The organism is Pseudomonas sp. GW823-FHT04A03 (genome assembly GCF_058796615.1).
In genome coordinates, this window is sequence record NZ_JBXAIV010000018.1 from 1 (window position 1) to 51920 (window position 51920).

Genomic DNA, 51920 nt, shown 5'->3' on the forward strand with positions numbered 1-51920 from the left:
TTCCGTTTCGACTGCGCCGGAAGTGGGGCGAATTATAGAGACTCAGAATCTGCCGTCAACCCTTAATTTCGCTTTTCCTGAAAAACCTGCTTTTTACCCATCAAACGCGGGATCCGGCGGGTCAATGGAGGAATACGCAGCGCCAAAAGGAAAACACCTATAAAGGCATAGATTGCCCACTCCTTAAGATCAGCACGCACAATCCACAGCATATGCAGCAATCCCAACCCGAGAATCACATACACAAGCCGGTGCAACTTCTTCCAGCGGGTACCTAAACGGCGCTGACTATATCGGTTGGAAGTAACCGCCAATGCCAACAAACCCAGAAAACCCAGAGCACCCACAATGATGTAGGGACGCTTGCGCAGCTCGACACCCAGTTGCGACCAGTCAAAACCGAGAATGAACGCCATATAGCTGCAAAGATGCAGAACGACATAGGCAAAACACCAGAGCCCCAGCTGGCGACGCACAGCAATCCACCCGGCCCATCCCGTAAGTTTCTGCAGCGGCGTCATACTCAGGGTGATCAACAGCAATACCAACGTCCCAAGCCCCAACCGATCAACCAGAACCTTCCCCGGATCTGGTCCAAGCAGATCCGCAAAAGCCTGATAGAACCAGAACAGCGGCCAGATCGCCGCAGCCAGGAAAACGCCTACGCGCCAAATCGGATATCGCATCAGTAGTTCTTCCGCAGATCGAGCCCTGTATATAAAGAAGCGACCTCATCCGAGTAGCCGTTGAACATCTGCGTATCCCGCACATTCGGCTTGAACAGACTGTTAGGAAGTCGCCGCTCCCGGGCCTGAGTCCAGCGTGGATGGTCGACCGTAGGGTTCACATTCGCATAGAACCCATACTCATCGGCCGCAATGCTTTGCCAGGTTGTCTTCGGCTGCTCGCTGACCAGACTGATCCGCACGATGGATTTGACGCTCTTGAAGCCGTACTTCCAGGGCACCACCAGACGCAACGGCGCACCGTTCTGGTTTGGCAATTCGCGGCCATACATACCCACCGCCAGAATCGCCAAAGGGTTCATCGCCTCATCCAGACGCAAGCCTTCTACATAAGGCCAGTCGATCAGGGCAAATCCAGAACGCTGTCCGGGCATGCTCTTCGGATCCTGCAAGGTTTCGAAGCGAATGTATTTGGCATTGGAAGTAGGTTCTACCTGCTTCAACAGTGCCGAAATGGGAAAACCGATCCAGGGAATCACCATCGACCACGCCTCGACACAGCGCAGGCGATAAATACGCTCTTCCAACTGGTAAGGCTTCATGAAGTCCTCCAGAGCATAACGCCCCGGTTTACCCACCTCCCCGTCCACGACAACACTCCACGGTTCGGTTTTCAACGAACCGGCATTGGCCGCCGGATCCCCCTTGTCGGTGCCGAACTCATAGAAGTTGTTGTAATGGGTCGCGTCTTTGAAAGGTGTGATCGCCTCGTCCTTGACGTTCACAGCGCCCCATTTGACAGAGGGCAGTTTCTCGGCAAACCAGGCGGGCGCCTTTCCGGCCTCGACATCGGCATAGCGGGCAGCCTCTTCGGCACTGGCCCAGCGCGGCAGACTGCTCATGGCCAAACCGGCCGCGGTCGCTCCGAGCAATTGTCGGCGAGAGAGATAAATGGACTCAGGCGTGACGTCCGACTCATGGCAGTCGGACGCTTTGGGGACTTTGATCAGCATGGCAACTCCGCAGCTTTGGAGGACAGATGCACCATAGACTGCGGAGTATGAGGGAAATTACATCACTCGGCGTGTTTGTGACGACGAAGATGCAACAGATACTGCACCGGGCCCGAAGCGGCATAGGCGAGGAACACCAGCAGCAGAATGCGAGGCGGATCGCTGAACACCACGGCGAAGACCAGCACCACGGCAAGGATCGCAACGAAAGGCACGCGCCCCTTCAAATCCAGCTCCTTGAAGCTGTTGTACTTGATGTTGCTGACCATCAGCATGCCGGCAGCAGCTACCATCAGCGCAACCAGGAATGACATCTTCGACCCCTGGATCCCGTAATCGCTGAACGCCCAGACAATTCCCGCAACCACACCGGCAGCAGCCGGGCTGGCCAGGCCAATGAAGTAGCGCTTGTCGGCAGTCCCCACCTGAGTGTTGAAGCGCGCCAAACGCAATGCCGCCCCCGCCACATAGATGAAGGCAACCATCCAGCCGACCTTGCCCATGTCACCCAGCGCCCAGCCGAAAGCCAGCAAAGCCGGAGCAACGCCGAAGGCAACCATATCCGAAAGCGAGTCGTACTCGGCGCCGAATGCACTTTGGGTATTGGTCATGCGCGCTACGCGACCATCGAGGCCGTCGAGCACCATGGCGACGAAAATCGCGATGGCAGCAAAGGCGAAGTACTTGCTCGCATTCGCCGAGTCACCGGCGCTCAACGCAGCCTGGGCACTCATCGAGTTGATGATGGAGTAGAACCCTGCGAACAGGTTCGCAGTGGTGAACAGATTCGGCAGAAGATAGATACCACGATGCCGGACTTTACGGCCTTCTGCGTCATGCCCTTCTTCGATGTGCTCATCGATGGGCAGCAGGCTTTCGGCGTCGGAAGCCTGGTTCGGCTCTTCGGGACGTTCGCTCATGGACATTACCTTGCAACGGATTGGACATTTTCGACAGGTGTCTGGGACGACGGTTCGGCCACAAACGATGCAGCTTTATACCAGAACCGCCCGCCCATACGAAAAAACGCGGCCGAGGCCGCGTTTTTTCATACAAGGTTCGACGACTTAGTTTTTGGCTTTGTCGACGATCTTGTTGGCACCGATCCACGGCATCATGGAGCGCAGTTGCTCGCCGATGATTTCGATACCGTGAGCGGCGTTGTTACGACGCTTGGCGGTCATCGAAGGGTAGCCGGTTGCGCCTTCGCTGATGAACATTTTGGCGTATTCGCCGTCCTGAATACGTTTCAGGGCGTTGCGCATGGCCTGACGGGATTCGGCGTTGATCACTTCCGGGCCGGTCACGTACTCGCCGTATTCAGCGTTGTTGGAGATCGAGTAGTTCATGTTGGCGATACCGCCTTCGTACATGAGGTCAACGATCAGTTTCAGTTCGTGCAGGCACTCGAAGTAGGCCATTTCCGGCGCGTAGCCAGCTTCAACCAGGGTTTCGAATCCGGCTTTTACCAATTCAACGGTACCGCCGCACAGAACGGCTTGTTCGCCGAACAGGTCGGTTTCGGTCTCGTCCTTGAAGGTCGTTTCGATGATGCCGGTACGACCGCCACCAACGCCGGCGGCGTAGGACAGTGCAACGTTCTTGGCGTTGCCCGAGGCGTCCTGGTAGATCGCGATCAGGTCAGGGATACCGCCGCCTTTCACGAACTCGGAACGTACGGTGTGGCCCGGGGCTTTCGGCGCGATCATAATCACGTCGAGGTCGGCACGCGGAACAACCTGGTTGTAGTGGATCGCGAAGCCGTGGGAGAAGGCCAGGGTGGCGCCTTTCTTGATGTTCGGCTCGATTTCGTTCTTGTACAGGGAAGACTGGAACTCGTCCGGGGTCAGGATCATGACCAGGTCGGCAGCAGCAACGGCGGAAGCAACGTCAGTCACTTTCAGGCCGTGGGCTTCAGCCTTGGCAACGGTAGCCGAACCTTTACGCAGACCGACGGTAACGTCGACACCGGAATCTTTCAGGTTGCACGCCTGGGCGTGGCCCTGGGAACCGTAACCGATGATGGCAACTTTCTTGCCCTGGATGATCGACAGGTCGCAGTCTTTATCGTAGAAAACTTTCATGAATTTCCCCTTTATATCCAGGCCGTTCAGGCCATTCGCTAATTTGGTTTAGATGCTGAGTACTTTGTCGCCGCGGGCAATACCGGTGACGCCACTGCGGACGGTCTCCAGAATCGATGCGGTGCCGATGGACTGAATGAAGCTGTCGAGCTTATCGCTGGTACCGGTCAGTTGAACGGTATACACGCTGGCGCTGACGTCGACGATCTGTCCACGGTAAATATCGGTGGTGCGTTTGATCTCGGCGCGCTGGGCGCCAGTGGCCTTGACCTTGACCAGCATCAGTTCGCGCTCGATGTGAGCGCTTTCCGACAGGTCCACCAGCTTGACCACTTCGATCAGCTTGTTCAGGTTTTTGGTGATCTGCTCGATGACTTCATCGTGGCCGACTGTAGTCAGCGTCAGACGCGACAGGGTCGGGTCTTCGGTTGGTGCCACGGTCAGGCTTTCGATGTTGTAGTTGCGCTGCGAGAACAGGCCGACTACGCGAGACAAAGCACCGGGTTCGTTTTCCAGAAGCAAGGAAATAATGTGCCGCATGATTAGGTACGCTCCGTCTTGCTCAGCCACATATCGCGCATGGAGCCGTCTTTGATCTGCATCGGGTAGACGTGCTCGCTGGTGTCGACCGAAATATCGATCACGACCAGGCGATCCTTCAGGGCGAACGCTTCTTCCATCTTCGACTTCAAATCTTTCGATTCGGTGATGCGCACGCCGACGTGGCCATAGGCTTCAGCCAGCTTGACGAAATCAGGCAACGATTCCATGTAGGAGTGCGAGTGACGGCTGCCGTAACTCATGTCCTGCCACTGACGAACCATGCCCAGAACACCGTTATTCAGGATGACGATCTTGACCGGCAAACCATATTGCAGGCAGGTCGACAGTTCCTGGATGTTCATCTGGATGCTGCCTTCACCGGTGACGCACGCAACATCGGTGTCAGGGAAGCTCAGCGCGATACCCATCGCGGCCGGCAGCCCGAAGCCCATCGTGCCCAGGCCACCGGAGTTGATCCAGCGGTTCGGCTTGTTGAACTTGTAGTACTGCGCAGCAAACATCTGGTGCTGACCTACGTCGGAGGTCACAAAGGCATCGCCCTTGGTCACTTCGCACAGGGTTTCGATCACGGTCTGTGGCTTGATCTTGCTGCCGTCGCCCTTGTCGTAAGGGAACAGGCCGCGATCACCGCGCCACTCATCAACCTGCTTCCACCAGCTGGCGACCGCTTCCTTGTTCGGGGTTTCGCCGATTTCCTTGAGGATCGCGACCATTTCGGTCAGGACGCTCTCCACCGGACCAACGATTGGCACGTCAGCCTTGATGGTCTTGGAAATCGAAGCCGGGTCGATGTCGATGTGAATGATCTTGGCGTTCGGGCAGAACTTCGGCGCGCCGTTGATCACGCGATCGTCGAAACGCGCGCCGACTGCCAGGATCACGTCGGCATGGTGCATCGCCAGGTTCGCGGTGTAGCTGCCGTGCATGCCGAGCATGCCGATGAACTGACGATCAGTGCCAGGGTAGCCACCCAGGCCCATCAAGGTATTGGTAACGGGCAGGTTGAGCATTTGCGCCAGTTCGGTCAGCGGCGCGGAGCCGTTGCCGAGGATTACGCCGCCGCCGGAGTACAGCACGGGACGCTTGGCCGCCAGGAGCATTTCTGCCGCCTTGCGGATTTGCCCGGAGTGACCGCGAACGGCCGGGCTGTAGGAACGCAGTTTGGCTTTCTTCGGGAAGATGTATTCGAACTTCTCGGCCGGGTTGGTCATGTCTTTCGGGATATCGACCACGACCGGGCCCGGACGACCGGATTGCGCCAGGTAGAAAGCTTTCTTCATGACTTCCGGGATTTCCGAAGCGTGCTTGATCATGAAGCTGTGCTTCACGATCGGCCGGGAAATACCGATCATGTCGGTTTCCTGGAACGCGTCGGTGCCGACCATGGTGCTTGGCACCTGACCGGAAATGATCACCATTGGAATCGAGTCCATATAGGCAGTGGCGATACCGGTGATGGCGTTTGTGGCGCCTGGACCGGAAGTCACCAACACCACGCCGGCTTTACCGGTGGCACGGGCGTAGCCGTCAGCCATATGGGTAGCCGCTTGTTCGTGACGAACCAGGATGTGGGTCACTTCCGGTTCTTTGAACAGGGCATCGTAAACATGAAGGAGAGCACCACCCGGGTACCCGTAGATATATTTGACGCCTTCGTCACGCAAAAAGCGGACGAGCATCTCACCGCCAGATAAAAGCTCCACGTTGTTCACCTCTAAAACGCCAGAATACCGTCCACAAAAAAGCGAACGGGTCTTAATAGGTTTACTTCTCGGCAGAGCATGAGCGACGGTGGTCGCCGACTACGTCAGCACTGACTGAGCAAGTATTGGGATCGTCCCAAGTGTTGCGGGCCTTTCCCACCCAGCGCGAGGTAACGCGTTGCGGGTGTAACAGGTCGACGCGGATATGCGCCTCATGATCTGCCGAGAGGGTCTGCTTCTGGCAGTCCCTGTACAGCGGACTTTGGATTCTTCTGTTTCGCCCTCTCCAAGTCAAGCCGTCTATGTGCTTAATTGTGGGTAAGCACATGAGAACGCAAGAAAAAACCTGGAAACCGCTACTCTGTTAGCTTCAATTGCGCAGTTTTGCCAAGGAATCAGCATGCGAACGCTTCTCTTAACTCTGCTAATCGGCGCCAGCCCATGGTGTATGGCCGGCCAGATCTACAAATGGGTCGATGCCCAGGGCGTCACCCATTTCGATCAGCAGCCACCACAGGGGCAGTCATCCACCGCCGTGAAGACGCCCTCCTCTCCCGCACCAATACCGGCCGCATTACCTGGCAGCGGCGCGCTGGGCGATCAAAAAGCCATCGATGACAAGGTCAAGAAGCAAGTGGCCGAGCAACAGAGTCAGCTCAAGGCATTTTGCGAACAGGCGCGCACGAATCTCGCGCAACTGCAGAACAATCCGCGATTGAGAGAGGAAGTGGAGGGAGAGTTGCGACGGCTGAGCGACGACCAGCGCCAGCAACGTACTGCGGAGGCACAAAAACAGATTACGGAAAACTGCCAGTAACCACTGGCAGTTTCCGGTTCAGCGCGAAGTAGTGATCAGCAGGTCGAACTCTTTGAGCAACACCTGAAGCTGCCGATCCTTGCCCTGCAGATTGCGCTGGGCAAAAACCATCTCGGCCATTTCCTGAATGCCCGAGGCATTGGGCAATGGCAGATCCTGCTCGAGGATCATCTTCATCCGCGGCAGGAAGATCCATTGCAGCCATTGCTCGAAATCGAGGGTGTCGACCGAAAACGGCTCGACACTGCTCAGGGCTTCGACCGAGGGCTGGACGTCATCCCACCAGCCCTGGGCGCGCAGTTCACGCTCGATCAACAGCAATTGATCGGCGACTTTGGAGAAACGACTGTCCATCACAGCGAAACCTTGGCCTTCTGACGGGCCAGAGTGGCGCCGGCGGAATCACCTTGTTTCTCACGTGCCTGAGCGATCAATTCCCACAGACTGGCCTGCAAGTCCGGACGACCATTGGCCATGGTCAGCGCACGGCGAGCGGTCTGCTCGGCTTGCGGCGCATCGCCCTGGGCCATGCGCACCTGCGCCAGACGGTAAAGCACTTGCGGCTCGCGTGGCGCTACACGTTGTGCACGCTCCAGACTGGAGGATGCGCCGTTGAGGTCGCCACCGGCCTGCTGTTGTTGCGCAGTGCTCAACAGTGCGAGAACCGGACCGTCCAGTTGTTCATCGGCAGACAGACCACCGCCGCTGCTGGCCGAAGGAATGCCGCTCGGCGTCGAAGGCATGCTGTAGCTGCCGGAGCTGATCGGCGCCGACTCGACCGCCGACGGGTTGTATGGCCCCGGCGTGATGCCGCCGGACGCCGGGCCCGGAACGATCGGCGAAGTGCTGATCGGTGCCGAAGCCGCTGCGCCGCCCGGCACCATGACCACCACACCGGTATCGCCTTGCGGTATCGCCTGGGTCTGGGCCTGTGCAGGACGTTTTACCGTCGTTTGACGGAAACCGCCATTGGCCGAAATGCGCTCGCTGTTGGACACGGCGGTGCCGGAGTCCACAACCGGAATCGAACCACGCTGTACGGTGGAGCAGCCGCTGAGCAAAGCCACGGCGGTCACCGCTGGAATCAACCACTTGTTCACTTGAAACCCTCTTTGCTTAATTCATCCAGCCCTTGACCCAATCCATCACCGACTCGCCCGATGCCGGGCTTTCGCCCGCACAGGAGGCGCCGGGTGGCGGTTCGCTGCCGCGAATATACGGCATCTGCACGGCGCCCGGACAGTTGGCATCGGAGCCCTGGCCGGTACGCGAATCGACCCAGGCCTGCACCACGTTATCCGGCTGCGGCATGTCCAGTGGCAGCGGATCGGCCTTGCGCATGAAGCTGGTCCAGACCTGCAACGCACCGGTGGCCCCGGTGAACGGCGTCTTGCCGTTGTCGTCACGGCCGAGCCAGACCACCGCCAGCAGATCCTGGCTGAAACCGGCGAACCAGCTGTCGCGCGAATCGTTACTGGTACCGGTCTTGCCCGCCAGTGTCAGGGTTCTTGGCAACACGTTATAAACCGAACTGCCAGTACCTTCACGCATGACCCGCTGCATGGCGTTCTGGATCAGGTAGATCGAGGCCGGATCGAAACGCTGCTCGATCTGAAACGGATAACGCTTGAGCGGCTCGCCATCGGCAGTCAGCACGCTGCGGATCCCGCGCATCGGCGTATTGAAGCCACCGTTGGCCAGGGTCTGGTACATGGTCGCGACTTCGATCGGCGTCATGCCGCCAGCACCGAGCAGCATCGACGGGAACGCCGGAAACTCGCGGGTTACGCCCAGACGTCCGATAGTCTTGAGGACATTTGGAACACCCACCGCCAACCCGAGACGCGAGGTCGACAGGTTGTAGGAGTGGGCCAGCCCTTGATAAAGGAATACGGTGCCGTGGGAGCGACGGTCATAGTTCTGCGGTTTCCAGACTTGGCCATCCGCGCCCTTGATGGAAAGCGGGTCATCAGACAGCCAACTGGTCAGAGTGTACTGGCTCGGCTTTTCAAGTGCCGTCAAATAAACCGCAGGCTTGACCAGCGAACCAATGGGCCGCACCGCGTCCAGTGCCCGGTTGAACCCGGCAAAACTCGCCTGACGGCTGCCGATCATGGCCTGGACTTCACCGGTTTCCGGGTTGGTCACGACCATCGCCGCTTCCACGTCGTCGGAACCCTTGCGACCGGACAGACGCTTGAAGGTGTCGTTGACCGATGCCTCGGCTTTCATCTGCAGGATCGGATCGAAACTGGTGAAGATTCGCAGGCCTTCTTCGGTCAAGTCTTCGTCGCGGTAGTCTTCACGCAACTGGCGTTTGACCAGATCGATGAAACCCGGGAAAGAACTGTCGGCCAGCTTGCCGCGCGTGGTCACGCCCAGTGGCATTTTTTTCGCGGCGGCCACTTGTTCGGCGGAAGCGACGCCCTGCTGCTCAAGCACGTCGAGCACCAGATTGCGTCGTTCCAGCGCCCGCTCCGGGTTGCGACGCGGGTTGTAATAGGACGGCCCCTTGACCATGCCGACCAACAGCGCGACCTGATGCAGTTTCAACTCGGACAAGGGCTGGGCGAAGAAGAACTGGCTGGCCAGACCGAAACCGTGCACCGCACGCTGGCCGTCCTGACCGACAAAGACTTCGTTGAGGTACGCCTCAAGGATTTCTTTTTTGTCGTAATGCAGCTCGAGCAACATCGCCATCATCGCTTCGGTGAGCTTGCGGGTCAGGCTGCGTTCATTGGTGAGGTAGAAGTTCTTGACCAGTTGCTGGGTCAGCGTACTGCCGCCCTGAGTCATCTTGCCACCCGAGGTGTTGACCCAGACTGCACGGGCAATCGATTTCGGCGACACGCCCCAGTGGCTGTAGAAATCCCGGTCTTCCACAGCAACCAGGGTTTCCAGCAGATACGGCGGCACCTGATCGAGCTTGATCAGAATCCGGTCTTCGAGGTTTTTCGGGTAGATACCGCCGATCATCAGCGGCTCCAGGCGTACCACGGAGAGCTTCGAACCGTTGGTCGCCGAAAGTTCGGCCACGTAATCGCCGGAGAAACGCACGCGTACCGGCTGCGGTTTCTCGAGGCCTTCGTAGAATTGGAAGCCACGGGTATTCAGATCAACCGTGTTGCCATTGACCGCCGCCGCGCCGGGACCGTTGCTCACGGCCTCGCGGCGATAGCCTAGGGCATCGAGTTCGGTGAGGAAATCGTCCTTGCTCAGCTTTTGTCCGACGAACAGCTCGAGCGGGCGCGCGTATACCTTGGCCGGGATGGTCCAGCGCTTGCCGGAGAACTTCTCCTGCACCACCGCATCGAGGTAAACGGCGAAGCCGGCCAGCACCACAAGGCCGACCAGACTGAGTTTAAGGGCCCAGCCCAACCATGGGCGCAGGCCCCGGGAAGCTGGTTTTTTAGGGGTACGGGGGGATCGAGTACGAGTCATGGCGGCGGATTATACGCACTTTATTCATAGTCAACAGGAGCGCTCCGAGGTTTGCGTCGGGCTGGCTAGCGGCCATAATGAGCGCCTTGAATTTCCCCCAGTCTCTGAAGGATCGTCCGTGAGCCAGTCCCTGATCGCTGCCCTGCAAAACCCGGCCCTCTACCCGCATCCCGTCGAAGGGTTCCAGGTCATCGAAACCCATATCTCGTGGGTGCTGCTCACCGGTCCCTACGCCTATAAAGTGAAGAAGCCGGTGAATTTCGGCTTCCTTGATTTCACTGGCCTCGATTCCCGTGAACACTTCTGCGGCGAAGAGCTGCGTCTGAACCAGCGCCTGACCGAAGATTTGTATCTGGAAGTGATTCCAGTGACCGGCAGCACCGAAGCCCCGCAACTGGGCGGCGAAGGTCCGGCCATCGAATACCTGCTGAAAATGCGCCAGTTCCCGCAGAGCGGCCTGCTCAGTACCCTGCAAGCTAACGGCGAGCTGACCACCGCGCACGTCGACGCGATGGCCGAACAGATCGCCCGCTTCCACCTCAACGCGCCGAAAGTCCCGGCCGAGCACGATGCAGGCAAACCTGAAAGCGTGATGGCGCCAGTGCGCCAAAACTTCGAACAGATCCTGCCATTCCTCAGCGACAAGAACGACCTGCTGCAACTCGATGCCCTGCAAGCGTGGGCTGAAAGTAGCTTCGATCGCCTGAAGCCGCTGTTCGCCCAACGCAAGGCTGAAGGCTTCACCCGCGAGTGCCACGGTGATATTCACTTGGGCAACGCCACGCTGATCGACGGAAAAGTCGTGATCTTCGACTGCATCGAATTCAACGAGCCATTCCGCTTCACCGACGTCTGGGCCGACACCGGTTTCCTGGCGATGGACCTGGAAGACCGTGGCCTGAAATCCCTGGCCCGTCGCTTCATCAGCCAGTACCTGGAACTGACCGGCGACTATCAAGGCCTGGAAGTGCTGAACTTCTATAAGGCTTACCGCGCATTGGTACGTGCGAAAGTGGCTCTGTTCAGCATGCCGGCCGATGCCACTCCGGTGCAGCGCGCCACCACCCTGCGCCAGTACCGCAACTACGCCAACCTGGCGGAAAGCTACAGCACCATTCCTTCGCGCTTCATGGCGATTACCCACGGCGTGTCCGCTGTAGGCAAAAGCCATGTAGCGATGCGTCTGGTCGAAGCACTGGGCGCGATCCGTCTGCGTTCCGATGTCGAGCGCAAGCGTCTGTTCGGTGAGCAAACCGTTGCCAATGATGTTCAGGCCGGGATCTACAGCGCCGATGCCAGCACCGCGACTTATGCTCGCCTGCATGAAATCGCCGAAGTGATCCTGCACGCCGGTTTCCCGGTGGTGATCGACGCCACTTACCTCAAGCGCGAACAACGCGACAACGCCGCCAAGGTCGCCGAAGCTACTGGCGCGCCATTCCTGATTCTCGACTGCAATGCTCCGCAGGCAGTGATCGAGAGCTGGCTGGCGATTCGTCAGGCAGACAAGAAGGATCCGTCCGACGCGACCCTCGCCGTGATCGAAGCACAACAGGCCAACCGCGAAGCCCTGACGCCGGAAGAAATCCTGCGCAGCAAACGCGTGCAGACCAATGAATCCGGCACCCTGGATACCGTCGTGGCGCAGATTCGCCAGCGCCTGCCAGGTCTGTAAGAAACTATTTCGGCCGTGAAGCCCTCGCTCGCTTCACGGCCGTCAAATAGTGGCACTATACTGGCGTCATAAAACCAACAGGTGATTTGACATGAGCCAGCCGAAACTTCTCGACACCCCGCTTTATGCCTTGCTGCACAAAGACGACATCACAGGTTTCAACAATGAACGCCCGAAAGACGGCCCGATCGACATGGTCGGTGGTGACTTTCGTGGTCTCGACCTGCGTGAACTGAACGCCGATGGCGTGGATTTCCGGGACGCCTACTTCCGTTCCGCAGATCTGCGCGGCATCGACTTTCGCAACGCTTCGCTGGAAGGCGCAAGCCTGGCTCATGCGCAGATCTCCGGGGCCTACTTCCCTCCGGAGCTGAGTGCCGACGAAATCCTGATGTCGATGAATTTCGGTACGCGCCTGCGCTATCGCACCCGCTGAAGCTTTTAAAAACCCAAACCGTCCAGCGCCCCCGCTTTGCGCTGGACTGCGTGCTATTGGTAATTCTCCCTCGCCCTCTCCATCCTGATTCATCAGCGAAACCTGACGTTTCTTAGAAGCGTTTGCGTTGAATCCGACCAAACAACCACGCTTTTCCTACTGATGGCTACACTCCTGAGAAGCTCGCCCACGCACCATTCGGCCGTCGCAAGGAGGCTTGATGAATGATGAACTGCAACACCTGAAGAATCTTGGCAAGACGTCGGCGCAATGGCTGCATGCAGTGGGCATCCATAGCGCCTCGGATCTGCGTCGCCTCGGTGCGGTGGATGCCTACCGGGCCGTGCGCACTCGCGGGTTTCGGGCGTCGAAGGTGTTGTTGTACGCGATCGAAGGGGCGCTGATGGATGTGCACTGGAACGACATTCCCGCCGAACGCAAGGATGCGCTGAACAAGCAGCTGGAAGCCATTTCCTCTCGCCACAAGAACTAACGGGTACCGACCGCCATGTACCTGCTCGGGGAACAGTCGGCCCAGGCCGATGCATTGATCAACCACTTGCAGAGCTTGCCCGCGCAGTGGCTTGAAGGCCTGCCGCCGTGCGGGCCAGCGCTGGAACTTGAAGCCACGGATGATCTGTTGGCACGTTTGCCGGACGACCAGTTGTTCTTACTCACTCAAGGTGTCGTCACCGGCCGACTCAGTGGTCGCGGCTTGTTCTACTGGCACGAGGGAGATTTGATCGGCCTGCAGCAAGGTCCGGAATGGGCGGATTGCACGTTGCACTCAGACAACCCGCTGACATTATTGCCCTATCGCCGAAGCGATTTGTTTCAATATGTGTACAGCGAAACGTCGCGCTCGGAGCAGTTTCTACGCTACCTGCTCGGGCAAATGGCGCTGCTGGCCCACGCAGTCGCCGAGTTCAAGCCGCGCGAGTTTCGCAGCACCAATGGTTTCAAGCGGGTCGAAGCCGGGGACGTCCTGATTCGCGAGGGCGATGACGCCGATCATGTGTTCGTGATTATCGAAGGACACGCCGAAGCGTTTGTTAACGGGCATAAGGTAGGCGACGTGCCCAAGGATGAAATATTCGGCGCAATGGCGGTGTTCACTGGCGAGCCGCGCAACGCGACGGTCATTGCCCGGGAGGCGAGCACCGTAATGCTGATTCCCGGCGATCAGTTTCTGAGCATGACCCGGACCAATCCGAAAATCGCCCACAGCCTGATCGAAAGCATGGCGCGGCGTATCGACCAGCTCAACAAGCAGCTCACGGGATTTAACAGCCAGAGCTGATGCCCGTATTCACGGGGCGTTTACGCCATTGCCAGGACAAAACAAAAGAAATGAAAAAACAGCAGTTGACTTGGTAATGAGAATCGCTATGATTATCACAACTGGTCGCGAGATCAGTCGATATTCTGAAAAGCCCTTGGTTCGGACTCTCAGATTATCTCCTCATCAGGCTAATCACGGTTATTTGACCCGGTTTTTACCGGGTCTTTTTTTGCCTGTGGAAAAGTCATTTCTTACTGAACTGTTTACGCATCTCGGCGCAATAATCCGGTTTCGGCGTGGCGGGTGTGAACCAGACATAATCAGCCATCGCCACTGTAATCTGACTGCCCTGCTCCGCCAACATCAGCACCGTCGGCGCTTCGGACGCTCCCAGATCCAGCACATGCAGCGGCACACCCACATCCTTGCGCGCGTGATACGCACCCGCCAATAACAACGCAGCCGCAGGCGCCGCCAACAAACGCGAGGCCATGCGCCGATCCCGTTGTTGCTGAACGGCCAGCATCGCCGGCATTTGTGATGACGGCAGCAAGCCGCAGTGAGAATCGCCGATCTGCTCCAACAGCGTCTCTTTCACAGACTTCGCGTTGCTGCGCTCACCGCTCAGAACCGGCGGATCGCGATAGAACGCGCGAATTTCGATGTTATCGAGGTTGGCTGCCAGCAACGGCCAGGATTGCGTCAGGGCGAACCGCACAATCGGTCCGTAGAGATTCCAGTCCCAACCGTCCTGCCAGGCCAATGCAGCGGGAAGATCAGCCGGCGGCGTTGCGGCATGGCGCACGTCATCGACCCGCGACTGTTGATCGGGCGTCAGCATTTCCAGCAGGAGACTGCCCTGGGGGCGCGCTTCTTCGAGGTTCTGCAACAACCATAATTGAAGGGCATGGTGATCGGCGTTGTCATGCTGTTCGCCAATGATCAGTCGCGACGGTCTGCTCAGTTGCGCCAGTAATTGCTGCGCCGTCAGACTCTCGCCACTGCGCAGATCAAGGATTTCGCCCACGACCGGCGGCGCCGCAACATGCTGGCAACCTGCAAGCCACAACACCGCCAACAGCAAAATCCCGCGCATACATTCACCTCGATGACGACATCAGCGGGCGATGATCAGCGGATGCCCGCGCTCCGGGTGCGGCTGCACCAATACTTCCAGACCGAAAACCGCCTTCAGCGATTCCGGGCGCAGCACCTGTTGCGGCGTATCCAGCGCCACCGGGCGCCCGCCCTCCAGCAGCAGGATGCGATCACAATAGCGCGCCGCCAGATTCAGATCATGCAGGATCACCAGCACCGCCGCGCCGCGATCGGCAAATTCGCGCACCGCTTGCAACGTCGTGTGTTGATGCAACGGATCGAGCATCGAGGTCGGCTCATCGAGCAGCAACGTCTGCCCCGCCTGCCCCGGCCAGAGCTGCGCCAGCACCCGCGCCAGATGCACCCGCTGACGCTCGCCGCCGGACAACGCCAGATAACTGCGACCGCTCAGGTGCCCGGCATCCGCCGCCCGTAACGCGGCAGCGACGATCTCGTCATCGCGCACCCGCCCGCTCTGATAAGGCAGACGCCCCATGCCCACCACTTCCTCAACACGAAAGGCGAAATCCAGCGTAGATACCTGCGGCAACACCGCCAACCGCTGGGCGCGCTGAATGCCGCTCCAATGGCTCAAGGCCTCACCATCCAGCAGCACTTCCCCCTCGCTGGCGCTCAACTCACCACAAAGCGCACCCAGCAAGGTACTTTTGCCGGCGCCATTCGGCCCCAACACGCCAAGCACCTCGCCCGGTTCGAGTTGCAGGCTGACATCGGCCAGAACGGTCTTGCGGCCACGGCGGATGTGCAGATTGTGCGCACGCAACATCAGGCACGCCCTCGCAGCAGCAGATAAAGGAAGAACGGCGCACCGATGAACGCGGTGACTATGCCGATCGGCAGCTCCGCCGGCGCCAGCGCCAGCCGCGCCACCAGATCCGCCAGTAGCAACAGACTCGCCCCGGCCAGCACCGATGCCGGCAGCAGCACCCGATGATCCGGCCCCGCGAGCAAGCGCACCAGATGCGGCACCACCAACCCGACAAAACCGATCATGCCCGCCGCTGCCACCGCCGCGCCGACGCCGAGTGCCGTGCAGAACACCAGCTCACGCTTGAGCCGTTCGACATCGATCCCCAGATGCCCGGCTTCCGACTCGCCGAGCAACAACGCATTGAGTGCCTTGGCCCGGCGCGGAAGCCAAAGTGCAACACCGGCGGTGATGATCAGCAACGGCCACAACCGCGCATAGCTCGCGCCGTTAAGGCTGCCCAGGTTCCAGAACGTCAATGTGCGCAATGTCGCGTCGTCGGCGAGATAGGTAAACAGCCCCACCGCCGAACTGGCCAGCGCCGTCAAAGCAATACCCGCCAGCAACATGGTCGCGACATTGGTCTGCCCATTGCGGCGACCGAGGCGATAAACCAGCGCCGTCACACCCAGACCACCAAGAAACGCACACACCGACAGCAGGTAAGGCCCGAACCACTCCGGGAGACCGCCGAAAAAAGAACCGCCGACAATCGCCACCGCCGCGCCCAACGCCGCTCCACTCGAGACGCCCACCAACCCTGGATCGGCCAGCGGATTGCGAAACAGCCCCTGCATCGCCACTCCGGACAGCGCCAGCACACCGCCGACTGCCAGCCCGAGCAGCGTACGCGGCAGACGAATCTGCCCGAGAATCAGTTCAGCCTGTTCCAGCCCGTCCGGCGCCAACGGCACACCGATCATGCGCAGCGCTGCGCGCAAGGTATCGATCAACGGCAAACTGACCGGCCCCAACGCCAGCGACAACCAGATCGCCAGCAGACACAGCAGGATCAGGCCGATGAACAAGCCACGGGGTTTGACCAGCGTGGTCATTGGCCGCTCTGGGCCGGATAGAAACCGTCAGACAGGGTCTTCAGCGCAGCCGGCAAACGCGGCCCGAGTCCGCCCACCAGCAGCGTCGGGTCCAGCTCCAGCACCCGTCCGGTCTTGGCCGCACGGCTGGAATTGAGGATCGGGTTTTCCTTGAACAGCGCCGCTTTCGCCGCTTCGCCGGTCAGCGCACGGTCAGCGAACACCAGCACTTCAGGATCGAGACTGGCCAGGGACTCCACGGAAAACGGTTTGTAACCGGTGTGGGTCGCAAGGTTATGCCCGCCCGCCTGCTGCAGCAGCCAGTCGGCGGCGGTGTCCTTGCCGGCGATCAGCGGTTTGCCGCCGGCATGTCCGAGCAGCAACAGCACACCCGGCGCTTTCTGCTGGGTCTGCGCTTCAGCTACACGCGCCTTCTGAGCATCGAGTTGCTGTTGATAACTTTGCAGCAGCTGAGTCGCCTGAGTTTCGGCGCCCAGCAACTGCCCCAGATGAGTGACGTTTTTCTCCAGCGTCGGCAGATCCGGCTGAGCCGAGAACAATTCCACCTGCACCTTGGCACTGCGAACCTGCGAAATCACTGGTGGCGGGCCCATTTCTTCGGTGCCGATGAGGATGTCCGGGCGCAGGCTGAGAATGCCTTCGGCCGACAGGCTGCGCTGATAGCCGATGCTCGGCAGCGACTTGAGGGATTGCGGATGCTGACTGGTGGTGTCGACGCCCACCAGTTTCGCCTCGCCACCCAGTGCACTCACCCACTCCGACAACGCGCCGCCGGCGCTGACCCAACGTTGTGGCAACTCGGCAGCTGCAGCCTGGTGGCTGACCAAAAGTCCGACACACAGCACGGCAACGCGGGTACTCAGGCGCATAGACAGCTTCCTTGAAAGGTTTTCCCGGGCATCGGAACGGCAGGCCAAGTATCCTCGGCAGCGGTCACCTCGCCACGGGTGAAGGCGGCCATTTGATAATTGTTTGCATTTGAACGTCAAGCTCGGACATATCCAGACACGAGCCGACATTTGAGGATAGCCATGAAGTTTCTTTGCGCGGGCGCCGATCTGGTTGAGGGCGGCAGTCGCGGTTTCGATATCGACGGAAAAAAACTGTTTGCCGTGCGCCGCGCGGGGCAGGCTTACGTCTACTCCAATCGCTGCCCGCATCGGGGCGTTGGCCTGGAATGGCACCCCGACCAGTTTCTCGACCCGAGCAACAGCCTGATCCAGTGCGCCACCCACGGCGCACTGTTTCTGATCGAGGACGGAGAATGCGTCGCCGGCCCCTGCGCAGGGCAATCGCTGACGGCCATCCCTTGCCGTGAAGACGCGCAAGGGCTTTGGATCGACGTTTAACCGTTGAGCACCACGTCCAGGCGCCGGTCGACCACCATCTCTTCATGGCTCAAACGCACGCCGTACGCCAGGACTTCGACCCCGCACGCCACCGCCTCACGTAGCGCAGCGGCGTAGGCCGAGTCGATTTCCTCGGCAGGACGCACCGCTTCGATACCGGTGAGATTGACGCAGTACAACTGCACCGCGCGAATCCCGTCCCTGGCCAGATGCGCCAGCTCACGCAAATGCTTGGCGCCGCGCTCTGTCACTGCATCGGGAAATGCCGCGACCGCCGTGCCGTCGAAACCCAGCGTGACACTTTTCACTTCCACGTACGCCGGGCCCGTCGGATAGTCGAGGCGAAAATCGATCCGACTCTTTTCCTGTCCGTACGCCACTTCGCGCTTGAGCCCGGTAAATCCGTTCAGTTCACTGATGACGCCGGCCTGCAAGGCTTCTTCGACCAGTGCGTTGGCGCGCCCGGTGTTCACGCAAAACAGCCGCCCCTGCGGTGTTTCGCCGACTTCCCAGGTGCCAGGCAGTTTGCGCTTGGGGTCATTGGAGCGGCTGAACCAGACCTGCCCGCCCTCGACCTGACAATTGAGCATCGAGCCGGTGTTCGGGCAATGAATGGTCAGCAACTCGCCACCAACGGTTTCGATATCGGCGAGAAAACGCTTGTATCGGCGGATCAACCGGCCTTCTTCGAGAGGAGGATGAAAGCGCATCAGCCTTGCCAGCTCTTCAAGCCACGGGCGATGCGTTCCACCGCTTCCTGTAAGCGAGGGAGGTTTTGCGTGTAGGCAAAGCGCACATGATGGCCGGCCTGATAGCGACCGAAATCCAGCCCCGGAGTGAAGGCTACATGTTCGGTTTCGAGGAAATGCCGGCAGAACGCGAAGGCATCGCCGCCGAACTGGCTGATATCGGCATACAAATAGAACGCGCCTTCTGGTTCAACAGCGATGTTGAAGCCCAGTTCACGCAATGCCGGCAGCAGGAAGTCGCGACGGCGGCCGAATTCGGCGCGGCGCTCCTCGAGAATCGCAATGGTGTCCGGTTCGAAACAGGCCAGCGCCGCGTGTTGGGCCATGCTCGGCGCACTGATGTAGAGGTTCTGCGCGAGTTTTTCCAGTTCACTGACCGCCGCATCCGGCGCCACCAGCCAGCCGAGACGCCATCCGGTCATGCCGAAATATTTGGAGAAACTGTTGAGGACAAATGCACTGTCGTCGACTTCCAGCACACTGGCCGCGTCAGTGCCATAAGTCAGGCCGTGGTAAATCTCGTCCACCACCAGATGCCCGTGCCGCGCCTTGATGGCTGTGGATAACCCGGCCAGTTCATCGCGGGTCAGAATCGTACCGGTCGGGTTGGCCGGCGAGGCGACCAGCGCACCGACGCTGTCGTGATCCCAATGGCGCGCCACCAGATCCGGCGTCAGTTGATAGCGTACGTCCGGGCCGACCGGTACAAGCTGCGCCGCGCCTTCAACCAACCGCAGAAAATGCCGGTTGCAAGGGTAGCCGGGGTCGGCCAGCAGCCAGTGCTTGCCCGGATCCACCAGCAACGCACTGGCCAGCAGCAACGCGCCGGAACCGCCGGGCGTGATGAGAATCCGTCGTGGATCGATGTTCAGGCCGTAGCGCGTTTGATAGAAACCGGAAATCGCCTCGCGCAGCTCGGGAATGCCACGGGCCGCGGTGTAGCGGGTTTTCCCCGCCGTCAGGGCTTGCTGGCCGGCGCGGATGATCGGCTCGGCGGTGGTGAAGTCCGGTTCGCCGATTTCCAGGTGGATCACGTCGTGGCCGGCGGCCTGCAATTCATTGGCCCGCGCCAGCAACGCCATGACATGGAACGGTTCGATCGCACGACTGCGCGCACTGTAGGGCTGAGCCATTGGCCTTCCTTCAACGAGGGAAAAGAAACGATTCTACCCATCTGCCGGAACGAGCGAGAACCCGCAGCGGTCACAGCCACAAGAACACTGGACTGTAACGACCCGGGCGTACGCTCCAGGATTGACTAAAATCAGTGATTGAGCAGGTCTGCAACATTGCCGGACATGGCTTGGCAAACATTTGCAAGCCCCACCGGCCGCGCGCTCGACATCCGGGAGTAGCGCGGGCCGAATTGATCTGGTAAGTTCGCCCGCTTGCAGCCGCAGGGCCGGCAGGTGTCGGTGATGGAGCAATCCTGCGCAATGGATTACAAGAGTAGAGGCGGTCCATTTCATGCCCACCCAAGCAAAGCAACAGGCAAGTCAGACACTCAGCGGTTTCGAACCCTACGTCCCGAAAGCGGGCGAAGAGTACATGGGCGCTCCAATGCGCGCGCACTTCACCAAGATCCTGACCAAGTGGAAACTGGACTTGATGCAGGAAGTCGACCGCACTGTTGATCACATGAAAGACGAAGCGGCCAACTTTCCTGATCCGGCCGACCGTGCCAGCCAGGAAGAAGAGTTCGCCCTCGAGCTGCGCGCCCGCGACCGCGAGCGCAAACTGATCAAGAAGATCGACAAGACCCTGCAACTGATCGAAGACGAAGAGTACGGCTGGTGCGACTCTTGCGGCATCGAGATCGGCGTCAAGCGCCTCGAGGCCCGTCCGACTGCCGACATGTGCGTCGACTGCAAGAACCTGGCGGAAATCAAGGAAAAGCAGGTCGGCAAGTAATCCCGGCCTGAACGAAAAACGGAGCGTGCGAACGCTCCGTTTTTGTTTCTGCTGTTTTTTGACTCTCAAGTAACATCGCCCTCATGACCGCCAACACCTCCCCCGCCTATATTGGCCGCTTTGCCCCGACCCCCAGTGGACACCTGCACTTTGGCTCGCTGGTAGCGGCGCTCGCTTCTTATCTGGATGCCCGCTCGGTGAATGGCCGCTGGCTGGTGCGCATGGAAGATCTCGATCCGCCCCGCGAAGAGCCCGGCGCGCAAGCGGCGATTCTCAAGGCGCTGGAAAGCTACGGCTTCGAATGGGACGGCGAAATGGTCCGCCAGAGCGACCGGCACGAGGCCTACGCGCAAGTGCTCGACAGCCTGTTCAATCACGGCCTCGCCTACGCCTGCACCTGCTCGCGCAAACAACTGGAGCCGTATCACGGCATTTACCCGGGACTGTGCCGCAATGCCGGCCATGGGCAGGAAGACGCCGCGATCCGCCTGCGCGTGCCGGAGCTGGAATATCACTTCATCGACCGGGTGCAGGGCGAATACCGCCAGCATCTGGGCCGCGACGTGGGAGATTTCGTGATTCGCCGCCGCGACGGTCTCTACGCCTATCAACTGGCGGTGGTACTGGACGACGCGTGGCAGGGCATCACCGACATCGTGCGCGGTGCCGATCTGCTCGACTCCACTCCGCGTCAGCTCTATCTGCAGGAATTGCTGGGCCTGCGCCAACCGCGCTATCTGCATCTGCCACTGATTACCCAGCCGGACGGCAACAAGCTCGGCAAGTCCTATCGCTCGCCACCGCTGGAAGCCGATCAGGCCACACCATTGTTGCTGCGGGCCCTGCGCGCATTGGGGCAAAGCCCGGGGGCCGAACTGGCCCACGCCTCGCCGCAGGAACTGTTGAACTGGGGCTGCGCCCACTGGGATGCCTTGAAAATCCCGCGCACACTGACCCTCCCCGAAGCGCAACTGCTGTGACGACACTTGCAGTGGCGCGCCCATCCGTTACCATCGCCGCACGTTTTCGGGCACGCGCATAAAAAAGAGAGGCCGGGATGTACATCTATCGCTTGGTCCTGCTTCTGGTCGTGGGGATCTACCTGTTTTCTCCCGCCATCATGGATTGGTGGATCGACGCTACGGGCGCCTGGTATCGCCCTTATCTGCTCTGGCTGATCCTGATTGTCGTGACCTTCATCCTGCAGAGCCAAAAAGATGCCGATGAGCTTTAGCCTGACCCAGATGCTGCTGATCAGCGCCGCCTACCTGGCCGCGTTGTTCGGTGTGGCGTGGATCAGTGAACGGGGCATGATCCCGCGGGCGATCATTCGCCATCCGTTGACCTACACCCTGTCGCTGGGGGTCTACGCCAGTGCGTGGGCGTTCTATGGCACGGTCGGTCTGGCTTATCAGTACGGCTACGGCTTTCTGTCCAGTTATCTCGGGGTCTCCGGCGCGTTTCTGCTGGCGCCGGTGCTGCTGTATCCGATTCTGAAGATCACCCGCACTTATCAACTGTCGTCGCTGGCGGACCTCTTCGCCTTCCGCTTCCGCAGCACCTGGGCTGGTGCGCTGACCACGATTTTCATGCTGATCGGCGTATTGCCGCTGCTGGCGTTGCAGATCCAGGCCGTGGCCGACTCCATCGGCATCCTCACCGGCGAACCGGTGCAGAATCGCGTGGCCCTGGCGTTCTGTGCGCTGATCATTCTGTTCACGATCTTCTTCGGTTCCCGTCATATCGCCACCCGTGAAAAGCACGAAGGGCTGGTGTTCGCGATTGCCTTCGAATCGGTGATCAAACTGGCCGCCCTCGGCGGCGTCGGCCTCTACGCGCTGTACGGCGTATTCGACGGCCCGCAACAGCTCGAGCTGTGGCTGCTGCAGAACCAGACCGCCCTCGCCGCCCTGCACACGCCATTGCAGGAAGGCCCGTGGCGCACGTTGCTGCTGGTGTTCTTCGCGTCGGCGATCGTGATGCCGCACATGTATCACATGACCTTCACCGAAAACCTCAACCCGCGTTCGCTGGTCAGCGCGAGCTGGGGCCTGCCGCTGTTCCTGCTGTTGATGAGCCTGGCCGTGCCGCTGATTCTCTGGGCCGGCCTGAAACTCGGCGCCACGACCAATCCGGAATACTTCACCCTCGGCATCGGTATCGCCGCCAACAGCAAGTCGCTGGCGTTGCTGGCGTATGTCGGCGGTCTGTCGGCGGCCAGCGGCCTGATCATCGTCACCACGCTGGCGCTGTCGGGCATGGCGCTGAACCATCTGGTGCTGCCGCTCTACCAGCCACCGGCTGAGGGCAATATCTATCGCTGGTTGAAATGGACCCGCCGGGCGCTGATCGTCGCGATCATCATGGCCGGCTTCTGCTTCTATCTGATGCTGGGCGCCGAGCAGGATCTGGCCAACCTCGGCATCGTCGCTTTCGTTGCGACCCTGCAATTCCTGCCGGGTGTGCTCTCGGTGCTGTACTGGCCGACCGCCAATCGCCGGGGTTTTATCGCCGGTCTGCTGGCGGGGATTGTGGTGTGGGTCGTGACCATGCTGTTGCCGCTGGTCGGTAATCTGCAGGGTTTCTATATTCCTCTGCTGAACATGATCTACGTGCTGGACGACACCAGCTGGCACATGGCGGCCATTGCCTCGCTGGCGGCCAACGTCCTGATGTTCACGCTGATTTCGCTGTTCACCAATGCCAGCCCCGAAGAGGCCAGTGCCGCCGAAGCCTGCGCAGTGGACAACGTACGCCGTCCGCAACGCCGCGAATTGCATGCCGCTTCGCCACAGGAATTCGCCACGCAACTGGCCAAGCCGCTGGGCGCCAAGGCTGCGCAGAAAGAAGTCGAGCAGGCCCTGCGCGACCTTTATCTGCCATTCGACGAGCGCCGCCCTTATGCTTTGCGCCGCCTGCGTGACCGGATCGAAGCCAACCTCTCCGGTCTGATGGGCCCGAGCGTCGCCCAAGACATGGTGGAAACCTTCCTGCCGTACAAGGCCGGCGGCGAAAACTACGTCACCGAAGACATCCACTTTATCGAAAGCCGCCTTGAGGATTACCACTCGCGCCTGACCGGCTTGGCGGCCGAACTCGATGCCCTGCGCCGCTATCACCGCCAGACCTTGCAGGAACTGCCGATGGGCGTCTGCTCGCTGGCCAAGGATCAGGAGATCCTGATGTGGAACAAGGCCATGGAAGAACTGACCGGGATTGCCGCGCAACGGGTGGTCGGCTCGCGCCTGAGCACCATCGCCAATCCTTGGAAAGACCTGCTGCAAGGCTTCATCCACCTGCCCGACGAACACTTGCACAAACAGCACCTGGCCCTCGACGGCCAGACCCGCTGGCTGAACCTGCACAAAGCGGCCATCGACGAGCCGCTGGCACCGGGCAACAGCGGCCTCGTGCTGCTGGTGGAAGACCTGACCGAAACCCAGATGCTCGAAGACAAACTGGTGCATTCCGAGCGTCTGGCCAGCATCGGCCGACTCGCGGCGGGTGTTGCTCACGAAATCGGCAACCCGATCACCGGCATCGCCTGCCTTGCGCAGAACCTGCGGGAAGAGCGCGAAGAAGATGGTGAGCTGACGGAAATCAGCGGACAGATCCTCGAGCAGACCAAACGCGTGTCACGCATCGTCCAATCGTTGATGAGCTTCGCCCATGCCGGCAGCCATCAGCACAGCGACGAGCCCGTTTGTCTGGCGGAAGTGGCCCAGGACGCCATCGGCCTGCTCGCCCTAAACCGGCGCAATTTCGAAGTCCAGTTCTACAACCTGTGCGATCCCGATCACTGGGTCGAAGGTGACCCGCAGCGGCTCGCCCAGGTACTGATCAATCTGCTCTCCAACGCCCGTGACGCCTCGCCTGCCGGCAGTGCGGTGCGGGTCAAGAGCGAAGCCGGCGAACACACGGTCGATCTGATCGTCGAAGACGAAGGCAGCGGTATTCCGTCGAGCATCATGGATCGATTGTTCGAACCCTTCTTCACCACCAAGGATCCTGGCGAAGGCACCGGTCTGGGCCTTGCACTGGTCTATTCCATCGTTGAAGAGCATTATGGACAAATCACCATCGACAGCCCGGCTGATGTTCAGAGCCAGCGCGGCACCCGTATCCGGGTGACATTGCCGCGCCATGTCGAAGCGACGTCCGCTGTGAACTGAGACCGTCGAGAGTATCGAATCAATGCCGCACATTTTGATCGTCGAAGACGAAACCATTATCCGCTCCGCCTTGCGCCGCCTGCTGGAACGCAATCAGTACCAGGTCAGCGAAGCCGGTTCAGTGCAGGAAGCACAAGAACGCTTCAGTATTCCCACATTCGATCTGATCGTCAGCGACCTGCGACTGCCGGGCGCTCCGGGCACCGAGCTGATCAAGCTCGGCCAGGGCACGCCGGTGCTGATCATGACCAGCTACGCCAGCCTGCGCTCGGCGGTCGACTCGATGAAGATGGGCGCGGTGGATTACATCGCCAAGCCTTTCGACCACGATGAAATGCTTCAGGCTGTCGCGCGGATCCTGCGCGATCGCCAGTCGGCGCCTGCCGCCGGAGAAGCAGCTCCCGCCAAATCGGCCAATGGCAGCGGCAAATCCGCCATCGACAACAGCAATGGCGAAATCGGCATCATCGGCTCGTGCCCGCCGATGCAGGACCTTTACGGCAAGATCCGTAAAGTCGCGCCGACCGATTCCAATGTCTTGATCCAGGGCGAATCCGGCACCGGTAAAGAACTGGTGGCCCGCGCCCTGCACAACCTGTCGAAACGCGCCAAGGCACCGATGATCTCGGTGAACTGCGCAGCCATCCCGGAAAGCCTGATCGAGTCCGAACTGTTCGGCCACGAGAAAGGTGCGTTCACCGGTGCCAGCGCCGGTCGCGCAGGTCTGGTGGAAGCGGCAGACGGCGGCACGCTGTTCCTCGACGAAATCGGCGAGTTGCCACTCGAAGCTCAGGCTCGCCTGTTGCGCGTATTGCAGGAAGGCGAGATTCGCCGGGTGGGTTCGGTGCAGTCGCAGAAGGTCGATGTCCGGTTGATCGCTGCGACCCACCGGGACCTCAAGAGTCTGGCGAAAATTGGCCAGTTCCGTGAAGACTTGTATTACCGCCTGCACGTGATCGCGTTGAAACTGCCGGCCTTGCGCGAGCGTGGCGCCGACGTCAACGAAATCGCCAATGCGTTCCTCGCTCGTCAGAGCGCCCGCATCAACCGCACCGACCTGAAATTTGCCGCCGATGCCGAACAGGCCATCCGGCACTATTCCTGGCCGGGTAACGTGCGTGAGCTGGAAAACGCCGTCGAGCGCGCCGTGATTCTGAGCGAAAGCCCGGAAATCTCTGCCGACCTGCTGGGCATCGACATCGAGCTGGGCGACCTGGAGGACGACGAATTCATCGGCCTGCCGGCGCAAACGGCCGGTAACGCCAGCAACAGCAGCCACGAGCCGACCGAAGACCTGTCACTGGAAGACTACTTCCAGCATTTCGTACTCGAGCATCAGGACCACATGACCGAGACCGAACTGGCGCGCAAACTGGGCGTCAGCCGCAAATGCCTGTGGGAACGTCGTCAGCGTCTGGGCATCCCACGGCGCAAGACCGGGGTCGCCAGCGAGAGCTGAACGTTACCTGTCGAGTGTGCGGGTAACGGTTGAGGATGTGAAAAAACTGTTACCTCAGTCTTTTCACGTAACAGAAGCCGGGGTTATCGGTAACGAAACCCCGGCTTTTTTTCGTCCTGCGAAAACGGTTATATCGACCTAACCCCTTGTTTTATTGGGGTTCGCAAAAGTTGGCACGGCACCTGCTATATGTTTGGTACAAGAACAATAACAAGCAATGCACAAGACAATAAAAATAAGACGAATCGACTCACGCACAATAAAAACAAGACGGCGAGAGGCGCAGCTAACTGATTCTTTTGGAGAGGCGTTGTATTTGGGGCTAGCCCCACGACCAGGCCGAGAACAACAAAAACTGTCTTAAGACAGAGCCTGTACTGGTTGGATCGCAAGATCACTGCAACACAGCGACCAAAGCAATCCGTTTGCTCTTGGCTCCCGATTGGGAGGGTCATGAAGGAAAAGCTTCATGGCGAGGGCACTCAACAAAAACAAGAAGCCCGAATCAATAATAAAAAGAGCACGCAACTACTTCTTGGGGAGCTTCGGCTCCCCTTGTAGTTTCTCCTTTACGGCAAATCCCCCCTTCTGACGCATCTTCACCCCCTCTAGCCTGCGGCTTGCAGCGCAAAACGGCAGCGTCCTACACCATCCCTCGACTAAATGCTAGAATCCCGGCCCATCATGCGGTCATTCTCTGGTATGGCCGAACATTCCTTCAAACAGTGCATCCCATGCTGAAGAAGCTGTTCCAGTCATTCCGAACTCCCCTGCGTCGTACGCAACACATCCGTAGCACGCCTGAAGTCCTCAACAGCGGCCAACACTCGCTGCAGAAGGCGCAATTCAGCCGTTACGCGGTCAACATCGTCGAACGTCTGCAGGGCGCCGGCTACCAGGCCTACCTGGTTGGCGGTTGCGTGCGAGACATGCTGCTGGGCATCACGCCCAAAGACTTCGACGTCGCCACCAGCGCCACCCCCGAGCAGGTTCGCGCCGAATTCCGCAATGCGCGGATCATCGGCCGCCGCTTCAAGCTGGTACACATCCATTTCGGTCGCGAAATCATTGAAGTCGCGACCTTCCGCGCCAATCACCCGCAAAACGAAGACGACGAAGACAGCAACCAGTCTTCGCGCAACGAAAGCGGGCGAATTCTGCGTGACAACGTCTACGGCACCCTGGAAGAAGACGCGCAACGCCGCGACTTCACCATCAACGCCCTGTATTACGATCCGGTCAGCGAGCGCATCCTCGATTACGCCAACGGCGTACACGACATCCGCAACCACCTTATCCGCCTGATCGGCGACCCGAAGCAGCGTTACCAGGAAGACCCGGTGCGGATGCTGCGGGCCGTGCGTTTCGCCGCCAAGCTCAATTTCGGTATCGAGAAGCACACCGTCCAGCCGATCCGCGAACTGGCGCCGATGCTGCGCGAGATTCCGTCGGCCCGCCTGTTCGAGGAAGTGCTCAAGCTGTTCCTCTCCGGCCACGGTGCCATCACGTTCGAGATGCTGGTCGACCTGCAACTGTTCGCGCCGCTGTTCCCGGCCAGTGCCGATGCGCTGGAACACAACCCGGAATACACCCACACGCTGATCAGCGAAGCACTGACCAACACCGACCTGCGGATCAAACAGAACAAACCGGTGACCCCGGCGTTCCTGTTCGCCGCGCTGCTGTGGCCTGCCCTGCCGGCCCGCGTGTTGCGTCTGCAAGAGCGCGGCATGCCGCCGATTCCGGCCATGCAGGAAGGTGCTCACGAACTGATCGCCGAACAGTGCCAGCGCATCGCGATTCCAAAACGCTTCACCATGCCGATCCGCGAGATCTGGGACATGCAGGAACGCCTGCCACGCCGCAGCGGCAAACGTGCCGACCTGTTGCTGGACAACCCGCGCTTTCGTGCCGGCTACGATTTCCTGCTGCTGCGTGAGAGCGCCGGTGAGCAGACCGATGGCCTGGGTGAATGGTGGACCGATTATCAGGACGCCAACGACAGCGAACGTCGCGACATGATCCGCGACCTCAGCGGTAAGGGTGATGACGCCAGTGGCGCGCCGCGCAAGCGTCGCCGCAGCAGCGGTTCCAAGCGCAAACGTGCTGGCGCACCGAGCGCCTCGGGCGAATAAGCTATGGAACGCATCTACATCGGCATGGGCAGCAACCTGGCTGACCCGGCCGAACAACTGCGCAGCGCGGTCGACGCGCTGGGGCAATTGCCCGAGACCGAACTGGTTGGCGTGTCGGCCTTCTACCAAAGCGACTCGCTGCTACCGGGCCAACCGCGTTACACCAACGCAGTTGCCGCGCTCGACAGCGCACTCGCCCCGCTGGATCTGCTCGATGCCTTGCAGGCAATCGAAAACGATCAGGGCCGCGAGCGCCTGGAGCGCTGGGGCCCGCGCACGCTGGATCTGGACATCCTGCTGTTCGGCGATCGCCTGATCGACGAGCCGCGCCTGAAAGTCCCGCATTACCACATGCAGGAACGCGCGTTCGTTCTCTATCCCCTGGCCGAACTGGCGCCCGAAGATCTGCGTCTGGCCGATGGCCGTGCTCTTGCCGATCTTCTGAAAGCCTGCCCGTTCGTCGGCCTCGAACGCCTCTCCCACGCCTGATACAAACCGCTGATGCGGGAGCCCATCGGCTCGCGCATTTTGCTTTCTTGTAGGACAAAAACCCCGCAAATCAGGCCCACCGGCCCGCTGAATCGCATCAGTAACGCCGGTAACACTCCCCTCGTAACAATGCGGTAACACATGCAATTGACTTCCTGAGGCCTCATCACGACTATAGGCGTCCCGCTGCCGCCAACCCGGCATACAAGGGCGCAATCCAGGCCTTATAAGCACGACAAAAGAGCGTGCGCCTGAATAGATGACGAATCACGCGCGTTACTCGCAGTAGTTTCCAAAGCGCCTGAACGAGGATTTCTTACATGCCAGCCATCACCCTGACCACGCTCCAGAGCCTCAAGCAGAAAGGTGAAAAGATCACCATGCTGACCTGCTATGACGCGACCTTCGCCCACGCCTGCAACGAGGCCGGTGTCGAAGTGCTGCTGGTGGGCGACTCCCTCGGCATGGTCCTGCAGGGTCACGACAGCACCCTGCCGGTGACCACCGCAGAAATGGCCTACCACGTTGCCAGCGTCAAACGCGGCAACTCTGATGCCTTGATCCTGGCCGACCTGCCGTTCATGGCCAACGCCACCCTTGAGCAAACCATGACCAACAGCGCCCTGCTGATGCAGGCCGGCGCGCACATGGTCAAGGTAGAAGGCGCCTTGTGGCTGGCGGACTCGATCCGCCTGCTGGCCGAACGCGGCGTGCCGGTCTGCGCCCACATGGGCCTGACCCCGCAAGCCGTGAACATTCTCGGCGGCTATAAAGTGCAAGGTCGCAACGAGAACCAGGCACGCCAGATGCGCGCCGACGCGATCTCGCTGGAACAGGCCGGTGCAGCCATGCTGCTGCTCGAATGCGTGCCGAGCGAACTGGCGGCTGAAATCAGCCAGGCTGTAAAAATTCCGGTGATCGGCATTGGCGCCGGTTCGGATACCGACGGTCAGGTCTTGGTGCTGCACGACATGCTCGGCCTGTCGATCAGCGGCCGTGTGCCGAAATTCGTGAAGAACTTCATGCAGGGCCAGGACAGCATCCAGTCCGCGCTGAAGGCTTACGTCAGTGAAGTCAAAGCCACCACTTTCCCCGGGATCGAACACGGATTCTCTGCATGAACACCGTCAAAACCGTACGTGAACTGCGCGCCGCCGTGGCGCGCGCCCGCAGTGAAGGCAAGCGCATCGGCTTCGTGCCGACCATGGGCAACCTGCACAGCGGCCACATTGCCCTGATCACCAAGGCCACCCAGCGCGTGGACTTCGTGGTCGCGAGCATTTTCGTCAACCCGCTGCAGTTCGGCGCCGGCGAAGACCTCGACAAGTACCCGCGCACCCTGGCGGCGGATCAGGAAAAACTGCTGGAAGCCGGGTGCGATCTGCTGTTCGCCCCGACCGTCGAAGAAATGTACCCCGACGGTATGGCCGGGCAGACCCGGGTCAGCGTGCCGCAACTCTCCGAAGGCCTGTGCGGCGCCAGCCGTCCGGGGCACTTCGAAGGCGTGGCGACGGTGGTCAGCAAGCTGTTCAACATGGTCCAGCCGGACCTGGCGATCTTCGGCCAGAAAGACTTCCAGCAACTGGCAGTGATCCGCGCGCTGGTGCACGACCTGAACATGCCGATCCAGATCATTGGCGAGCCGACCGTGCGTGCCGCCGATGGACTGGCGCTATCCTCGCGCAACGGTTTCCTCAGTGAAGAACAGCGCGCCGTGGCGCCGGTGGTCTATCGCACCCTGAGCAGCATTGCCGAGTCGATCAAGCAAGGTGAACGCGACTTCCCTGCCCTGATCCAGGCGCAACGCCAGCAACTGGAAGCCGCCGGTCTGCGTCCGGACTACCTGGAAATCCGCCACGCCCTGACCCTGCGTCCGGCAACGGCAGACGATCGCGATCTGGTGATTCTGGTCGCGGCATTCCTCGGCACCACCCGGTTGATCGACAACCTGCACCTGAATCTCGATACTCCCGCCTGAACACCGGCAAACGCTGTGGGCGCAACCCCGCTCCCACAGCGTCTGCACGCCCTTCCAGACCGTATTGCTGAGCACCTGCCCATCGGGCAAACTGCCGCCGTTCGACTCCACGCGATAAGCAGGGACTTGCTCGCATTACCCGCCGTCTGTCGGCCCCGTCTGTTATCAATGTTAAAAAAGTACCGAAAACAGGTCAGACAAAGCCAAGACAGATCGCGGCGCTGGGTTTACTGTATTCGCCCTGCGCCAAAGTAATCGTGTCGACGCAGTTGCCCCCTCGCCCAAACATGGCGGGGAGGTCTTTTCAGAGTTCAAAAGGCCGTTCAAGTAAAAAGGAAAACCGCAGCGATGGCGTACTACCGCACTCCTCATGACGTTACCGCTCTGCCTGCCTGGCAAGCGTTGAAAGATCACCGCCAAGCCATGCAGGATTTCAGCATGCGCGAAGCCTTCAACGCCGATCCGCAGCGCTTCAATCAGTTCACCCTCAGCAGCTGCGGACTGTTTCTCGACTATTCGAAGAATCTGATCAACGCCGAGACCCGCAACCTGCTGGTGGGTCTGGCCAATGAAGTCGATCTCAAGGGCGCGATCAAGGCCCTGTTCGACGGCGAAATCGTCAACTCCTCCGAAGGCCGCCCGGCGCTGCACACCGCCCTGCGTCGCCCGGTCGGCGACAAGCTGTCGGTCAACGGCGTCAACGTGATGCCTGAAGTACACAAGGTGCTGAACCAGATCACCGATCTCGTGGGCCGCATCCACGACGGTCTGTGGCGCGGTTACACCGAGAAGCCGATCACTGACGTTGTGAACATCGGCATCGGTGGTTCGTTCCTCGGCCCCGAGCTGGTCTCCGAAGCCCTGCTGTCCTACGCCCAGAAAGGCGTGCGTTGCCATTACCTGGCGAACATCGACGGCAGCGAATTCCACGAGCTGACGCAAAAACTGCGCGCCGAGACCACGCTGTTCATCGTTTCCTCGAAGTCGTTCAACACCCTCGAAACCCTGAAAAACGCTCAGGCCGCACGCGCCTGGTACCTGGCTCAGGGTGGTTCGGAAGCCGAGCTGTATCGCCACTTCATCGCCGTATCGAGCAACAATGCCGCCGCCGTGGCCTTCGGTATCCGCGAAGAAAACATCTTCCCGATGTGGGACTGGGTCGGCGGTCGTTACTCGCTGTGGTCGGCCATCGGCCTGCCAATCGCGCTGGCCATCGGCATGTCCAACTTCAAGGAACTGCTGTCCGGTGCCTACACCATGGACCAGCATTTCCAGAGCGCGCCGTTCGAACAGAACATGCCGGTGCTGCTGGCCCTGCTCGGCGTGTGGTACGGCAACTTCTGGGGCGCGCAAAGCCACGCGATCCTGCCGTACGACCACTACCTGCGTAACATCACCAAGCACTTGCAACAGCTGGACATGGAATCCAACGGCAAGAGCGTGCGTCAGGACGGCACCGCAGTGTCGACCGACACTGGCCCGGTGATCTGGGGCGGCGTCGGCTGCAACGGTCAGCATGCTTACCACCAGTTGCTGCACCAAGGCACCCAACTGATTCCGGCCGACTTCATTGTGCCGATCGTCAGCTTCAACCCGGTCTCCGACCACCACCAGTGGCTGTACGCCAACTGCCTGTCCCAGAGCCAGGCGCTGATGCTCGGCAAGACCCTGCCGGAAGCCGAAGCGGAACTGCGCGACAAAGGCATGAGCGAAGACCAGGTGCAGAAACTCGCACCGCACAAGGTGATCCCGGGCAACCGTCCGAGCAACACCATCGTGGTCGAGCGCATCAGCCCGCGTCGTCTCGGCGCACTGGTGGCGATGTACGAACACAAAGTCTTCGTGCAAAGCGTGGTCTGGGGCATCAACGCCTTCGACCAGTGGGGCGTGGAACTGGGCAAGGAACTGGGCAAAGGCGTGTACAACCGCCTGGTCGGCAGCGAAGAAACCGCCGCTGAAGACCCGTCCACCCAAGGCCTGATCAACTACTTCCGCGGCCGTCACCGCGGCTGATCCAGCCCTGAACACACCCCCTCGCCATGAGGGGGTGTTTGTTTACAGGTATTGAACCCTCCCCGCTCTCGGCGCATCTTTATCCTTGTCGCACAACAAGAATAAGGAACCGTCATGTTCGATATCAGCACGTTCCCCAAAGCCGATGCCGTCCGCCGGGCTGCACAGTTGAGTCAGGACGACTACCAGCGCCTGTACCGCGAATCCATTGAACACCCCAGCACCTTCTGGGCCGAACAGGCCACCCGCTTCCTCGACTGGAGCACGCCGTGGCAGACCGTCCAGCGCTATGACCTGAAGACCGGCGAAGCCGCCTGGTTTGCCGGTGGCAAGCTGAACGTCAGCTACAACTGCATCGACCGCCACCTGGAAAAGCGCGGCGATCAGACTGCCATCCTCTGGGAAGGCGACGACCCTGCCGAATCGACGCAAATCACCTACAGCAAACTCCATCACCACGTCTGCCGCCTGGCCAACGTGCTGAAAAGCCGTGGCGTGAAGAAAGGCGACCGGGTGTGCATCTACATGCCGATGATCCCCGAAGCGGCCTACGCCATGCTCGCCTGCGCGCGGATCGGCGCAATTCACTCGGTGGTGTTTGGCGGTTTCTCTCCGGACTCGTTGCGCGACCGTATTCTCGATGCGGACTGCCGCACCGTGATCACCGCCGACGAGGGCGTGCGTGGTGGCAAATTCGTGCCGCTGAAACAGAATGTCGACAAGGCCCTGCAGAGTTGCCCGAATGTCAGCACCGTCGTGGTGGTCGAGCGCACTCAGAACAAAGTTGACTGGGTCGAAGGCCGCGACCTCTGGTATCACCAGGCCGTGCGCGACGTCAGCGACGATTGCCCGCCGGAACCGATGGACGCCGAGGATCCGCTGTTCATCCTCTACACCTCGGGCAGCACCGGCAAACCCAAAGGCGTGCTGCACACCACCGGCGGTTACCTGCTGCAAGCGGCGATGACCTTCAAGTACGTGCTCGACTACCGCGACGGCGAGGTGTTCTGGTGCACCGCCGACGTCGGCTGGGTCACCGGCCACAGTTACATCGTCTACGGCCCGCTGGCCAATGGCGCGACCACGCTGATCTTCGAAGGTGTACCGAGCTATCCGAGCACTTCGCGGTTCTGGCAGGTGATCGACAAACACAAGGTCAACATCTTCTACACCGCCCCCACCGCCCTGCGCGCGTTGATGCGTGAAGGCGCCGGCCCCTTGCAGGAAACTTCGCGACAAAGCCTCAGATTGCTCGGCAGTGTCGGTGAGCCGATCAACCCGGAAGCGTGGGAATGGTATTTCAACGTCGTAGGCGAACAACGTTGCCCGATAGTCGATACGTGGTGGCAGACCGAGACCGGCGGCATCATGCTCAGCCCGCTGGTCAGCGCCCAGCGGATCAAACCGGGTTGCGCCACCCAGCCGATGTTCGGCGTGCAACCGGTGCTGCTCGATGAGCACGGCAAGGAAATCAAGGGCGCCGGCAGCGGCGTGCTGGCGATCAAGTCGAGCTGGCCGGCGCAGATCCGCAGCGTCTACGGCGATCCGCAGCGCATGATGGACACCTACTTCAAGCCCTACCCCGGTTACTACTTCACCGGCGACGGCGCCCGCCGCGACGAGGACGGCGATTACTGGATCACCGGGCGCATCGACGACGTGATCAATGTCTCCGGCCATCGCATCGGCACCGCCGAGGTGGAAAGTGCGCTGGTGCTGCACGACAGCATCGCCGAGGCCGCCGTGGTCGGCTATCCCCACGACGTCAAAGGCCAGGGGATTTATGCGTTCGTCACACCGATGAACGGCACCGAGCCCAACGACGAACTGAAGAAAGAACTGCTGGCCCACGTCAGCAAGGAAATCGGCAGCTTCGCCAAACCGGACCTGATCCAGTGGGCCCCGGCCCTGCCGAAGACCCGCTCGGGCAAGATCATGCGGCGGATCCTGCGCAAGATCGCCTGCAACGAACTCGACAGCCTTGGGGACACCTCGACGCTGGCGGATCCGAGCGTGGTGCAGGGCTTGATCGATAAACGCTTGAACCAGTAAGCGCAGCGGCAAGCGGCGAGCCTCAAGCTTGAAGCTCGCCGCTTGCAGCCGAGTTGCTGCTAAACTCCCGCGCCCCGATTCCCTCCAGCAAGGCGCCCGCATGTCTTCCTTGAACCTGGCGCTGCGCGCCGCCCTCGATCAACGCCAGGATCTGCTCGCCGAGCTGCACCGCCAGGGCACCGATTGCTATCGGCTGTTCCACGGCAGTCAGGAAGGCGCCGGCGGCCTGACCATCGACCGCTACGGCCCGCAACTGATGGTGCAAAGTTTCCACCAGACCCTGGCGCGCGAAGACCTGCTGCAACTGCACGCCATGGTCAACCAGACCCTGGGCCTTGAAACCCTGCTGGTTTACAACGACCGCTCCCGTGGCAACTCGCGGATCGACCGTGAAGACAGCGTCTACCGCGCCGACGACGCGGCACTGGCGGATCTGGTCGGCCACGAATGGGGCCTGAATTACCGTGTGCGCGGACGCCACGCCGGGCAGGATCCGCTGCTGTTCCTCGACCTGCGCAACACCCGCGGCTGGGTCAAGGATCACGCCAAGGGCAAAAGCGTACTCAACCTGTTTGCCTACACCTGCGGCGTCGGTCTCAGCGCAGCAGCCGGCGGAGCGCGCGAAGTGTGTAACCTGGATTTCGCCGAGGGCAATCTGGCGGTGGGACGCGAGAACGGTCAGCTCAATCCGCACCTGCCGACCATGGAATTCATCCAGTCCGACTACTTCCCGGCGATCCGCCAACTGGCCGGCCTGCCGATCAGCCAGCGTCGCGGGCAGAAACTGCCGAGCTATCAGCGTCTCGAACAGCGCCAGTACGATCTGGTGCTGCTCGACCCGCCCGCGTGGGCCAAGAGTGCGTTCGGCACCGTCGACCTGCTGCGCGATTATCAAAGCCTGCTCAAGCCAGCCCTGCTGACCACCGCCGAGAATGGCGTGCTGATCTGCTGCAACAATCTGGCGAAAGTCAGCATGGACGACTGGCGCGAACAAGTGCTGCGCTGCGCCGAAAAAGCCGGGCGGCCGGTGCGTGAATGGAGCGTGATGACGCCAGGTGCCGACTTCCCTTCGCGGGATCAACAACCGCCGTTGAAGACACTGATTCTGCAGCTCTGATCTTTACCCCTGCAGGAGCAGCCTTCGGAAGCTCCTACAGAAATTGCAGACAAATCTGAACAATCCTGTCTCGTGCGATGTACTTCGGAACCGGAATCGCGTGCCATACTCCAAGGCACTCCGATTCAGACAGATGAAGCCGCACATGCCCAAAGGATTGATTCGCGCGATTGGCGCCCTGTTGACTGCCCTGGCCCTCTACAGCCTGCTGGGGTTCCTGATTTTGCCGGGCATTGCGCTCAGGGTGGTGAATCAGCAACTGGCCAACTACGCCACGGTGCCGGCGCATCTGCAGCGCATCGAACTCAACCCGTTCAGCCTTGAACTCACGTTGTGGGGCCTGGTGATCGGCGAGCCGGGCAAGGAACAGGTTGGCTTCGAACGGTTGTACGCCAACCTGCAACTCGACAGCCTGTGGACCAAAGCCCTGCATCTGTCAGACATCGAACTGGAAAAATCCAGGACCGAGATCCTGTTCGCCAAGGACGGCCAGCTCAACCTTCTCAGTCTGTTCAAGCTCCCGGCCAGCGAGCCCACCCCGGCCGATCCCGACGCCAAACCCTTTCCGCTGCGCATCGACCGGATCCAGCTGGCCGGCGGCAACCTGCACTTCGTGGATGCGCGCCCCAGCGAGCCGATCGAATTCGTTTACGACAAACTCGATTTCGAACTGAAAAACCTCAGCACCCTGCCCGAAGATAATGCCGACATGACCCTCGTCGCGATCGGTCCGGCCGGTGGGCAGATCGACTGGAAAGGCAATTTCAGCCTGGTTCCGATCGCCTCCGAAGGCACCCTCAAGATCACCGACGGCAAGATGAAAGCCTTCTGGCCTTACGTGCGCGACGCCGTGCCACTGGTGCTGGAAGAGGGTGTCGTCAGCCTGAGCACCGACTACAAGCTCAACCTGTCCAAGGAAACAGAACTGCTGCTGAGCAACGTCGCGGTCAACATCGCGCCGTTCGCGATCAAGGCGCCGGACGGACGTCAGCTGGCGAAACTCGAGCGTCTCGACGTCAGCGACACCACCGTGGACCTGGCCAAACAGCAAGTGGTGGTCGGCAAGATCCGCAGCCAGAAACTGGAAACCTGGGCAGCCCTGGAAGCGGACGGACAACTGGACTGGCAGAAACTGTTTGCCAGCCAGCCATCGAAACCCGCCGCCAAAGCGGCGGCGGAACCGAAAAGCACTCCGGCCGCCGCCGACTCGCCGAAACCCGAGCCGACCGCGCCGAGCAAGCCATGGCAGGTGCTGCTCAAGGACGTGCAACTGCGTGACTATAAAGTGCATCTGGCCGATCGCTCGGCGAAGCCCGAAGTCACCCTGGATGTCACCCCGCTGAACGTCGATCTGCAGAATTTCGACAGCCTCAACGGCTCGCCTTTCAACCTCAAACTCGACACCGGCCTGGGCAAGCAAGGCAAGATCAGCGCCGACGGCGTGGTCAATCTGGCCCCGGTCACCGCGCAGCTCAACGTGAAAACCCAGGACATCGACCTGCGGGTCGCGCAGTCCTACATCAACCCGTTCATTCGTCTCGAACTGCGCAGCGGCATGCTCGGCAGTGACCTGAAAGTGAACCTCAAAAGCACTGACCCGCTGGCCCTCAGCGTCACCGGTCGTGCCCAGGTCGATCAGTTGCACACCCTCGACACCCTGAAAACCCGCGACTTCCTCAAGTGGCAGCAAGTGGTGGTCGAAGGCTTGAACTATCAGCACGGCGACAGCCTGTCGATCGACAAGGTCAATCTGTTCCAGCCATATGTGCGGTTCATGATCAACGACGACCGCACCACCAACATCGACGACCTGCTGATCCCGCAGCCGGCGGATTCGGGGGCGAAGCCCGCCGCGGCGAAACCGGCGAGCAATGACAAACCGCTGGGCATTCACATCGGTGGCATCGCGATCAACGACGGCTCGGCCAACTTCGCCGACTTCAGCCTGACCCCGAACTTTGCCACTGCGATTCAACAGCTCAACGGCCAGATCGGCACCATCGACAGCCGTCAGGCGAAGCCCGCCAGCGTCGACGTCAAGGGCAAGGTCGACCGCTATGCGCCGGTGACCATCAAGGGCGCGGTCAACCCCTTCGACCCGATGGCCAGCCTCGACATCGCCACCAGTTTCAAACGCGTCGAACTGACCACCCTGACCCCCTACTCCGGCAAGTTCGCCGGCTACCGGATCCGCAAGGGCCGACTCAATCTTGACCTGCATTACCTGATCACCAAGGGACAGCTCAAGGCAGAGAACAAGGTAGTAGTCGAGCAACTGCAACTGGGAGAGAAAGTCGACAGCCCGGATGCCGTGAGCCTGCCGCTGAAACTGGCGATCGCCCTGCTCAAGGACGTCGACGGCAAGATTTCCATCGAGCTGCCGGTCACCGGTGACCTGAACAACCCGCAATTCAGCGTGATGCCGATTGTCTGGCAGACCCTGCGCAATCTGATCGTCAAAGCCGCCGCCGCGCCGTTCAAGCTGATTGGCGGTCTGGTCAGCGGTGGCGGCTCGGAAGACCTCGGCACCGTATCCTTCGCACCGGGCTCCAGCGATCTGAGCAAAGACGCCGAAGCGGCGCTGGTGAAACTGTCGCAAGCGCTGAAGGAGCGTCCGGCCCTGCGCCTGGAAATCGAAGGCACCGCGGCAAAAAGCAGTGACGGCCCGTTGCTCGCCGAACAGCGCCTGGAACGTGAATACCAGTACAACTACTACAAGATGCTCCAGCGCCGGGGCGACAAGGTGCCGGCTCAGGCTTCGCTGATTCAGGTACCGGATAACGAAAAAGGCCCGCTGCTTGAGGGCATCTACCGCACCCGCCTGAAAACCCAGCCACCGGCCGAATGGAAGGATCTGGGCAAAGAAGAACGCACGGCGAAAATGCGCGCCGACGTGATCAAGTTCTGGAGCTCCAGCGACGTGCTGCTGCGCCAGCTCGGTCAGGACCGCGCCAGCAGCATCAAGGATTACCTGGTGGACAAGGGCCAACTGGCCGACGATCGCGTGTACTTCATCGACGCCAATCTCGGCGAAGCGGAAAGCGACGGCCGGGTGGTGACACAGATGCATCTGGATGCCGAGTGATGAACTGCAAATGGCTGGCTGCATTGGGGCTGGCGTTGATCGCCAGCCAGGCTGCGGCGTCCGATACCCTGCGTTGCGGCAGCCAACTGGTGAGCCTTGGCGACCGCGCCAGCGAAGTGCTGCAAAAGTGTGGCGAGCCGGTCAGTCGCGATCTGCTCGGTTACAAGCGCAGCGCCAACCGTCGTGAAGAGTTTCAGGTCGAGGAATGGACCTACGGCCCGAGCAACGGCATGTATCAATACCTGCGTTTTGAAGGCAATCGCCTGAAACAGATCAACAGCAAACGCGGCAACTGACCTCTCCGCTTTTCCCGTCCCTGAAATAGAACAGGCCCCGACATGAATGCCGGGGCCTGTAATGGCCACAATCCTTGTGGCCGTTCGCATGAACTCTAAAGTGCGGCAGACGTATTGCTCGGCCCGCCTGTCGCGTCTTCTCCCGGTTCAGGCGAGAAGTCTTGCCTTACTCGGCTTTCAGGCCGTCAGCGGAGACCGCTTTGACGCCTTTGATTTTCTTGGTGATGTTCACTGCGGTGGTTTTCTGGGCTTCGGTGATGGCGACCTCGGAGGACAGGGAAACCACACCTTTGTTGGTTTCGACTTTGATGTCGGTACCAGGGATGCCTTTTTCGGTTACCAGATCGCTTTTGACTTTGGTAGTGATCCAGGTATCGGAAGTAGCTTCTTTAGCCTTGGTGACTTCACCGGCAGCCAGGGTCATTGGAGCCTGAGTGGTCTGAGTCGATTGAGCAAATGCACCGGAAGCCATGGTCAGGGTCAGCGCGGTAGCAGCAGCGGCAGTGATAGCGAACTTCTTCATACGAGTAACTCCTGTTTTTCTGGAAAGTCTGCTGCGTGTCTTGTCAGCAGGGTTACCGGAGATATTGCGAACGCTGTGCCAACTTTTAAAAACTCAATAAATCGTTATAAATCAATAGCTTAATAATTCTGAAAATTTCCGGAATCATGCAATTTGCATGACCTTGTGCAAAAAGACATGCAAGTTGCGGCTTTTCTGAAAGTTCCTAACTCGCTGAAATTATTGAAGCTTTTATTAAACCGTCAGTCATGAAAAATGCCCCGCAGTGCGGGGCATTCTTTATAGAGCAGCCAGCTTTAAGCGTTGTGGATCAAACGCCCGGGCAACTGGTGGTCGAATAGTCTTTCGAACCCGAGAACTTGCACGACCAACCTGCTGCTGCCGTACGGGTCAGGGTGACGGTTTGCCCCAACACAGGCGCCGGAGCGTTGAGCAAGGTGCAGGTGATGGTCCCTGTGCCGTCGGCAACTTTACCGCTCGCCGCCAGCGTGCAATTTTGTGTCGCAGTCGTACCCGCATTGACGTTGGTAATGCTCGGATCAGTAGAGCCGGCATTGATGACGTCTTCGAAGTTGACCTTAAGCCCCGACGCTTCGGCTATCCCCGCCGTGACCTTGGCCCGCGCCTGATATTTGGAGTACTGGGGCAAGGCAATCGTCGCCAGAATCCCGATGATCGCCACAACGATCAGCAGCTCGATCAGAGTGAAACCTTGTTGTTTCTTCATAGACACGCTCCATGCATGAGTCGGAATCTCATGATCTGAAAAGGACTCAGCACAGCCCGTGCCAAGCGCTTGAAGCCCCGGTCTGCTGGGCGTGATCCGGACGTCGTGCCGATTCCTACAACCCGTAGCCGCACTATCTGACACTTTTTGTCACCTGCACCCCGCGTGTTTGGCGCTGTCACTTGACTAGGCTATAAGTCATGAACGGCAAGCACGTGGAAACCCCATGAATGACATCGCTCTGAGCGGTCTGGCCAAACAACTGGTCCAGGCCGAATTGCTCACGGAAAAGAGTGCCCAGCAAGCCTGGCAGCAGGCGCAGCGCAATCGCCTGTCGCTGGTCAGTTACCTGGTGCAGAACAAACTGGTGAAGAGCTGGCAGGTCGCCGAAATAGCCTCGGAGCATTTCGGCATGGCATTTCTCGACCTCAACTGTCTCGACAAGGAAACCCAGCCCAAGGGCCTGGTCAGTGAAAAACTGGTGCGCCAGCACCACGCCCTGCCCCTCTGGCGGCGCGGCAACAAACTGTTCGTGGGAATTTCCGACCCGAGCAATCATCAGGCGATCAATGACATTCAGTTCAGCACCGGGCTGAGCACCGAAGCCATTCTGGTCGAGGACGACAAACTCACCGACGCCATCGAAAAGTTCTTCGACACCCACGCCACCGGCCTGGAGGAGATGGCCGATGTCGACCTCGACGGTCTGGACATCGAGTCGGCCGACGACGGCAAGCAGGACACGCTCGGCGGAATCGACGCCGACGATGCCCCGGTGGTGCGCTTCGTGCACAAGATGCTGCTGGACGCGATCAAGAGCGGCTCATCCGACCTGCATTTCGAGCCTTACGAAAAGAACTACCGGGTGCGGGTACGTACCGACGGCATTCTGCGGGAGGTGGCCAAGCCGCCGATTCAGCTCGCCGGGCGCATTGCCGCACGCCTGAAGGTCATGGCCAGCCTCGACATTTCAGAACGGCGCAAACCCCAGGACGGGCGGATCAAGATGCGTCTGTCGAAGAGCAAATCGATCGATTTCCGGGTCAACACCCTGCCCACGCTCTGGGGCGAGAAAGTGGTAATGCGGATCCTCGACCCGTCCAGTGCCCAGATCGGCATCGATGCCCTCGGTTACGAGCCGGAGCAGAAAGACCTGTACATGGCCGCCCTCAAACAGCCGCAAGGCATGATTCTGGTAACGGGCCCCACCGGCTCGGGCAAAACCGTGTCGCTGTACACCGGGCTGAACATCCTCAACACCGTCGATATCAACATCTCCACCGCCGAAGATCCGGTAGAGATCAACATGGAAGGCATCAACCAGGTCAACGTCAATCCACGTCAGGGGATGGACTTTGCCCAGGCCCTGCGCTCGTTCCTGCGTCAGGATCCGGACGTGATCATGGTCGGCGAGATCCGCGACATCGAAACCGCCGAAATCGCGATCAAGGCCGCCCAGACCGGGCACCTCGTGCTGTCCACCCTGCATACCAACAGCGCAGCGGAAACCCTCACCCGTTTGCACAACATGGGCATTCCCGGCTTCAACATCGCGACCTCGGTGAGCCTGATCATTGCCCAGCGCCTGGCGCGAAAACTCTGCAGCCACTGCAAGAAACCCATCGAGATCCCCCGCGAAACCCTGATCAAGGAAGGTTTCCCCGAGGAACGCATCGGCCATTTCACGATCTATGAGCCCGTTGGTTGCGATCACTGCAACGGCGGGTACAAGGGTCGCGTGGGGATTTATGAAGTGGTGAAGAACACCCCCGAACTGCAACGACTGATCATGGCCGAGGGCAACTCACTGGAAATCGATATACAGATGCGCCGGGACGGCTTCAACGACCTGCGCACCTCGGGCCTCATCAAGGCCATGCAAGGCATCACCAGCCTTGAAGAAATCAACCGGGTCACCAAGGACTGAACATGGCGGTCAAGGCAGCGAAAATCAGCGTCTACGCCTGGGAAGGCACGGACCGCAAAGGCAGCAAGGTGACCGGCGAGCTGAGCGGCCAGAACCCCGCACTGGTCAAGGCCCAATTGCGCAAGCAGGGCATCAACCCGGGCAAGGTACGCAAGAAATCCGCCTCGTTGCTGAGCTTCGGCAAGCGCATCAAGGCCCAGGACATTGCCCTGTTCACCCGGCAGATGGCGACCATGATGAAGGCCGGCGTGCCACTGTTGCAGTCATTCGACATCATTGGCGAAGGCTTCGAAAACCCGGCCATGCGCAAGCTGGTGGACGAGGTGAAACAGGAGGTCGCGGCTGGTAACAGCTTCGCCGCCGCGCTGCGCAAGAAGCCGCAATATTTCGACGAGTTGTACTGCAACCTGGTGGATGCCGGCGAGCAGTCCGGCGCCCTCGACACCCTGCTGGAGCGGGTCGCGACCTACAAGGAAAAGAGCGAAAGCCTCAAGGCCAAGATCAAGAAGGCCATGACCTACCCGTCCGCCGTGGTGCTGGTGGCGGCGGTGGTTACCGGCATTCTGCTGATCAAGGTGGTGCCGCAGTTCCAGTCGGTGTTCTCTGGCTTCGGTGCCGAATTGCCAGCCTTCACGTTGATGGTGATCAGCCTGTCCGAATTCATGCAGCAATGGTGGTGGGCGATTCTCGGTGTGCTGGTGGCCGGTTTTTTCGGCACCCGCCATGCCCTGAAAAAATCCCAGGCCCTGCGCGACCGGCGTGACGCCTGGTTTCTCAAGCTGCCGCTGGTGGGCACGCTGATGTACAAGTCCGCTGTGGCGCGGTTTGCCCGGACCCTGTCGACCACCTTCGCAGCCGGTGTGCCGTTGGTTGAAGCGCTGGACTCGGTGGCCGGCGCCACCGGCAACGTGGTGTTCAAGCGCGCCGTGATGCGCATCCGCCAGGACGTTTCCACCGGCATGCAGCTGAATTTCTCGATGCGCTCCACCGGCATATTTCCGAACATGGCGGTGCAGATGACTGCCATTGGCGAAGAGTCCGGCGCACTGGACGAGATGCTCGACAAGGTCGCGGGTTTCTATGAGGACGAAGTGGACAACATGGTCGACAACCTCACCAGCCTGATGGAGCCGTTCATCATGGTGGTGCTCGGGGTGATCGTCGGCGGTCTGGTAGTGGCGATGTACCTGCCGATCTTCCAACTCGGCTCAGCGATCTGACATGCCTATCGACGAACTCTTCAGTCTCTACCCACTGGCCTTTGTTTTCACCGCCCTGCTGCTCGGGCTCGTGGTCGGCAGTTTTCTCAACGTGTTGATCTGGCGCCTGCCGAAAATGCTCGAGCGCGAATGGCGCCAGCAGGCTCACGATGTGTTGGGGCTGCCCGGTGAAGCGCCGTTGCCCACCTACAACCTGATGCTGCCGCACTCGCAATGCCCGCACTGTGGCCACCGGATCCGCGCGTGGGAAAACATCCCGGTGTTGAGTTACGTGTTCCTGCGCGGGAGCTGCTCAAGTTGCAGCGCACCGATCAGCAAGCGCTACCCGCTGACCGAACTGGCCTGCGGTCTGCTCTCGGCGTTCATCGCCTGGCACCTGGGTTTCGGCTGGCCGGCGTGCCTGCTGATCGTGCTGACCTGGGGCCTGTTGGCCATGAGCCTGATCGACACCGAGCATCAGTTGCTGCCCGATGTGCTGGTGCTGCCGCTGCTGTGGCTGGGGCTGATCGTCAACAGCTTCGGGCTGTTCGTGCCGCTTCACGATGCCCTGTGGGGCGCGGTGCTGGGCTACATGGCGCTGTGGTCGGTGTTCTGGCTGTTCAAGCTGATCACCGGCAAGGACGGCATCGGTCACGGCGATTTCAAGCTTCTGGCGCTGCTCGGGGCTTGGGGCGGCTGGCAGATTCTGCCGCTGACCATCCTCTTGTCCTCGCTGGTGGGCGCCGTGCTCGGGGTGATTTTGCTCAAGCTGCGCAACCAGAAAACCTCGACGCCGATCCCCTTCGGCCCGTATCTGGCAATTGCCGGCTGGATTGCCTTGCTCTGGGGTGGTCAAATAACCGGCTTCTATTGGCAGTTTGTCGGTTTGAAATGAATACCCCTGTGGAAAAACCCTGGATTCTCGGCCTGACCGGCGGCATCGGCAGCGGCAAAAGCGCTGCCGCCCAGCACTTCATCGATCTTGGTGTCCACGTGGTGGACGCCGATCACGCGGCGCGCTGGGTGGTCGAACCGGGCCGTCCGGCGCTGGCGAAGATCGCCGAACACTTCGGCCCTGATGTGTTGCAGGCCGACGGCACGCTGGATCGTGCGGCACTGCGCAAACTGATCTTTGAGGTGCCGGAGCAACGGCGCTGGCTCGAAGCGCTGCTGCATCCGCTGATCGCCGAGGAAATCGCCCATCACCTGGCGCTGGCACAATCGCCTTACGCGATTCTGGTCTCGCCGCTTTTGATCGAATCCGGGCAATACGCGATGACCCAGCGGATTCTGGTGATCGACGCCCCGCAACAACTGCAGATCGAACGCACCTTGCAGCGTGACCAGACCAGCGAACAGCAGGTTCAGGCGATCCTCAAGGCCCAGTCCAGCCGCGAAGACCGCGTCAGCCGTGCCGACGACGTGGTGGTCAACGACCGCGACCTCGCCTGGCTGCACAGCGAGGTCGAGCGCCTGCATCACTTTTACCTGACTTTATCCGGAGGCCAATCATGAGCCAGACCCCAACCGTCAACTGCCCGACTTGCGGCGCGCCCGTGGAATTCACCCCGGAAAACAAATACCGTCCATTCTGCTCGGACCGCTGCAAACTGATCGACCTCGGCGCCTGGGCGTCAGAAGAGCACAAGATTCCCGTAGCCCCGGATGCCGAGGACGAACTGTTTTCCGGCGATTTCGACCCGCGTCACTGATCCCGTTCAGGGTCGCATGAAGCCGTAGTCCTGATCGTCGTCGAGGTTTTCCGCCAGAAAGCGCAACTCGTCGGCCAGGTCTTCGGCGTTGCGCACCGCCTTGCTCTGCTGCACCACCGCACTGAGCAAGGCGCGCAGGCTTAGGCCCGGATCGAACCCCACCTCCTGCGCCATCTCCATACTCTGCCGGGTTTCCTGTCTCGCCCACTCATACACGCTCATGCCGCTGCTCCTGAAGGGATTTGGCCGAGCATGAAATGCCGTGCGCAGAGCGGATTTGATGTGGATCAAGACTTGGGATCGTCGTCCTTCCACGGCGCCGAAAGGTAGCGAGTTCGGTTGAAAGTCTCCAGCCATTCCGGGCAGAACACCACCAAGGCACTGACCACCATGCCGTTGATGAAGGCTTCGGGAAAAATCAGCAACCACAGGTAACCGACGAAATCTTCCAGCCATTCGGGCATGGCAAAGAGGCCGTCGTACCAGAGCAACGTCAGGCTCAGCGTCAGGCAGAACAGCGCCGACAGCGCCGCAGCGAAAAAGCCGGAACAGAAGATGTACACGAACGGATTGCGCGGTTGGGCGCGCTCGACCAGGATCGCCACGCATTCGGTGATCAGCACCGGCAACAGGATCAGCAAGGCGCCGTTGACCCCGACGGCCACCAGATCCTGACGTCCCAACAGCACCAGTCCCAGCTGCGCCACCAGTCCGCCGACGATCGCCAGCGGCCAGTCCAGCAGCAGCGTCACCGCTGTCATGCCGATGAAGTGGTAAGACACCCCCGTGTCGAAATCCCTGCGCACCAGCCACAGCAGAAACAACGCGAACACCGTGCCGAACAGCAAGTGCTGACGGCGGTTGTCGCTGAACAGTTCGACCCACGGTGCCTGAACAATCGCCCAGAGCAGCACCGGCAGGTAAATCAGCCAGCCTAGGGTCAGACTTGTCGATGACAGCAGTTCTGCACCGATCATGATCCCATCACCTTCATTCGCACCGCAGACTCCTTTGATTGGCGCTCCTGCGGCGAAGTCTACACCTGCACGGCGGGACATCTGCCGATGCAAAGCTTTCTGCTTGTCGCAATTGAACGCTAAGCTTGGGCCTATGGATGACTCAGATTATTTACGCCTGCTGACCATCGCGGCCGAGCAAGCCAACGCCTTCCTGTCCAATGCCCGCAAATGGGAGCGTGAGCGTTGGGTCTGCCAGCGCCTGCTGCAAGGCTTGAATATTCCGTATCGCGCCGACGAATTCGCCCCCGCCGGTGAGCCGCCGGACGTGTTGTTTCGCGACGCCAATTTCGAAGTGTTTTTCGTCCTCGACGAGGGCCGTCGGCTCAACGACGAATGGCGCGATGAGCTGCAACGGCGACGCAGTGCGTTTTCCCTCAGCCAACTGGTGCGCCGTGAAGCCAAGCCGCGGCGGATTCCGGCCAATGAATTTCTGCTGAGACTGGCGCCGACCTTGCGCAAGAAAGCGCACAACTACAAAGAACGCGGGATGGATCTGGGCGAGTTGGACATCATTGCCTTCGCCAGCCTCAAACGCGAAGTGCTCGACCTCAACAGCCACTTTCCGCCGCCCACCGAATACCTGCGTCAGGGCTGGCGCTCGCTGTCGCTGGTCGGGCCGACCTTTGCGCGGGTACTGTTCGCCCATCCCGATGCCCCGGATTTCCTGCGCGGCAACCTGGGGCGCAGCATCGTCTTCGATGTCGGGATCAGCCTGTGACGCCACTTCAACAATTGATTGCCGATGTCCCGCAGACCGGATGCGTACGCTGGATTGGCGTGCGTCCCGAGTCCCGGGGGCCGATGCTCGCGCTCGATGCCGTGGAGGCGCGGCTTGAAGCCGGGCTCACTGGCGATCACGCTCGGCCCGGGGTACGCAATGCGCGGCAGGTGACGCTGATTCAGTGGGAACATCTGGCCGTGATCAGCGGCCTGATGGGCCGCTCGGCCGAACAACCGGTCACGCCTGAAGATCTGCGGCGCAATCTCGTTATAAGCGGGATCAACCTGTTCAGCCTCAAGGGGCGGCGCTTCCGCATTGGTCAGGCGATTTTCGAAACCACGGGCTGGTGCCAGCCGTGCGCGCGCCTGCAAAACAACCTTGGACCCGGAACGTTCCAGGCCGTGCGCGGGCATGGCGGAATCACCGCGCGAGTGTTACAAAGCGGGATCATTCGCCTCGGGGACAGTGTGTCTGTCGAACCGGTCCCGGACAGTGGCTATGCTGCGTTCAATCCCGGTTGAAAACCGCTGTAGCGTGTTCTCATTCAGTAACGTCTACCTGACGAGGCCTTTATGACCAGCCGCCTGAACCCCGAAGACCAGAAGCATGTCGAAGAGTACCTGCAGTTGTCCCAACACCGTGTCGAGCGCCGGCCATTCCGGCCGTGGATGCTCCTGGTGCTGGTGCTGGCAGTGACCATTGGTCTGGGCCTGTTGAGCCGATTTATCAGTTACCTGACGCTATGAGCTGCATCGCGCTCGCTCGGGTTACGACGACAAAGATTTCCTTTAAAAACCTTGCGAGCTATCCCTATGTCCCATCGTATTGTCATTGTCGGCGGCGGCGCCGGCGGTCTGGAGTTGGCTACCCGTCTGGGTAAGACTCTGGGCAAACGCGGCACCGCCAGCATCATGCTGGTCGACGCGAACCTCACGCACATCTGGAAACCGCTGCTGCACGAAGTGGCCGCCGGATCGCTGAACTCTTCCGAAGACGAACTCAACTATGTCGCCCAGGCCAAATGGAACCATTTCGAGTTCCAGCTGGGGCGCATGAGCGGGCTCGATCGTGAGCAGAAGAAGATCCAGCTGGCCGCTACCTACGACGAAAATGGCGTCGAGCTGGTCCCGGCGCGGGAAGTGCCCTACGACTCGCTGGTGATCGCGGTCGGCAGCACCACCAACGATTTCGGCACCCAGGGCGCCGCGCAACACTGCCTGTTCCTCGACACCCGCAAGCAGGCCGAGCGTTTCCACCAGCAACTGCTCAATCACTACCTGCGTGCACACGCCGGGCAGACCGATGCGGTCCAGCAGATCAGCGTGGCCATCGTCGGCGCGGGCGCCACGGGCGTCGAACTGGCGGCCGAGCTGCACAACGCGGCCCATGAACTGGCGGCTTACGGTCTGGACCGGATCAAACCGGAAAACATGCACATCACCCTGATCGAAGCCGGGCCACGGGTGCTGCCAGCCCTGCCGGAACGGATCAGCGGGCCGGTACACAAGACTCTGGAGAAACTCGGGGTCAACGTGATGACCAACGCGTCGGTCAGCCAGGTCACCGCCGACAGCCTGATCACCGCCGATGGCAACGAGATCAAGGCCAGTCTGAAAGTCTGGGCCGCCGGGATCCGCGCCCCGGGCTTCCTCAAGGACATCGACGGTCTGGAAACCAACCGTATCAATCAACTGCAAGTGCTGCCGACGCTACAGACCACCCGCGACGAAAACATTTTCGCCTTCGGTGACTGCGCCGCGTGCCCGCAACCGGGCTCGGATCGTAACGTTCCGCCACGGGCCCAGGCTGCGCACCAACAGGCGTCGTTACTGGCCAAGTCGCTGAAACTGCGGATCGAAGGCAAGACCTTGCCAGAGTACAAATACACCGACTACGGCTCGCTGATTTCGCTGTCGCGTTTTTCGGCTGTAGGTAACTTGATGGGCAACCTGACCGGCAGCGTGATGCTTGAGGGCTGGCTGGCGCGGATGTTTTACGTGTCGCTGTATCGCATGCACCAGATGGCGCTGTACGGGCCGTTCCGCACGGCGATGCTGATGCTGGGCAGCAAGATCGGACGCGGCACCGAGCCACGCCTGAAGCTGCACTGATGTAAAAAACACCGTGGGGGCTGGCTGGCCCCCACGGTGTTTTGTTTTCTACTGTATCTGCCCCCCGCTTTCCCCACCTTCGCTTACAAACGCCCCGCTCCTCGACACAGACGCGATACACCGCCACCGCTTAATGGCCACACCCGAGCACACCTGCTCCGGCTTGATCGCCCTTAACGTGTGGTTGCGCTGTGCAACCGAAGGAGAATGCAATGTCCCGTACTTCGAAAATCGGCAAAAACTCCCTTGGCCTGGTCGGTGCCGTACTGGCCGGCGGCCTGATGCTGTCCGGCTCGGTGTTCGCCGCACAACCGCTGGCCCAGGGCTACATGGTCGCCTCGGCCGAGACCTCGGTGAAAACCCCGGAAGGCAAATGCGGTGAAGGCAAATGCGGCGATGCGTCGATGGCCAAGACCGACACCGATGGTGACGGCAAGGTCTCGCGCGCCGAATTTCTGAAGGTCGCGCCGAAGTCTGACTTCGACAAGATCGACACCAACCACGACGGCTTCATCGACGAGCAAGAGGCGTACAACAACGTCAAAGCCAACTTCGAAGCCAATGGCAAGAAAATGCCGAAAGGTCTGTTCGAACACCTGAAAGACCAGGACGGTGCCTGATTTTTCAGACGCCCGACAAAACAAAGCCGCGCTTTCTCTGACGAGAAGCGCGGCTTTTTCACACCTGCATGATTACAACTGGAAGCGTCGCACCATGCCTTGCAGGGCGTTGGCCAGTTGCGACAGTTCATGGCTCGACGCGCTGGTTTGATCGGCACCCGCCGCCGAGCGCACCGACAGATCGCGAATGTTCACCAGATTGCGATCCACTTCCCGCGCCACCTGCGCCTGTTCTTCGGCGGCGCTGGCGATCACCAGATTGCGTTCCTGGATTTCGTGTACCGAGGCCGTGATCGTCTGCAACGCTTCACCGGCCCGCTCGGCCAGCACCAGCGTGGTGGCAGCGCGCGAGGCACTGGCCTGCATCGACTCCAGCGCCAGGTTTGAGCCGCTGCGCATGCCCTGCACCATCTGCTCGATTTCCTGGGTCGATTGCTGCGTGCGATAAGCCAGTGCCCGGACTTCGTCGGCAACTACCGCAAACCCGCGCCCGCTCTCCCCGGCCCGGGCCGCTTCGATGGCAGCGTTGAGTGCCAGCAGGTTGGTCTGTTCGGCGATCGCTCGAATCACGTCCAGCACTTTGCCGATGTCCTGCGACTGATTGGCCAGTGATTGCACCAGCTCGCCAGTGTGCTCGACTTCGCTGGCCAAGGCGTTGATGGCGCCGGCGGTTTCGCTGACCCGCTCCTGGCCCAACTGCGCGGATTCGCTGGACTGGCGGGTGGCGTCGGACGTCGACACCGCATTGCGTGCGACTTCCTCGACCGCCGTGGTCATCTCGTTGACGGCGGTGGCAGCCTGTTCGATTTCGTTGTTCTGCTGTTGCAGCCCTTGGGTGCTGTCGTGGGTGACCGCGCTCAGTTCGTCGGAAGCGGTCGCCAGTTGCGTGGCCGAGCCGCTGATGCCCTGCAGAGTTTCGCGCAGGTTCTGCTGCATGGTCGCCAACGCCTTGAGCAAGCGGCTGACTTCATCGTTGCCGCGGGTTTCGATCGGACGGGTCAGATCGCCTCTGGCAACGTGTTCAGCAGCGTCGACGGCGGCGCTCAGAGGGCGGACGATGCTGCGGGTCAGCAACATCGCCAGGGCCACGGTTGCCAAGGCCGCCAGAGCGATGAACAAGGTCACGATGGTGCGCGAGGTTTCGTAGTGGGCAGCGGAGGTCTGGCTTTCGGCGGCGACCTGACGGGCAAACAGGTCTGCCAGGTCATTGAGTTGTTTGCCGGAGCCGTCGACCACGGTTTTCATGTCGACCAGCAGCAGCTTGGTCAGCTCATCGCGTTTGCCTTGCTCGGCGAGGGTGAACGACTGGGCGATGCCGGTGCGGTAGGCAGCGAAGGTCTTTTTAAACTGATCGTACAACTGCTGACCTTCCGGGGTGGTCACCAGTCGGTCGTAGGCGGCGATTTTCTCGCTCAGCTCCTTGTCGCGGGTGTCCATCTGGCTGCGGTACGTGGCGATGTTGGCCGGATCCTGATCCAGCGCCATGCGCAGGGAGATGGTGCGAATGCGCAGCATGATCTCGCGAATCTCGTCGCCGCCGCGAATGCTCGGCAGCCATTGCTTCTCCACCGCCACTTCGCTGTCGCGGATGCTCGACATCTGCCCCAGCGCAAACACTCCGAGCAACGCCACGAGTACCGCGATGAGGGCAAAGCCCAGGGCGGCACGGGGAGCAATATTCAACTGACGAAGCAACATGACGAACGCCCTTTTTCTTGTATTGGCCGGATGCAAGGGGCGATCGATGGCAGGCCCCTTTCGTTAGCGGGCTATCGGCAAGTTGTACGATGACTTGAATGAAACATTTCCGGAGGGCAAAAAAAATCCCCGTATCTTTCGATACGAGGATTTTTAATATGGTCGGGGTAAGGGGATTCGAACTCCTGACATCCTGCTCCCAAAGCAGGCGCGCTACCGGACTGCGCTATACCCC

The 51920-nt window shown here is 60.4% G+C and carries 50 protein-coding genes and 1 pseudogene; 30 read left to right on the forward strand and 21 right to left on the reverse strand.

Annotation, left to right across the window (positions count from 1 at the left end):
- Positions 1-62 precede the first annotated feature (62 nt).
- The 6 genes from msrQ to AC1Q9F_RS27560 all read right to left on the reverse strand — a co-directional run bounded on the left by msrQ (position 63) and on the right by AC1Q9F_RS27560 (position 6050).
- Positions 63-686, reverse strand: coding sequence for a protein-methionine-sulfoxide reductase heme-binding subunit MsrQ (msrQ, locus tag AC1Q9F_RS27535; RefSeq protein ID WP_064599436.1), 624 nt, complete (start codon positions 684-686; stop codon positions 63-65).
- Positions 686-1699, reverse strand: a complete 1014-nt coding sequence (msrP, locus tag AC1Q9F_RS27540; RefSeq protein WP_207983945.1) for a protein-methionine-sulfoxide reductase catalytic subunit MsrP — start codon at positions 1697-1699, stop codon at positions 686-688. The genes msrQ and msrP overlap by 1 nt, the downstream gene beginning before the upstream one ends.
- A gap of 62 nt (positions 1700-1761) precedes the next feature.
- Positions 1762-2619 carry a CDP-diacylglycerol--serine O-phosphatidyltransferase gene (gene pssA / locus AC1Q9F_RS27545; protein ID WP_007959662.1) on the reverse strand — a complete coding sequence of 286 codons (858 nt, stop codon included), beginning with the start codon at positions 2617-2619 and terminating at the stop codon, positions 1762-1764.
- 147 nt (positions 2620-2766) lie between these two features.
- The gene (ilvC, locus tag AC1Q9F_RS27550) at positions 2767-3783 is read right to left on the reverse strand and encodes a ketol-acid reductoisomerase (RefSeq protein WP_003228216.1); all 1017 of its coding nucleotides are present in this window, start codon (positions 3781-3783) and stop codon (positions 2767-2769) included.
- Between the two features lie 48 nt (positions 3784-3831).
- Positions 3832-4323: an acetolactate synthase small subunit gene (gene ilvN / locus AC1Q9F_RS27555; RefSeq protein WP_003176102.1), complete on the reverse strand. Its 492-nt coding sequence runs from the start codon at positions 4321-4323 to the stop codon at positions 3832-3834.
- 2 nt (positions 4324-4325) lie between these two features.
- Entirely contained in the window at positions 4326-6050 is a 1725-nt protein-coding gene (locus tag AC1Q9F_RS27560; RefSeq protein WP_007959659.1) for an acetolactate synthase 3 large subunit, read from the reverse strand.
- A gap of 400 nt (positions 6051-6450) precedes the next feature.
- Between AC1Q9F_RS27560 and AC1Q9F_RS27565 the strand changes: the two genes are divergently transcribed.
- Complete coding sequence (locus tag AC1Q9F_RS27565) at positions 6451-6867, forward strand: DUF4124 domain-containing protein (RefSeq protein ID WP_207983946.1); 417 nt, start codon at positions 6451-6453, stop codon at positions 6865-6867.
- Positions 6868-6885: 18 nt separating this feature from the next.
- On the opposite strand, the gene AC1Q9F_RS27570 is transcribed toward AC1Q9F_RS27565, so the two are convergent.
- The 3 genes from AC1Q9F_RS27570 to mrcB are packed head-to-tail and all read right to left on the reverse strand — an operon-like array spanning position 6886 to position 10308.
- Positions 6886-7221, reverse strand: coding sequence for a YqcC family protein (locus tag AC1Q9F_RS27570; protein WP_207983947.1), 336 nt, complete (start codon positions 7219-7221; stop codon positions 6886-6888).
- Positions 7221-7967, reverse strand: a complete 747-nt coding sequence (locus AC1Q9F_RS27575) for a tetratricopeptide repeat protein (protein WP_127799936.1) — start codon at positions 7965-7967, stop codon at positions 7221-7223. Before AC1Q9F_RS27575 ends, AC1Q9F_RS27570 begins: the two co-directional genes overlap by 1 nt.
- A 16-nt stretch (positions 7968-7983) precedes the next feature.
- A complete protein-coding gene (gene mrcB / locus AC1Q9F_RS27580; RefSeq protein WP_207983948.1) occupies positions 7984-10308 on the reverse strand; it encodes a penicillin-binding protein 1B in 2325 nt (774 codons plus the stop codon).
- 118 nt (positions 10309-10426) lie between these two features.
- On the opposite strand from mrcB, the gene AC1Q9F_RS27585 reads away from it, so the two are divergent.
- From AC1Q9F_RS27585 to AC1Q9F_RS27600, 4 genes are all read left to right on the forward strand, one after another.
- A complete protein-coding gene (locus tag AC1Q9F_RS27585; protein ID WP_492620701.1) occupies positions 10427-11983 on the forward strand; it encodes a bifunctional aminoglycoside phosphotransferase/ATP-binding protein in 1557 nt (518 codons plus the stop codon).
- Between the two features lie 91 nt (positions 11984-12074).
- Entirely contained in the window at positions 12075-12419 is a 345-nt protein-coding gene (locus AC1Q9F_RS27590) for a pentapeptide repeat-containing protein (RefSeq protein WP_007959639.1), read from the forward strand.
- 220 nt (positions 12420-12639) lie between these two features.
- Positions 12640-12912: a TfoX/Sxy family protein gene (locus tag AC1Q9F_RS27595; protein ID WP_003228231.1), complete on the forward strand. Its 273-nt coding sequence runs from the start codon at positions 12640-12642 to the stop codon at positions 12910-12912.
- A gap of 15 nt (positions 12913-12927) precedes the next feature.
- A complete protein-coding gene (locus AC1Q9F_RS27600) occupies positions 12928-13719 on the forward strand; it encodes a Crp/Fnr family transcriptional regulator (RefSeq protein WP_492620702.1) in 792 nt (263 codons plus the stop codon).
- A 226-nt stretch (positions 13720-13945) separates the two neighbouring features.
- On the opposite strand, the gene AC1Q9F_RS27605 is transcribed toward AC1Q9F_RS27600, so the two are convergent.
- From AC1Q9F_RS27605 to AC1Q9F_RS27620, 4 genes are read right to left on the reverse strand one after another with little or no spacing between them, the layout of a single operon-like run.
- Positions 13946-14797, reverse strand: coding sequence for a ChaN family lipoprotein (locus tag AC1Q9F_RS27605; RefSeq protein ID WP_492620703.1), 852 nt, complete (start codon positions 14795-14797; stop codon positions 13946-13948).
- A gap of 21 nt (positions 14798-14818) precedes the next feature.
- The gene (locus AC1Q9F_RS27610) at positions 14819-15586 is read right to left on the reverse strand and encodes a heme ABC transporter ATP-binding protein (RefSeq protein WP_492620704.1); all 768 of its coding nucleotides are present in this window, start codon (positions 15584-15586) and stop codon (positions 14819-14821) included.
- Positions 15586-16569 carry a FecCD family ABC transporter permease gene (locus AC1Q9F_RS27615; RefSeq protein ID WP_207986264.1) on the reverse strand — a complete coding sequence of 328 codons (984 nt, stop codon included), beginning with the start codon at positions 16567-16569 and terminating at the stop codon, positions 15586-15588. Before AC1Q9F_RS27615 ends, AC1Q9F_RS27610 begins: the two co-directional genes overlap by 1 nt.
- 50 nt (positions 16570-16619) lie before the next feature.
- Positions 16620-17492, reverse strand: coding sequence for a heme/hemin ABC transporter substrate-binding protein (locus AC1Q9F_RS27620; protein WP_492620705.1), 873 nt, complete (start codon positions 17490-17492; stop codon positions 16620-16622).
- A gap of 162 nt (positions 17493-17654) precedes the next feature.
- Between AC1Q9F_RS27620 and AC1Q9F_RS27625 the strand changes: the two genes are divergently transcribed.
- A complete protein-coding gene (locus AC1Q9F_RS27625) occupies positions 17655-17972 on the forward strand; it encodes a Rieske (2Fe-2S) protein (protein WP_492620706.1) in 318 nt (105 codons plus the stop codon).
- On the opposite strand, the gene sfsA is transcribed toward AC1Q9F_RS27625, so the two are convergent.
- Positions 17969-18682, reverse strand: a complete 714-nt coding sequence (sfsA, locus tag AC1Q9F_RS27630; protein WP_492620707.1) for a DNA/RNA nuclease SfsA — start codon at positions 18680-18682, stop codon at positions 17969-17971. The genes AC1Q9F_RS27625 and sfsA overlap by 4 nt on opposite strands.
- Positions 18682-19854: a pyridoxal phosphate-dependent aminotransferase gene (locus AC1Q9F_RS27635; RefSeq protein WP_197870637.1), complete on the reverse strand. Its 1173-nt coding sequence runs from the start codon at positions 19852-19854 to the stop codon at positions 18682-18684. The genes sfsA and AC1Q9F_RS27635 overlap by 1 nt, the downstream gene beginning before the upstream one ends.
- Before the next feature lie 334 nt (positions 19855-20188).
- On the opposite strand from AC1Q9F_RS27635, the gene dksA reads away from it, so the two are divergent.
- The 14 genes from dksA (at position 20189) to AC1Q9F_RS27705 (ending at position 39428) form a co-directional block, all read left to right on the forward strand.
- Entirely contained in the window at positions 20189-20632 is a 444-nt protein-coding gene (dksA, locus tag AC1Q9F_RS27640; RefSeq protein ID WP_007959616.1) for an RNA polymerase-binding protein DksA, read from the forward strand.
- A gap of 83 nt (positions 20633-20715) precedes the next feature.
- The gene (gene gluQRS / locus AC1Q9F_RS27645) at positions 20716-21612 is read left to right on the forward strand and encodes a tRNA glutamyl-Q(34) synthetase GluQRS (RefSeq protein WP_492620708.1); all 897 of its coding nucleotides are present in this window, start codon (positions 20716-20718) and stop codon (positions 21610-21612) included.
- 77 nt (positions 21613-21689) lie between these two features.
- The gene (locus AC1Q9F_RS27650; protein WP_003176118.1) at positions 21690-21866 is read left to right on the forward strand and encodes a hypothetical protein; all 177 of its coding nucleotides are present in this window, start codon (positions 21690-21692) and stop codon (positions 21864-21866) included.
- A complete protein-coding gene (locus AC1Q9F_RS27655) occupies positions 21850-24804 on the forward strand; it encodes a sensor histidine kinase (protein ID WP_007959612.1) in 2955 nt (984 codons plus the stop codon). Before AC1Q9F_RS27650 ends, AC1Q9F_RS27655 begins: the two co-directional genes overlap by 17 nt.
- A 22-nt stretch (positions 24805-24826) precedes the next feature.
- Positions 24827-26263 (forward strand): sigma-54-dependent transcriptional regulator, encoded by a 1437-nt coding sequence (locus AC1Q9F_RS27660; RefSeq protein ID WP_085689794.1) that lies wholly within the window; start codon positions 24827-24829, stop codon positions 26261-26263.
- A gap of 734 nt (positions 26264-26997) precedes the next feature.
- On the forward strand, positions 26998-28398 hold the full coding sequence (locus AC1Q9F_RS27665) for a polynucleotide adenylyltransferase PcnB (protein ID WP_273904433.1): 1401 nt from the start codon (positions 26998-27000) through the stop codon (positions 28396-28398).
- A gap of 3 nt (positions 28399-28401) precedes the next feature.
- Positions 28402-28887, forward strand: a complete 486-nt coding sequence (gene folK, locus AC1Q9F_RS27670; protein WP_492620709.1) for a 2-amino-4-hydroxy-6-hydroxymethyldihydropteridine diphosphokinase — start codon at positions 28402-28404, stop codon at positions 28885-28887.
- 320 nt (positions 28888-29207) lie between these two features.
- Positions 29208-30008, forward strand: coding sequence for a 3-methyl-2-oxobutanoate hydroxymethyltransferase (gene panB, locus AC1Q9F_RS27675; RefSeq protein ID WP_039771642.1), 801 nt, complete (start codon positions 29208-29210; stop codon positions 30006-30008).
- The gene (panC, locus tag AC1Q9F_RS27680; protein ID WP_085747743.1) at positions 30005-30865 is read left to right on the forward strand and encodes a pantoate--beta-alanine ligase; all 861 of its coding nucleotides are present in this window, start codon (positions 30005-30007) and stop codon (positions 30863-30865) included. The genes panB and panC overlap by 4 nt, the downstream gene beginning before the upstream one ends.
- 348 nt (positions 30866-31213) lie before the next feature.
- Positions 31214-32878: a glucose-6-phosphate isomerase gene (gene pgi / locus AC1Q9F_RS27685; RefSeq protein ID WP_192562428.1), complete on the forward strand. Its 1665-nt coding sequence runs from the start codon at positions 31214-31216 to the stop codon at positions 32876-32878.
- Positions 32879-32992: 114 nt separating this feature from the next.
- Entirely contained in the window at positions 32993-34930 is a 1938-nt protein-coding gene (gene acs / locus AC1Q9F_RS27690; protein WP_492620710.1) for an acetate--CoA ligase, read from the forward strand.
- A gap of 100 nt (positions 34931-35030) precedes the next feature.
- Positions 35031-36047, forward strand: coding sequence for a class I SAM-dependent rRNA methyltransferase (locus tag AC1Q9F_RS27695; protein WP_207983959.1), 1017 nt, complete (start codon positions 35031-35033; stop codon positions 36045-36047).
- Positions 36048-36180: 133 nt separating this feature from the next.
- A complete protein-coding gene (locus AC1Q9F_RS27700; RefSeq protein WP_492620711.1) occupies positions 36181-39132 on the forward strand; it encodes a DUF748 domain-containing protein in 2952 nt (983 codons plus the stop codon).
- On the forward strand, positions 39132-39428 hold the full coding sequence (locus AC1Q9F_RS27705) for a DUF2845 domain-containing protein (RefSeq protein ID WP_007959599.1): 297 nt from the start codon (positions 39132-39134) through the stop codon (positions 39426-39428). The genes AC1Q9F_RS27700 and AC1Q9F_RS27705 overlap by 1 nt, the downstream gene beginning before the upstream one ends.
- 166 nt (positions 39429-39594) lie before the next feature.
- Here the strand turns inward: AC1Q9F_RS27705 and AC1Q9F_RS27710 are convergent, their stop codons facing one another.
- Positions 39595-39951: a BON domain-containing protein gene (locus tag AC1Q9F_RS27710; protein WP_085608680.1), complete on the reverse strand. Its 357-nt coding sequence runs from the start codon at positions 39949-39951 to the stop codon at positions 39595-39597.
- Positions 39952-40261: 310 nt separating this feature from the next.
- Positions 40262-40678 carry a pilin gene (locus AC1Q9F_RS27715; protein WP_492620712.1) on the reverse strand — a complete coding sequence of 139 codons (417 nt, stop codon included), beginning with the start codon at positions 40676-40678 and terminating at the stop codon, positions 40262-40264.
- A gap of 226 nt (positions 40679-40904) precedes the next feature.
- Between AC1Q9F_RS27715 and pilB the strand changes: the two genes are divergently transcribed.
- From pilB to yacG, 5 genes are read left to right on the forward strand one after another with little or no spacing between them, the layout of a single operon-like run.
- On the forward strand, positions 40905-42605 hold the full coding sequence (pilB, locus tag AC1Q9F_RS27720) for a type IV-A pilus assembly ATPase PilB (protein WP_207983961.1): 1701 nt from the start codon (positions 40905-40907) through the stop codon (positions 42603-42605).
- Positions 42606-42607: 2 nt separating this feature from the next.
- Positions 42608-43825: a type II secretion system F family protein gene (locus AC1Q9F_RS27725; protein WP_207983962.1), complete on the forward strand. Its 1218-nt coding sequence runs from the start codon at positions 42608-42610 to the stop codon at positions 43823-43825.
- Between the two features lies 1 nt (position 43826).
- Complete coding sequence (locus tag AC1Q9F_RS27730; protein ID WP_492620713.1) at positions 43827-44699, forward strand: prepilin peptidase; 873 nt, start codon at positions 43827-43829, stop codon at positions 44697-44699.
- A complete protein-coding gene (gene coaE / locus AC1Q9F_RS27735) occupies positions 44696-45319 on the forward strand; it encodes a dephospho-CoA kinase (protein ID WP_207983964.1) in 624 nt (207 codons plus the stop codon). Before AC1Q9F_RS27730 ends, coaE begins: the two co-directional genes overlap by 4 nt.
- Positions 45316-45516: a DNA gyrase inhibitor YacG gene (gene yacG / locus AC1Q9F_RS27740; RefSeq protein WP_011335983.1), complete on the forward strand. Its 201-nt coding sequence runs from the start codon at positions 45316-45318 to the stop codon at positions 45514-45516. Before coaE ends, yacG begins: the two co-directional genes overlap by 4 nt.
- Before the next feature lie 6 nt (positions 45517-45522).
- Here yacG and AC1Q9F_RS27745 read toward each other — a convergent pair whose 3' ends face one another.
- Together AC1Q9F_RS27745 and AC1Q9F_RS27750 are read right to left on the reverse strand one after the other, a co-directional pair.
- Positions 45523-45738, reverse strand: a complete 216-nt coding sequence (locus AC1Q9F_RS27745; protein ID WP_492620714.1) for a hypothetical protein — start codon at positions 45736-45738, stop codon at positions 45523-45525.
- A gap of 65 nt (positions 45739-45803) precedes the next feature.
- Positions 45804-46493, reverse strand: a complete 690-nt coding sequence (locus AC1Q9F_RS27750; protein ID WP_492620715.1) for an energy-coupling factor ABC transporter permease — start codon at positions 46491-46493, stop codon at positions 45804-45806.
- 133 nt (positions 46494-46626) lie between these two features.
- On the opposite strand from AC1Q9F_RS27750, the gene AC1Q9F_RS27755 reads away from it, so the two are divergent.
- The 5 genes from AC1Q9F_RS27755 to AC1Q9F_RS27775 all read left to right on the forward strand — a co-directional run bounded on the left by AC1Q9F_RS27755 (position 46627) and on the right by AC1Q9F_RS27775 (position 49987).
- Positions 46627-47253 carry a DUF1780 domain-containing protein gene (locus AC1Q9F_RS27755; protein WP_007959580.1) on the forward strand — a complete coding sequence of 209 codons (627 nt, stop codon included), beginning with the start codon at positions 46627-46629 and terminating at the stop codon, positions 47251-47253.
- Positions 47250-47777, forward strand: a complete 528-nt coding sequence (locus AC1Q9F_RS27760; protein ID WP_085655054.1) for an MOSC domain-containing protein — start codon at positions 47250-47252, stop codon at positions 47775-47777. The genes AC1Q9F_RS27755 and AC1Q9F_RS27760 overlap by 4 nt, the downstream gene beginning before the upstream one ends.
- 51 nt (positions 47778-47828) lie before the next feature.
- On the forward strand, positions 47829-48002 hold the full coding sequence (locus AC1Q9F_RS27765; RefSeq protein WP_007909875.1) for a DUF3094 domain-containing protein: 174 nt from the start codon (positions 47829-47831) through the stop codon (positions 48000-48002).
- A gap of 66 nt (positions 48003-48068) precedes the next feature.
- Positions 48069-49367, forward strand: a complete 1299-nt coding sequence (locus tag AC1Q9F_RS27770) for an NAD(P)/FAD-dependent oxidoreductase (RefSeq protein ID WP_085689761.1) — start codon at positions 48069-48071, stop codon at positions 49365-49367.
- Between the two features lie 212 nt (positions 49368-49579).
- Positions 49580-49987: an HvfA family oxazolone/thioamide-modified RiPP metallophore gene (locus AC1Q9F_RS27775; RefSeq protein ID WP_007959573.1), complete on the forward strand. Its 408-nt coding sequence runs from the start codon at positions 49580-49582 to the stop codon at positions 49985-49987.
- Between the two features lie 72 nt (positions 49988-50059).
- Here AC1Q9F_RS27775 and AC1Q9F_RS27780 read toward each other — a convergent pair whose 3' ends face one another.
- On the reverse strand, positions 50060-50923 hold the full coding sequence (locus tag AC1Q9F_RS27780) for a methyl-accepting chemotaxis protein (RefSeq protein WP_492620803.1): 864 nt from the start codon (positions 50921-50923) through the stop codon (positions 50060-50062).
- Positions 50915-51685, reverse strand: a pseudogene (locus AC1Q9F_RS27785) (MCP four helix bundle domain-containing protein); the annotation flags it as partial. The pseudogene AC1Q9F_RS27785 and the gene AC1Q9F_RS27780, both read right to left, overlap by 9 nt.
- Positions 51686-51920 lie beyond the last annotated feature (235 nt).

Bases quoted from the DNA above. Each gene is read 5' to 3' on its own strand.
- gluQRS (WP_492620708.1), top strand. From the start codon at position 20,716: ATGACCGCCAACACCTCCCCCGCCTATATTGGCCGCTTTGCCCCGACC.
- AC1Q9F_RS27665 (WP_273904433.1), top strand. From the start codon at position 26,998: ATGCTGAAGAAGCTGTTCCAGTCATTCCGAACTCCCCTGCGTCGTACG.
- AC1Q9F_RS27570 (WP_207983947.1), bottom strand. From the start codon at position 7,221: ATGGACAGTCGTTTCTCCAAAGTCGCCGATCAATTGCTGTTGATCGAG.
- AC1Q9F_RS27620 (WP_492620705.1), bottom strand. From the start codon at position 17,492: ATGCGCCTGAGTACCCGCGTTGCCGTGCTGTGTGTCGGACTTTTGGTC.
- AC1Q9F_RS27595 (WP_003228231.1), top strand. From the start codon at position 12,640: ATGAATGATGAACTGCAACACCTGAAGAATCTTGGCAAGACGTCGGCG.
- AC1Q9F_RS27755 (WP_007959580.1), top strand. From the start codon at position 46,627: ATGGATGACTCAGATTATTTACGCCTGCTGACCATCGCGGCCGAGCAA.
- pssA (WP_007959662.1), bottom strand. From the start codon at position 2,619: ATGAGCGAACGTCCCGAAGAGCCGAACCAGGCTTCCGACGCCGAAAGC.
- AC1Q9F_RS27765 (WP_007909875.1), top strand. From the start codon at position 47,829: ATGACCAGCCGCCTGAACCCCGAAGACCAGAAGCATGTCGAAGAGTAC.
- ilvN (WP_003176102.1), bottom strand. From the start codon at position 4,323: ATGCGGCACATTATTTCCTTGCTTCTGGAAAACGAACCCGGTGCTTTG.
- AC1Q9F_RS27610 (WP_492620704.1), bottom strand. From the start codon at position 15,586: ATGTTGCGTGCGCACAATCTGCACATCCGCCGTGGCCGCAAGACCGTT.
- AC1Q9F_RS27600 (WP_492620702.1), top strand. From the start codon at position 12,928: ATGTACCTGCTCGGGGAACAGTCGGCCCAGGCCGATGCATTGATCAAC.
- panB (WP_039771642.1), top strand. From the start codon at position 29,208: ATGCCAGCCATCACCCTGACCACGCTCCAGAGCCTCAAGCAGAAAGGT.
- AC1Q9F_RS27635 (WP_197870637.1), bottom strand. From the start codon at position 19,854: ATGGCTCAGCCCTACAGTGCGCGCAGTCGTGCGATCGAACCGTTCCAT.
- AC1Q9F_RS27725 (WP_207983962.1), top strand. From the start codon at position 42,608: ATGGCGGTCAAGGCAGCGAAAATCAGCGTCTACGCCTGGGAAGGCACG.
- AC1Q9F_RS27695 (WP_207983959.1), top strand. From the start codon at position 35,031: ATGTCTTCCTTGAACCTGGCGCTGCGCGCCGCCCTCGATCAACGCCAG.
- AC1Q9F_RS27705 (WP_007959599.1), top strand. From the start codon at position 39,132: ATGAACTGCAAATGGCTGGCTGCATTGGGGCTGGCGTTGATCGCCAGC.
- AC1Q9F_RS27710 (WP_085608680.1), bottom strand. From the start codon at position 39,951: ATGAAGAAGTTCGCTATCACTGCCGCTGCTGCTACCGCGCTGACCCTG.
- yacG (WP_011335983.1), top strand. From the start codon at position 45,316: ATGAGCCAGACCCCAACCGTCAACTGCCCGACTTGCGGCGCGCCCGTG.
- AC1Q9F_RS27770 (WP_085689761.1), top strand. From the start codon at position 48,069: ATGTCCCATCGTATTGTCATTGTCGGCGGCGGCGCCGGCGGTCTGGAG.
- AC1Q9F_RS27715 (WP_492620712.1), bottom strand. From the start codon at position 40,678: ATGAAGAAACAACAAGGTTTCACTCTGATCGAGCTGCTGATCGTTGTG.
- AC1Q9F_RS27745 (WP_492620714.1), bottom strand. From the start codon at position 45,738: ATGAGCGTGTATGAGTGGGCGAGACAGGAAACCCGGCAGAGTATGGAG.
- acs (WP_492620710.1), top strand. From the start codon at position 32,993: ATGTTCGATATCAGCACGTTCCCCAAAGCCGATGCCGTCCGCCGGGCT.
- AC1Q9F_RS27730 (WP_492620713.1), top strand. From the start codon at position 43,827: ATGCCTATCGACGAACTCTTCAGTCTCTACCCACTGGCCTTTGTTTTC.
- dksA (WP_007959616.1), top strand. From the start codon at position 20,189: ATGCCCACCCAAGCAAAGCAACAGGCAAGTCAGACACTCAGCGGTTTC.
- AC1Q9F_RS27655 (WP_007959612.1), top strand. From the start codon at position 21,850: ATGCCGATGAGCTTTAGCCTGACCCAGATGCTGCTGATCAGCGCCGCC.
- AC1Q9F_RS27605 (WP_492620703.1), bottom strand. From the start codon at position 14,797: ATGCGCGGGATTTTGCTGTTGGCGGTGTTGTGGCTTGCAGGTTGCCAG.
- msrQ (WP_064599436.1), bottom strand. From the start codon at position 686: ATGCGATATCCGATTTGGCGCGTAGGCGTTTTCCTGGCTGCGGCGATC.
- AC1Q9F_RS27780 (WP_492620803.1), bottom strand. From the start codon at position 50,923: ATGCAGCAGAACCTGCGCGAAACTCTGCAGGGCATCAGCGGCTCGGCC.
- AC1Q9F_RS27590 (WP_007959639.1), top strand. From the start codon at position 12,075: ATGAGCCAGCCGAAACTTCTCGACACCCCGCTTTATGCCTTGCTGCAC.
- AC1Q9F_RS27775 (WP_007959573.1), top strand. From the start codon at position 49,580: ATGTCCCGTACTTCGAAAATCGGCAAAAACTCCCTTGGCCTGGTCGGT.
- pgi (WP_192562428.1), top strand. From the start codon at position 31,214: ATGGCGTACTACCGCACTCCTCATGACGTTACCGCTCTGCCTGCCTGG.
- panC (WP_085747743.1), top strand. From the start codon at position 30,005: ATGAACACCGTCAAAACCGTACGTGAACTGCGCGCCGCCGTGGCGCGC.
- AC1Q9F_RS27660 (WP_085689794.1), top strand. From the start codon at position 24,827: ATGCCGCACATTTTGATCGTCGAAGACGAAACCATTATCCGCTCCGCC.
- pilB (WP_207983961.1), top strand. From the start codon at position 40,905: ATGAATGACATCGCTCTGAGCGGTCTGGCCAAACAACTGGTCCAGGCC.
- ilvC (WP_003228216.1), bottom strand. From the start codon at position 3,783: ATGAAAGTTTTCTACGATAAAGACTGCGACCTGTCGATCATCCAGGGC.
- AC1Q9F_RS27625 (WP_492620706.1), top strand. From the start codon at position 17,655: ATGAAGTTTCTTTGCGCGGGCGCCGATCTGGTTGAGGGCGGCAGTCGC.
- mrcB (WP_207983948.1), bottom strand. From the start codon at position 10,308: ATGACTCGTACTCGATCCCCCCGTACCCCTAAAAAACCAGCTTCCCGG.
- AC1Q9F_RS27565 (WP_207983946.1), top strand. From the start codon at position 6,451: ATGCGAACGCTTCTCTTAACTCTGCTAATCGGCGCCAGCCCATGGTGT.
- sfsA (WP_492620707.1), bottom strand. From the start codon at position 18,682: ATGCGCTTTCATCCTCCTCTCGAAGAAGGCCGGTTGATCCGCCGATAC.
- msrP (WP_207983945.1), bottom strand. From the start codon at position 1,699: ATGCTGATCAAAGTCCCCAAAGCGTCCGACTGCCATGAGTCGGACGTC.
- AC1Q9F_RS27650 (WP_003176118.1), top strand. From the start codon at position 21,690: ATGTACATCTATCGCTTGGTCCTGCTTCTGGTCGTGGGGATCTACCTG.
- AC1Q9F_RS27700 (WP_492620711.1), top strand. From the start codon at position 36,181: ATGAAGCCGCACATGCCCAAAGGATTGATTCGCGCGATTGGCGCCCTG.
- coaE (WP_207983964.1), top strand. From the start codon at position 44,696: ATGAATACCCCTGTGGAAAAACCCTGGATTCTCGGCCTGACCGGCGGC.
- AC1Q9F_RS27750 (WP_492620715.1), bottom strand. From the start codon at position 46,493: ATGATCGGTGCAGAACTGCTGTCATCGACAAGTCTGACCCTAGGCTGG.
- folK (WP_492620709.1), top strand. From the start codon at position 28,402: ATGGAACGCATCTACATCGGCATGGGCAGCAACCTGGCTGACCCGGCC.